This is a genomic window from Streptomyces sp. NPDC002564, from assembly GCF_042889645.1.
GTDB lineage: Bacteria > Actinomycetota > Actinomycetes > Streptomycetales > Streptomycetaceae > Streptomyces.
The window spans coordinates 111,249-155,529 of the sequence record NZ_JBIARE010000015.1 but is presented as its reverse complement, the minus strand read 5'-3'; the positions used below and the strand labels follow the sequence as shown (position 1 = coordinate 155,529).

The window sequence follows — 44,281 nt, the reverse complement described above, 5'->3', positions numbered from 1 at the left end:
GGGTTACGTGTGGGGGGGCGCCCGGGCGTGCGCCCCCCCGGGGGCCGGCTGGTGGGCCGGCCCGCGGGCCGGCCCCCCGGGCCGGTGGGGGGGCGGCCCCCACACCACAGGGCCCGGTGCCGTCCCACCACCCCGGAAGCAGTACGAAAGAGCCATGACGGAAGTCTCCAGCGCCACGTCCGGCGCCACGACAGCGGCCGGCGCACCGGCCGGAACCCCCCGGGCCGCAGCGGCCCCCGGGGGCTCCGAGGTCGAGCTCGCCGTCGGCGGCATGACCTGCGCCTCCTGCTCGTCCCGCATCGAGAAGAAGCTGAACCGCATGGCGGGCGTGACCGCCACGGTCAACCTCGCCACCGAGAAGGCCAGGGTCAGCTACGCGGACGGCGTCGAGGTCGGCCAGCTCATCGCCCTGGTCGAGAAGCTGGGCTACACGGCCGAGGAGATCGTCCCGCCCGCCCCGGACCCCGGGGACGACGACACCGCCCCGGCGCCCACCACGGCCGACATCACCGAGCCCGACACCCTGCGTCAGCGCCTGATCGTCTCGGCCCTCCTCGCGCTGCCCGTCGTGCTGCTCGCGATGGTCCCCGCCCTGCAGTTCGACTACTGGCAGTGGCTCTCGCTGACACTGGCGGCGCCGGTCGTGGTCTGGGGCGGGCTGCCCTTCCACCGGGCGGCGTTCACCAATCTGCGGCACGGGGCCGCGACCATGGACACGCTCGTCTCCGTGGGCACGCTCGCCGCCTTCGGCTGGTCGCTGTGGGCGCTGTTCGTCGGGGACGCCGGGATGCCGGGCATGCGGCACGGCTTCGACCTCACCGCGTCGCCGGGCGAGGGAGCTTCCACGATCTACCTGGAAGTGGCCGCGGGCGTCATCACCTTCATCCTCCTCGGGCGCTGGCTGGAGGCCCGCTCCAAGCGGCGGGCCGGGGCGGCGCTGCGCGCGCTGCTGGCGCTGGGCGCGAAGGACGTGGCGGTGCTGCGGGACGGGGCCGAGGTGCGGGTGCCGGTCGGGCGCCTCGCCGTCGGGGACCGGTTCGTCGTCCGCCCCGGCGAGACCGTCGCGACCGACGGCACCGTCGTCGAGGGCGCCTCCGCGGTCGACGCCTCCATGCTGACCGGCGAGTCCGTGCCGGTCGACGTGGGCGCGGGCGACGCGGTGACCGGCGGCACCGTGAACACGGCGGGACGCCTGGTGGTGCGGGCGACCCGGATCGGCTCGGACACCTCGCTGGCCCGGATGGCACGGCTGGTCGAGGACGCGCAGACCGGCAAGGCGCAGGTGCAGCGGCTTGCCGACCGGATCGCCGGGGTCTTCGTGCCGGTGGTGCTGCTCATCGCGATCGGCACGCTCGGCGGCTGGCTGGGCGCCACCGGCGACGTGACCGCCGCCTTCACCGCGGCCGTCGCCGTCCTGATCATCGCCTGCCCCTGCGCGCTCGGCCTGGCCACGCCCACCGCCCTGATGGTCGGCACCGGACGCGGCGCGCAGCTCGGCATCCTCATCAAGGGCCCCGAGGTCCTGGAGTCCACCCGCCGCGTCGACACCGTCGTCCTGGACAAGACGGGGACGGTGACCACGGGCCGCATGGAGCTGACGGACGTCCATGTCACCGGGGTCACCGGGGTCACCGGGGTCACCGGGACGGCCGGGGACGCCCGGAGCACGGAGGCCGCCGAGAAGCTGCTGCTGCGGCTCGCGGGCGCCCTGGAGCACGCCTCCGAGCACCCGGTCGCCCGCGCCGTCGCGGCGGGCGCGGCCGAGCGCCTGGGCATCCGGGCCGGGGAGCTGCCGGTGCCGGAGCACTTCGAGAACGTCGCCGGGTCCGGGGTGCGCGGCACGGTGGACGGGCACGCGGTGCTCGTCGGCCGTGCGCGGCTCCTCGCGGACGCCGGGGTGACGGGCCTGGACGCCGTGGCCGGGCCCAGGGACGACGCGCAGGCGGCGGGACGCACCGCCGTCCTGGTCGCCTGGGACGGCGTCGCACGCGGCGTCCTGGCGGTCGCGGACGCCGTGAAGGAGACCAGCCCGCAGGCGGTGCGCGAGCTGCGCGCCCTCGGCCTGACGCCGGTCCTGCTGACCGGCGACAACCGGGCCGTGGCCGACACGGTCGCCCGTGCGGTGGGCATCGCCGGGGACGCCGTGTTCGCGGAGGTGCTGCCGCAGGACAAGGTGGAGGTCGTACGGCGGCTGCAGGGCGAGGGCAAGGTCGTGGCGATGGTCGGCGACGGCGTGAACGACGCGGCCGCGCTCGCCACCGCCGATCTGGGCCTCGCGATGGGCACCGGCACGGACGCGGCCATCGAGGCCGGCGACCTGACACTGGTGCGCGGGGACTTGCGGGTCGCGGCCGACGCCATCAGGCTCTCCCGCAAGACCCTGGCCACCATCAAGGGCAACCTCTTCTGGGCCTTCGGCTACAACGTCGCCGCGCTGCCGCTCGCCGCGGCCGGTCTGCTGAACCCGATGATCGCCGGGGCCGCGATGGCGTTCTCGTCGGTCTTCGTGGTCACGAACAGCCTCCGCCTGAGGTCATTCACATAGGCCCTTCACATGACCGTTTCAGCACCTTCACGCCCGTCACAACATCCCCATATGGCAGATCTTGCGCATGTACGCGACATATGCAAGAGACGCAGATCACACTGATTCGCACGTAACCATTGGGGGAAGTCGCGAGTCTAATGGGGCGATGCAGGAAGATGTCTTGGGGGACGTCTTCCGACATCAGGGGACATCTTGGGGGATGTTTCCTGGAAATTGCGTTGCCGGGGCACGTGCACCGGGGAGCTTTGAGCGGCCCTCCCGTACGTACGCGTCCCGGCAGACCGCAGGGCAACCAAAGACGCCCGGCCGGATCCCGTGGGGGGAATCCGCACCGGGAAAAAGGGAAGCGCCCCGACCGTCGACCCGTGGGGGGATCGGCGGCGGGGCGCTTTCCGCTGTACTGGGCTCAGCGACCCTCGACGGGGACGAAGTCCCGGAGCACCTCGCCCGTGTAGATCTGGCGCGGGCGGCCGATGCGGGAACCCGGCTCCTTGATCATCTCGTGCCACTGGGCGATCCAGCCCGGCAGCCGGCCGAGGGCGAACAGGACCGTGAACATCTCGGTCGGGAAGCCCATGGCCCGGTAGATCAGGCCGGTGTAGAAGTCGACGTTCGGGTAGAGCTTGCGCTCGACGAAGTAGTCGTCGGCCAGCGCGTGCTCCTCGAGCTTCAGCGCGATGTCGAGCAGCTCGTCGCTCTTGCCGAGCGCCGAGAGGACGTCGTGCGCCGCCGCCTTGATGATCTTCGCCCGCGGGTCGAAGTTCTTGTAGACGCGGTGCCCGAAGCCCATGAGCTTCACGCCGTCTTCCTTGTTCTTCACCTTGCGGATGAAGGTGTCGACGTCGCCGCCGGAGGCCTGGATGCCTTCCAGCATCTCCAGGACCGACTGGTTGGCGCCGCCGTGCAGCGGGCCCCACAGCGCCGAGATGCCGGCCGAGATCGAGGCGAACATGTTCGCCTGCGAGGAGCCGACCAGGCGCACGGTGGACGTCGAACAGTTCTGCTCGTGGTCCGCGTGCAGGATCAGGAGCTTGTCGAGCGCGGAGACCACGACCGGGTCGAGCTCGTACTCGGCGGCGGGCACCGAGAAGGTCATGCGCAGGAAGTTCTCGACGTAGCCGAGGTCGTTGCGCGGGTAGACGACCGGGTGGCCCTGCGACTTCTTGTACGCGTAGGCCGCGATCGTCGGCAGCTTGGCGAGAAGGCGGATCGTCGAGAGGTGACGCTGCTTCTCGTCGAACGGGTTGTGGCTGTCCTGGTAGAACGTCGACAGCGCGCTGACCACCGACGACAGCATGGCCATCGGGTGCGCGTCGCGCGGGAAGCCGTCGTAGAACCGCTTGACGTCCTCGTGCAGCAGGGTGTGCTGCGTGATCTCGTTCTTGAACGTGGCCAGCTCGTCGACCTTCGGCAGCTCGCCGTTGATCAGGAGGTACGCCACCTCGGTGAAGGTGGAGCGCTCGGCCAGCTGCTCGATCGGGTAGCCGCGGTACCGGAGGATGCCCTCTTCACCGTCGAGATAGGTGATGGCGGATTTATAGGCGGCGGTGTTGCCGTAGCCGCTGTCCAGGGTCACCAGACCGGTCTGGGCGCGGAGCTTCCCGATGTCGAAGCCCTTGTCGCCCACGGTCGAATCGATCACCGGGTAGGTGTACTCGTCATCGCCGTACCGCAGTACTACACCGTTGTTAGCGTTCTCGCTCACGTCATCCCTCACCGACGTTGTGCCTCTTCTTCGAGGTGCCCTGACTGTCTCTACCATCCCCCATTTGGCCCTGGAGAGTGCACTCGGGGTCGACCATTGGGCCTATTGGCGGCACTCAGTGCCGCCAACCTGCTCATCCTGCCCCCTTCGCCCCGGTTCCGAAAGTGCTGTGTGACGTTTCCGACTCGTTTGATCGATCAAAACGGCCGGGACCGGCTCCTCACCGCCCGGAAAGCCGGAAATCCAGGGCCGTACAGCGTCTGCCCGCGGAGACCGTGCGCACCGCCTGCCCCAGAGCCTTGCGCGAACCGACCAGGACGACCAGCCTCTTGGCGCGGGTCACCGCGGTGTAGAGCAGATTGCGCTGCAGCATCATCCACGCGCCGGTCGTGACCGGGATCACCACCGCCGGGTACTCGCTGCCCTGGGAGCGGTGGATCGTCACCGCGTACGCATGGGCGAGCTCGTCCAGTTCGTCGAAGTCGTAGGGGACTTCCTCGTCCTCGTCGGTGCGCACGGTCAGCCGCTGCTCGTCGGGATCGAGGGCGGTGACGACGCCCACCGTGCCGTTGAAGACGCCGTTCTGTCCCTTTTCGTAGTTGTTGCGGATCTGGGTGACCTTGTCGCCGACGCGGAACACCCGCCCGCCGAACCGCTTCTCGGGCAGGCCGGGCCGCGCGGGCGTGATGGCCTGCTGGAGGAGGCCGTTGAGGTTTCCCGCACCGGCCGGGCCGCGGTGCATGGGCGCCAGCACCTGGACGTCCCGGCGCGGGTCGAGGCCGAACTTCTTCGGGATGCGGTGCGCGGCGACGTCCACCGTCACCCGGCCCGCGTCCTCCGTCTCCTCCTCGACGAAGAGGAAGAAGTCCTTCATGCCCTGGGTGACGGGCGGGACACCGGAGTTGATGCGGTGCGCGTTGGTGACCACCCCCGACTCCTCGGCCTGGCGGAAGATCCGGGTGAGGCGGACGGCGGGGATCGGGCTCCGCGCGTCGAGCAGGTCGCGCAGCACCTCGCCCGCGCCGACGCTGGGCAGCTGGTCCACGTCGCCCACGAAGAGCAGATGGGCGCCCGGCGGCACGGCCTTGACCAGTTTGTTGGCGAGCAGCAGGTCGAGCATGGAGGCCTCGTCGACCACGACCAGATCGGCGTCGAGCGGCCGCTCCCTGTCGTACGCCGCGTCTCCCCCGGGCTTCAGTTCGAGCAGGCGGTGGACGGTGGAGGCGTCCGTGCCGGTGAGCTCGGCCAGGCGCTTGGCGGCACGGCCGGTGGGGGCGGCGAGGACGACCTTGGCCTTCTTCGCGCGGGCCAGCTCGACGACGGAGCGGACCGTGAAGGACTTGCCGCAGCCGGGGCCGCCGGTCAGGACGGCGACCTTCTGGGTCAGCGCGAGCCGCACCGCCTCCTCCTGCTCGGGCGCGAGCTCGGCGCCGGTGCGGGCCGCGAGCCAGGGCAGGGCCTTGTCCCAGGCGACGTCGTGGAAGGCGGGCATGCGGTCCTCGCCGGTGCGCAGCAGGCGCAACAGCTGCGCGGCGAGCGACAGTTCGGCGCGGTGGAAGGGGACGAGGTAGACCGCGGAGATGTCGTCGCCGCCGTCCGGGTCGGGCAGCGCCTCGCGGACGACGCCCTCCTCCTCGCCGGCCAGTTCGGCCAGGCAGTCGATGACCAGGCCCGTGTCGACCTGGAGGAGCTTGACCGCGTCGGCGATGAGGCGCTCCTCGGGGAGGTAGCAGTTGCCCTGGTCGGTGGACTGCGAAAGGGCGTACTGCAGACCGGCCTTGACGCGCTCGGGGCTGTCGTGCGGGATGCCGACGGACTGGGCGATGCGGTCGGCGGTGAGGAAGCCGATGCCCCAGACGTCGGCGGCGAGGCGGTAGGGCTCGTTCTTCACGACGGAGATCGAGGCGTCGCCGTACTTCTTGTAGATGCGCACGGCGATGGAGGTGGAGACGCCCACTCCCTGGAGGAAGACCATGACTTCCTTGATGGCCTTCTGCTCCTCCCAGGCGGCGGCGATCATCTTGGTCCGCTTGGGGCCGAGGCCCGGCACCTCCACCAGACGCCCGGGTTCGGTCTCGATGACGTCGAGGGTGTCCACGCCGAAGTGGGTGGTGATGCGGTCGGCCATCACCGGGCCGATGCCCTTGATCAGGCCGGAGCCGAGATAGCGGCGGATGCCCTGGATCGTGGCGGGCAGGACCGTCGTGTAGTTCTCCACGGTGAACTGCTTGCCGTACTGCGGGTGGGAGCCCCAGCGGCCGTGCATCCGCAGGGACTCGCCGACCTGTGCGCCGAGCAGCGCGCCGACGACGGTGAGCAGGTCACCGGCGCCGCGGCCGGTGTCGACGCGCGCGACCGTGTACCCGGTCTCCTCATGGGCGTACGTGATGCGTTCGAGGACCCCCTCGAGCACCGCCGCCGCTGCAGCTGGACTCGACATGATCCGACGCTACCGCCCGGCACCGACAGCGCGGGCGCCGGAGCGGTCGGGTGGGTAGGTAAGTAGGTAGACAGGCAGGGGGACGACGGCCGGGACATTTGAAGGGGCCCGGTCCGTGGACCGGGCCCCTTCGGGTTTCCCCTCCCCTGTCAGAACTCGTGATCCCCCCTTGGATCCCCCGGATCCCCCCAGATCCTGGTTTCCCCCCAGTGAAGCTCTGACTCCATGTACGACACGCCTGGTGCCCGAAGGGTTGCACGGTGTCGCCAGAATTTTTTTTCGCGGCCGCCGGACGGGAACAGACGCGGAGGATCGTTCCAGGTGCTGACAAAGCGGCTCAGACGTAGCGTTTGAGGCATGAGTGATGATTCGCGGTCCTTCGAGCAGGACGTGCTGGACGAGCTCGGTGACGACAGGCTCCAGGAGATCGCCGGCCTGCTCGGCACGGACGCCTCCGGCGCCCAGGACGTCGTGGGCACCACGGTGTCCGCGCTCTCCGGGGACCTCCAGGGAAGGGCGGCCGATCCGGCGGGCGCGGACGAGGTGCGGCAGGCGTTCGCCGAGGCCGAGGCCGTCCAGGAAGCCCCGCAGGCCGCCCCCGGCGACCAGCCCCTGCAGGGGGTGGCGGCCTTCGGCGGCCTCGGGGGCCTCGCGGCGGGCGGGATGATGTCCGGCATGCTCGCGAAGATGAGCCGGCCGGTGGCCAACGCGGTGGCCAAGAAGACCGGCATCCCCGCGGCGACGGTCACCCGCGTGATCGAGATGCTCATCCCCGTGGTCCTCGCGGTGCTCTCCCGGCGCGCGGCGGGCGCGAAGGCGGGCGGAGCGGCCCCGAAGGGTGCCGCGGCCCCCTCCGGCGGCCTCGGCGACCTGCTGGGCCAGATCCTGGGCGGCAAGAAGTAGCTACGCGTACGTGCGGAACCGCTCCGCCGTCTCGCGCAGCACCTCGCCGCCGTCCCGCGCCCACAGCGCCTCGTTGAAGATCTCGACCTCGATCGGGCCGTGGTGCCCCGCCGCCTCGACGAGCGCGCGGAAGGCGCGGAAGTCCACGCTGCCGTCGCCCAGCTGCCCGCGTCCGAGCAGCACACCGGCGGGCAACGGCGTGATCCAGTCGGCCAGTTGGAAGGCGTGCAGACGGCCGCCCGCGCCCGCCCGCGCGATCTGCGCGGGCGCCTGGTCGTCCCACCACAGGTGGTACGTGTCCACGACCACGCCCACCTGCCGTGCGGGGAAGCGCTCCGCGAGGTCGAGGGCCTGGCCGAGGGTGGAGACCACGCAGCGGTCGGCGGCGAACATCGGGTGCAGCGGCTCGACGGCCAGGCGCACGCCCCGCTCCTCGGCGTAGGGCCCGAGGACGGCGAGGGCGTCCGCGACGCGCTCGCGCGCGCCGGACAGGTCCTTGCTGCCGGGCGGCAGGCCCCCCGAGACGAGCACCAATGTGTCCGTGCCGAGCGCGGCGGCCTCGTCGACGGCCGCGCGGTTGTCGTCGAGGGCACGCGCGCGCGGGGCCGGGTCGGTGTCCGTGAAGAAGCCGCCCCGGCACAGGCTCGTCACCGCGAGTCCGGCGTCCCGCAGCAGGCGCGCGGTGCGCTCGACCCCGTACTCCCGGACCGGCGCGCGCCACAGGCCGACCGCGCCGATGCCCTCCTTGCGGCAGCCCTCGGCGAGCTCGGGCAGCGACCACTGCTTGACGGTCTCCTGGTTGATGCTCAGCCGGGAGAGCGGGACGGGGTCCGGCGTGACGCTCGGCGGGGTGGTCATTGGGGGACTCCGTGCACGGTGAGCAGGCAGCGCATGCGGGCGGCGGCGAGGTCGGGGTCGGGGAACAGGCCGAGGCCGTCGGCCAGTTCGTAGGCGTGGGCCAGGTGCGGCAGCGAGCGGGCCGACTGCAGGCCGCCGACCATGGTGAAGTGGCTCTGGTGCCCGGCGAGCCAGGCCAGCAGCACGACGCCGGTCTTGTAGTAGCGGGTCGGGGGCCGGAAGAGGTGGCGGGACAGCTCGACGGTGGGGTCGAGCAGGGCGCGGAAGCCCTTGGCGTCCCCGGTGTCCAGGACGCGCACCGCCTCGGCGGCGAGCGGGCCCAGCGGGTCGAAGATGCCGAGCAGGGCGTGGCTGAAGCCGTGCTCGTCGCCGGCGATCAGTTCCGGGTAGTTGAAGTCGTCCCCGGTGTAGCAGCGCACGCCCCGGGGCAGGCGGCGGCGCAGCGCGATCTCCCGGTCGGCGTCCAGGAGCGAGACCTTGATGCCGTCGACCTTGCCGGGGTGGGCGGCGATGACCTCCAGGAAGGTCTCGGTGGCCGCGTCCAGGTCGGCCGAGCCCCAGTAGCCCTCCAGGGCGGGGTCGAACATCGGGCCGAGCCAGTGCAGGACGACCGGTTCGGCGGCCTGGCGCAGGAGGTGGCCGTACGTCTCCAGGTAGTCGTCCGGCGACGTCGCGGCGGCGGCGAGGGCGCGGGAGGCCATCAGGACCGCCCGGGCGCCCGCCGACTCGACGAGGGCCAGCTGCTCCTCGTACGCGCCCCTGACGGCCGACAGGGGCGCGGGGAGGGCCAGTTGGTCGGTTCCGACGCCGCACGCGATGCGGCCGCCGACGGAGCGGGCCTCCGCGGCCGAGCGGCGGATCAGCTCGGCGGCGCCCGGCCAGTCGAGGCCCATGCCGCGCTGGGCGGTGTCCATGGCCTCGGCGACGCCCAGGCCGTGCGACCAGAGGTGGTGGCGGAAGGCGAGCGTGGCGTCCCAGTCGACGGCGGCGGGTCCTTCGGGGGTGCCGTCCGCGCGGGGGTCGGCGACCACGTGGGCGGCGGAGAAGACGGTGCGGGAGGTGAGCGGGGGGCCGCCGGGCGCCGTGCGCAGGGGCACGGCGCGGGGGGTGTACGCGCGCGTGCCGCCGTCCGCGGCCGGGAGCCGCACCAGGAGGGGCCCGCTCACAGGGTGATCTCCGGGACGTCGACGCGGCGGCCCTCGGCGGAGGAGCGCAGGCCCAGTTCGGCGAGCTGCACGCCGCGCGCGCCCGCGAGGAGGTCCCAGTGGTAGGGCGCGTCGGCGTAGACGTGCCGCAGGAAGAGCTCCCACTGGGCCTTGAAGCCGTTGTCGAAGCCGTCGCCGTGGTTGTCGGGGACCTCCTGCCACTGGTCGCGGAACGAGTGGGTGGCGGGCAGGTCGGGGTTCCAGACGGGCTTGGGGGTCGCGCTGCGGTGCTGCACGCGGCAGCCGCGCAGGCCCGCGACGGCGGAGCCCTCGGTGCCGTCGACCTGGAACTCGACGAGCTCGTCGCGGTTGACGCGCACCGTCCAGGAGGAGTTGATCTGCGCGACGGTGCCGCCGTCCAGTTCGAAGATGCCGTAGGCCGCGTCGTCGGCGGTCGCGTCGTAGGGCTTGCCGTTCTCGTCCCAGCGCTGCGGGATGTGCGTGGCGGTGAGCGCCTGGACGCTGCGCACCCGGCCGAACAGCTCGTGCAGGACGTACTCCCAGTGCGGGAACATGTCGACGACGATGCCGCCGCCGTCCTCGCCCCGGTAGTTCCAGGAGGGGCGCTGGGCGGGCTGCCAGTCGCCCTCGAAGACCCAGTAGCCGAACTCCCCGCGCACGGAGAGGATCCGGCCGAAGAAGCCGCCGTCGATGAGCCGCTTCAGCTTGAGCAGCCCCGGCAGAAAGAGCTTGTCCTGGACGACCCCGTGCTTGATGCCGGCCTCGGCGGCCAGGCGGGCGAGGCCGAGGGCGGCGTCCAGGCCGGTGGCGCTGGGCTTCTCGGTGTAGACGTGCTTGCCCGCGGCGATGGCCCGCTTGATGGCGTCCTCGCGGGCGGAGGTGACCTGCGCGTCGAAGTAGATGTCGACGTCCGGGTCGGCGAGGACCGCGTCGAGGTCGGTGGACCAGTGAGCCAGGCCGTGCTCGGCGGCCAGCGCGCGCAGCGCGTGCTCGCGGCGGCCGACCAGGATCGGCTCGGGCCACAGCACGGTGCCGTCGCCCAGGTCGAGGCCGCCCTGCGCGCGGAGGGCGAGGATCGAACGGACCAGGTGCTGGCGGTGGCCCATCCGTCCGGTGACGCCGTTCATGGCGATGCGCACCGTCTTGCGTGTCACGAAAGTCCCTCCGTAGCTGCGCAGCAAGCGCTTTCTATCCCAGGGCAAGCTAGCCTGCCGGACAAGGTGGGGACAAGGGCTTCGGTCGAGGGCGTGGCGGAAGTCGACGAGACGGGCGACCGGAGGACGACGAGATGACCGTGACCCTGGCGGACGTGGCGGCACGCGCGCAGGTCTCCCCCGCCACCGTCTCCCGCGTGCTGAACGGCAATTACCCCGTGGCGGCCGCCACCCGCGAGCGCGTGCTGCGTGCCGTGGACGACCTCGACTACGTCCTGAACGGCCCCGCGAGCGCGCTCGCCGCGGCCACGTCCGACCTGGTCGGCATCCTCGTCAACGACATCGCGGACCCCTTCTTCGGGATCATGGCGGGCGCGGTGCAGTCCGAGATCGGCGGGCCCGGCGGCCGGGCGGGCGGCGAGCGGATGGCCGTCGTCTGCAACACCGGCGGCTCCCCGGAGCGCGAACTGACCTACCTCACGCTCCTGCAGCGCCAACGCGCCGCCGCGGTGGTCCTCACCGGCAGCGCCGTCGAGGACGGCGAGTACGCCGACGCGATCGCCGGCAAGCTGCGGCGCCTCGCGGAGGCGGGCACGCGCGTGGTGCTGTGCGGCAGGCCGCCCTCGCCGGACACCGACGCGGTGGCGCTCACCTTCGACAACCGGGGCGGCGGCCAGCAGTTGACCGAGCACCTGCTCGCCCTCGGCCACCGCCGCGTCGGCTACATCGCGGGCCCCGAGGAGCGCACGACCACCCGGCACCGCCTGGAGGGCCACCGCGCCGCGCTCGCCGCCCGCGGCATCGGGGACGACCCGGCGCTGACGGTCCACGGCCCCTACGACCGCCGTTCCGGCTACGACGCCACGGCCGAACTCCTGCGCCGCTCCCCCGACCTGACGGCCGTCGTCGCCGCCAACGACACGGTGGCCCTGGGCGCCTGCGCGGCACTGCGCGACCAGGGCCTGCGCATCCCCGACGACGTGTCGGTCGCGGGCTTCGACGACCTGCCGTTCAGCATCGACGCGGCGCCCGCGCTGACGACGGTGCGCCTGCCGCTCTACGAGGCGGGGGCCAGGGCGGGCCGCATCGCGATGAGCAAGGAGAAGCCGCCGCCGGGCGGGGTCGCCACGGTGCACGGGGAGTTGATGGTGCGGGGCTCCACGGCGGGCCCGCGCGGAGCGCTCCGCGGGGCCTGAGGAGCGCGCCTCGGCGCGCCTTCGCAGGGGTCTGAGGTGTACGCCTGCGCGCCTTCGCGGGGCCTGAGGAGTGCGCCTCTGCGGGACTTGAGGGGTACGCCTCGACGTGGCCCCCGCTGCCGCTGCGCGAACGGCCCGCGTGAGAAGGCGGGGTTGACCCCACCGGCACGCCACCTACTGTCGGGACCATGAAATTCGCCTTCTCCACCCTCGGCGTGCCCGGCCTGCCCGTCCCCGACGTGCTGCGGCTCGCCACGACCCACGGCTACCACGGCGTCGAGCTGCGCGCGCACCCCGAGGAGCCGGTGCACCCCGGGCTCGGCCTGGTCGAGCGCGCCGACGTGGCGGCGGAGTTCAAGGCCGCCGGCGTCGAGATCCTCGGCATCGCCGGGTACGCGCGCGTGGCGGCCCCCGGCGACGACGGGCCGGTCCTCGACGAGATCCGCTCGCTGGTCGCCCTCGCCCGCGATCTCGGCGCCCCCTTCGTGCGCGTCTTCCCCGGCGGCGGCACCGGGCAGAGCGCGGAGGAGGCCGACGCGACGGCCGCGCGGCGGCTCGGCACGGCCGCCCGGTACGCGGCCGACGCGGGCGTCCGCATCCTCCTGGAGACCCACGACTCGCACCGCACGGGCGCCGACGTCACCCGCGTCCTCGGCACCGTGGGACACCGCCAGGTCGGGGCGCTGTGGGACGTGCTGCACACCTGGCTCGGCGGCGAGTCCGTCACCGACACCTTCGCCGCGCTCTCCCCCTACCTCGGCTACGTCCAGGTCAAGGACGTCGCCTCGGCCGACGACACGACGCCCCTGCCGCTCGGCGCCGGGACGCTGCCGCTCACGGAGTGCGTGGCGCACCTCGGCGAGGAGAGCTGGGAGGGGTGGCTGTGCTGGGAGTACGAGAAGCGCTGGTACGAGCAGGCGGCGCCGCTGCCCGAGCTGCTGGGTCCGGGCCGGGAGCTCCTGTCACGACTGCTGACCCGCTCCGGCTGACCCCGCCGCCCCTGCCGGACGAGGTCAGCGCCACCCCGCCCACCAGCAGCGCGGCGGCGCACCAGCGCAGCCCGCTCACCGACTCGCCCAGGACCAGGGCGGCCGAGGACATCCCGAAGACGGGGACGAGCAGCGAGAAGGGCGCGACGGTGGAGGCGGGGTGGCGGCGCAGCAGGTACCCCCAGGCGCCGAAGCCGAAGACGGTCGTGACCCAGGCGACGTAGACGACGATCCCCGCGCCCGACCAGTCCAGGGCGCGCAGGGCGGCGAGGTCCCGGGAGGGTCCCTCGACGAGCAGGGAGAGCCCGAGCAGCGGGAGCACCGGGACCGTGCTCACCCACACCATGAAGTTCAGCGGGTCCGACGGGGCCGCCTTGCGGGTGAGGACGTTGGAGACGCCCCAGCAGGCGGCGGCGCCGACGAGCAGCGCGAAGGCGGTGAGCGGCCCGGTCTCCCCCTCGTCGACGGCGGCGACGCCGATCCCCGCGAGGGCGACGACCATGCCCACGACCCGTGTCCGGCCGGGCCGTTCCCCGAGCGCCACGACGGCGAAGAGGGCGGTGAAGACGGCCTGGACCTGCAGCACGAGCGAGGAGAGCCCGGCGGGCATCCCGGCGTCCATGCCGATGAAGAGCAGCCCGAACTTGGCGACGCCCAGCACGAGCCCCACCCCGATCACCCACCGCCAGGCGACCTTGGGCCCGCCGACGAAGAAGACGGCGGGCAGCGCCGCGACGAGGAAGCGCAGGGCGGAGAAGAGCAGCGGGGGAAAGTGGCCGAGGCCGACCTCGATCACCACGAAGTTGACGCCCCATACGGCGGCGACGAGAACGGCCAGACAGACGTGTGCGGGTCGCATGGGTCGAGGATCACCCGCCCCGACCGTGTAGGACCAGCGCGGATCCCTGCATGGTTGGATGAAGCAACGCTTATGTATGGGGAGGCCTCCGTGCTCGATCTCGCCCGGCTCCGCGCGCTGCACGCGGTCTCCGTCCACGGCACGGTCGGCGCGGCGGCCACCGCGCTCGGCTACACGCCGTCCGCGGTCTCCCAGCAGATCGCCAAGCTCGAACGCGAGACCCGGACGACGCTCCTGGAGCGCCGCGGCCGGGGCGTCGCCCTCACCGAGGAGGCGCTGCGCCTCGCGGACACGGCACGCCGGTTGATGGCGATCGTGGAGCGCGCGGAGACGGAGCTCGAGGAGCGGCGCGGGGTGCCCGCGGGGCGCCTGACGATCGCCGCGTTCGCCTCGGCCGCGCGGGGGCTGCTGCCGTCCGTGCTCGCCGACCTGGCGCGGCGTCATCCGGCGCTGGACGCCCGGATGTCGGAGGTCGACCCGCATCTGTCCGTCGACCTGGTGGCCCAGGGGGCGGTCGACCTGGCCGTCGTCCACGACTGGGACATCGCGCCGCTTCCGACGCCGCCGGGCATCGAACAGGCCGTGATCGGCGACGACTTGTGCGACCTGGTCGTGCCGCACGACCACCGGCTCGCGGGGCGGGCGTCCGTGCGGCGCGAGGAGCTGGGAGCGGAGCGCTGGATCACGCAGCCGCCGGGGTTCATCTGCCACGCGTGGCTGGTCCGCACGCTCCGGGAGGCGGGCTGCGAACCCGACATCGCCCACCAGGCCGAGGAGAACCCCACGCTGGTCGCGCTGGTCGCGGCGGGCCTGGGCGTCGCGCTGATCCCCCGCCTGGGCCGGGGCCCGCTCCCCGAGGGCGCGGTCACGGTCTCCCTGGACCCGGTCCCGGTCCGCCGCCTCTACGCGCTGTGGCGCACGGGCGCCTCCCGCCGCCCGGCCATCGCGGAGACGGTGCGTGCCCTCCGCTCCCGCGGCGTGCCCGCCGGCTGACGGCCCCGTACCCGCGCCCGAGGTTGACCGGCAGAAATCTTCGGGATATCCGTAACTCCTGAAAGTTTCCTCCGGCCCGCAGGAGCCCCCGTGTCCCACCCCTCCGCCCGCGACGCCCGGCTCCGCGCCCTGATCGGCACGATGTCCCTGGAGGACAAGGTCGGCCAGCTCTTCGTGATGCACGTGTACGGGCACACCGCCACGGACCCCGACCCGGCCGACGCCGACACCAACCGCAGGGAACTCGGCGTCCGCGACGCCGCCGAGCTGATCGCCCGCTACCGCCTGGGCGGCGTCATCTACTTCGGCTGGGCCCACAACACCCGCTCCCCGCACCAGATCGCCGCCCTGTCCGAGGGCATCCGCAGGGCCGCGCACGGCACCACCCGTGTCCCCGTCCTGATCTCCGTCGACCAGGAGCACGGCGCCGTCGCCCGCGTCGGCGCCCCCGCCACGCTGCTGCCCGGCGCGATGGCCCTGGGCGCCTCGGGCTCGCCCGCGCACGCCCGCGAGGCCGCCCGCATCGCCGGGGCCGAGCTCCGGGCCCTCGGCATCCACCAGGACCACGCCCCGGACGCCGACGTGAACGTCGACCCCGCCAACCCCGTCATCGGGATCCGCTCCTTCGGCGCCGACCCGGAGGCGGTCGCCGGCTTCGTGACCGCGCAGATCGAGGGCTACCACGAGGGGGGCGTGGCCACCGCGGCCAAGCACTTCCCGGGGCACGGCGACACGACGGACGACAGCCACACCGAGCTGCCGCGCATCCACCACACCCGCGAGGAGTGGGAGCGCTGGGACGCGCCGCCGTTCCGCGCCGCCGTCGCCGCGGGCGTCGACTCGGTGATGACCGCGCACATCGTGGTGCCCGCCCTCGACCCCTCGGGCGATCCCGCCACGCTCTCGTACCCGATCCTGACCGGCGTGCTGCGCGAGGAGCTCGGGTTCGACGGCGTGATCTCCACGGACTCGCTGGCGATGCGCGGCGTGCGCACGAAGTACGGCGACGACCGCGTGGCCGTCCTCGCGCTCAAGGCGGGCGCCGACCAGCTGCTCAACCCGCCGCGGCCGGAGGTCGCGTGGCGGGCCGTGCTCGACGCGGTCGCGAGCGGCGAACTGACCGGGGCCAGGATCGACGAGTCGGTGCTGCGCGTCCTGCGCATGAAGGCCGACGTCGGCCTCCTGGACGACCACCTGGCCGACGGAACCGGACCGGGCGGCCAGGAGCGGGAACCGGAGCAGGGGCCGGACGGGCGCCGGGACGTCACCGCCCTCGTCGACGCCACCGTCGGCATCCCCGCCCACCTCGCCACCGCCGACCGCATCGCCGAGGCCACCACGACCCTGCTGAGCAACCCCGACGGCCTCCTGCCGCTGTCCCCCGCGTCCCGCCCCGAGCTCCTGGTCGTGGGCGCCGACCCGCGCTCGCCGTCCGGCACCACGGGCCCGCCGACCACCGTCCTCGCGGACGCCCTCACCGGCCTCGGGTTCCGGGCCACGGCCCTGTCCACCGGAACGGCCCCCGACGAGGCGGCGATCGAGAAGGCCGTGGCGGCCGCGCGGGGCAAGGACGCCGTGCTCGTGGCGACATACAACGTCACCACGCACACCACGACCGAGGACAACACCCAGGCGGCCAACACCGAGCTGGATGGCGGCCCGCACGCCCGGGCCCACCGGGCGGTCGACCCGGGCGGGTCAGCCGACGGCCAGACCGCCCTGGTCGGGGCGCTCAAGGCCACCGGTGTCCCGGTGGTCGCCCTCGCGATCCGCAACCCCTACGACGTGGCGCACCTGCCGCCGGTCGACGCCGCCCTCGCCTCGTACTGCTGGACGGACGTCGAACTCCGCGCCGCCGCACGGGTGATCGCGGGCCGGGCCGCGCCCCGGGGGCGGCTGCCGGTGCCGGTGCGGCGCGCGGACGACCCGGCGCGGGTGCTGTACCCGATCGGGCACGGCCTGGCGTACTGAACGAGAAGGGGCCGGGGCCGACGGCCCCGGCCCCGCCCGCACGGCCCTACGGCCGCAGCGTCATCTCCCTGCGCACGTCGCGCCGGTCCAGCTTCTTGTCGTAGGCGGCCAGCGGCTTCGCCGACGGCGTGGACACCCCGGCCCACGCCTGGATCCGCTGCGTCGCCTTCGCCTTCTCGTCGGCGACGAGCTGCGAGACGGTCGCGCCGTGGTTGGCGCCGGGCGCCGTGAAGACGTGGTTGTCGTGCTTGGCGCCCCGCGCGGGGCGGAACGGCTCGGCCCCCCACGGGTCGTTGGACCCGTAGACGTACAGCATCCGCCGCGCGTCGTGCCGCACCCAGCGGTCCACGTCACGCATCGCGTGCGGCTTGAACGTCATCGGGATCTCGCGCGGCACGAAGTTCCGCGGCGGCTGGTAGCCGTAGCGGCTCAGGCCGCCCAGCCAGGGCTGCTCGATGGTCGGCGCGCCGAGCTCGGTGCCCGCCTGGTAGTAGTACGGCGTGTACGCGCTCAGGCCCTGGTCGGCGTAGGAGGACCAGCCGCCCACGGCGTCGACGTAGTCGAAGAGCGCCTGGTCGGTCACGGTGGCCGCGTCCGGGACCTGCCCGCAGGCGGTGGCGGCGGGCTGGTACTGCCAGAAGCCCCACACGAGGTCCATGACGACGGCCTCGAAGGCCTTGTCCAGCGTGCCGACGGTCTTGAAGGTGTAGCCCTCGGCCTCGGCGTACGCGGCGAGCTTCGCCGACAGCGGCTCCCTGCGCACCAGCGCCTCGCGCTGCACCGCCTGGAGCTTCTCGCGGCACTCCTTGGGGCCGACGCCCGCGAGGAACCTGTCGTACGCCGAGTCCTCCTTGTCGACGACGTCGTTGGGCGCCACGTAGGCGACGACGCCCGCCATGTCGCGCGGGTAGAAGCGCTCGTAGTACGTCGCCGTCATGCCGCCCTTGGAACCGCCGGTGGCCAGCCACTTCTTGCCGTAGATCGGCTTGAGGGCCCGGTAGATGCGGTGCTGGTCGCTGGCCGCCTGCCAGATGTCGAGCTTCGTCCAGTCGGCGGGCTCGGGGCGCGAGGGCGTGAAGAAGCGGTACTCCATGGAGACCTGGTTGCCGTCGACGATCTGGGTCGGCTCGCGGCGGCTGGGCGTCGTGGAGACGTTGTAGCCGCTCGTGTAGAAGACCGCGGGACGGCTGGTGTCCTTGTGCAGGACCGTCAGGCGCTGCTTGAAGGTGCCCTTGGCGGGATGCCGGTGGTCCACCGGCTGGGTGTAGTCGAGCACGAAGAAGCGGTAGCCGGGGTACGGCTTCTCCTCGATCAGGCTCATGCCGGGTACGGCGAGCAGCCTGTCCTTGATGTCGGTGCTGCCGGTGTGGTCGGCACCGGTTCCGCTCCGCGTACTGGTACCGGTCTTCGCACCGGTGGTGCCCGGTTCCGCGGCGGTGGCCGCTCCGGACGCACCCACGGCGCCTATCAGCACCACGAGCGACAGCACCCATCTGAGCGCCTTGCGCATGCACCCTCCCCTGTCGACACAGCAATGCCCCGGAACCTAACGGAGCAACTGGGTCCGCACCAGGGTCAGTTGCCCGGGTGCGGCGGAGAAATGGCGCAGGAACGGCGGTACGGGACGGACGTCAGCAGAGAATCCAGCCCGAGCTGACCCCGCGTCCGGCGATCTTCGCCTTCACCCATACGCAGCGGTGGCCCGCGTGGACCGTGACCGGGCGCGCCCGGTGGGTGTAGCGGCCCCGGTCGCGGACGGGGCGGCTGCCGCGCGCCTTGACGCTGACGGACATGGCCTTGCGGGCGCCGGTGTTCTTGGCGAGGAGGAGGGCGCAGACGTACCCGCGGGACTTGAAGACGTCGACCCGTCCCGCGCTGAAGGGGAGCGTGCGCACCTTGCGGCCCGCGCACGGGCCCTGGACGGCCTCGGCCGACGCGGTCCCCGGGCCCGCGAGGGCGAGCAGCACGGCGGCGGCGAGCACGGCGGTGCCGAGCGTCAGCCGTCGTCGTATCCGGCCCCTGCCCGCGCCACTGCTCACGGTTGCCCCTCCCGCCACTCCGGCCTCAGCGTACTGATGTACGGACGCAGCCCACGGCCCGTGCGGTTGCGGGCTTCCCGCCCTTTTCCGTCGCGTCCTTCCCGCGCCTGCCCGGTCGGACCGGCTCAAACCCCCTCGTACCGCATCAGAGGACCTTCGCGGACTCCGCCGGTTCCCCCACGAAGGTCCGCCACAGGCGCGCGTACCGGCCGTCCAGCGCGAGGAGCTCCTCGTGCGTGCCGTCCTCCGCGACCCGGCCGTGGTCCATCACGACGACGCGGTCGGCGCGGGCGGCCGTGGTCAGGCGGTGGGCGACGACCAGGGTGGTGCGCCGGCCCGCGATGCGGTCGGTGGCCTGGTTGACCTGCGCCTCGGTGGCGAGGTCGAGCGCGGCCGTCGCCTCGTCGAGGAGCAGGACGTCGGGGTCGACCAGCTCGGCGCGGGCCAGCGCGATCAGCTGGCGCTGCCCCGCGGAGAGGTTGCGGCCGCGCTCGGTGACCTCGTGGAGATAGCCGCCGTCCAGGGTGGCGATCATGTCGTGCGCGCCGACCGCGCGGGCGGCGGCCTCCACCTGCGCGTCGGTGGCGTCGGGGCGGCCGTAGGCGATGGCGTCGCGGACCGTGCCCGCGAAGAGGTACGCCTCCTGCGGCACCACGCCCAGCCGGTGGCGGTACGAGGTCAGGTCGAGGGAGCGCAGGTCCGTGCCGTCGACGGTGACCCGGCCGCCGGTGGGGTCGTAGAACCGGGCGACGAGCTTGACCAGCGTCGACTTGCCCGCGCCGGTCTCGCCCACGAAGGCGACGGTCTGGCCCGCGGGGATGCGCAGGCGGACGTCGGTCAGCGCCTCCTCGGGCGCGCCCTCGCCGGTCGCCGCGTACGCGAAGCCGACGTCCTCGAAGGCGATCTCGCCGCGCAGCGAGAGCACCTCCATCGGCTCGTCGGCGGCCTTCGTGGAGGTCGGCTCCTGGAGCAGTTCCTGGATGCGGCCCAGCGAGACGGTGGCCTGCTGGTAGCCGTCGAAGACCTGGGAGAGCTGCTGCACGGGGGCGAAGAACAGGTCGATGTAGAGCAGGTAGGCGACGAGCGCGCCGGTGGTCAGCGTTCCCGCCTCGACGCGTCCCGCGCCCACCATCAGCACGGCGACGACGGCGACGGACGAGAGGAACTGCACGAACGGGAAGTACACCGAGATCAGCCACTGGCCGCGGATGCGGGCCTGGCGGTAGCTGTCGCTGTTGCGCGCGAACCGCTCGGCGCCCGCGCGCTCGCGCCGGAAGGCCTGCACGATGCGCAGCCCGGCGACGGACTCCTGGAGGTCGGCGTTGACCACGGAGACCCGCTCACGCGCCAGTTCGTACGCCTTCACGCTGGACTTGCGGAAGAAGTACGTGCCGACGATCAGCAGCGGCAGCGTCGCGAAGACGACGAGGGCGAGCTGCACGTCGATGACGAGCAGGGCGACCATGATGCCGAAGAAGGTGACCACGGAGACGAAGGCGGTGACCAGGCCGGTCTGCAGGAACGTGGAGAGCGCGTCCACGTCCGTGGTCATCCGGGTCATGATGCGCCCGGTCAGCTCCCGCTCGTAGTAGTCGAGCCCGAGCCGCTGGAGCTGCGAGAAGATCTTCAGCCGCAGCGAGTAGAGGACCCGCTCGCCGGTCCGTCCGGTCATCCGCGTCTCGCCGGTCTGGGCGGCCCACTGCACGACGACGGCGGCGAGCGCGAGCCCGGAGGCCGCCCAGACCGCGCCGAGCGCCAGCTGGTTGACGCCCTCGTCGATGCCGTGCCGGATCAGGACGGGCAGCAGCAGGCCCATGCCCGCGTCGATTGCGACGAGCAGCAGGCTGAACAGCAGCGGCACGCCGAACCCGCCGAGCAGCCTGCGCAGCCCGTAGGACTCCTCGGGCGTGACCGCCCGTGCCTCGTCGATGCCCGGGGTGTCGGTCGCCGGGGGCAGCGCGTCGACCTGGGCGAGCAGCTCCGGCGTGGAGGGCATCCCGGACAGCGCGGCGTCCTGGGGCTCGCGGTCCCCGGTCCACAGGGCGGGCGTGATGCCGCGCTCGGCGTCGAACTCGGCGTCGAGCTCCTCGCGTACGGAGGTGTCCTCGGGCAGGTCGGCGGGGAGCGCGTGGCCCGGCGACACGCCGCCGAGCTCGTCGGGGTCGGTGAGCAGCCTGCGGTAGAGCGCGGAGCGCTCCTCCAGCTCCGCGTGCGTGCCGAGGTCCGCGAGGCGGCCGTCGTCCAGGACGGCGATGCGGTCGGCGAGGCCGAGGGTGGAGCGGCGGTGGGCGATCAGGAGCGTGGTGCGGCCGTCCATCACGCCGCGCAGCGCCTCGTGGATCTCGTGCTCCACGCGCGCGTCCACCGCGGACGTCGCGTCGTCCAGGACGAGGAGGCGGGGGTCGGTGAGGATGGCGCGGGCGAGCGCGATGCGCTGGCGCTGGCCGCCGGAGAGGGTCAGGCCCTGTTCGCCGACCTTGGTGTCGTATCCCTCGGGCAGCTCGGATATGAAGCCGTGGGCCTGGGCGGCGCGGGCGGCGGTCTCGATCTGCTCGCGGGTCGCCTCCGGGTGGCCGTAGGCGATGTTCGCGCCGACGGTGTCGGAGAAGAGGAAGGAGTCCTCGGGCACGAGTCCAATGGCGGACCGCAGCGAGTCCAGGGTCAGCTCGCGCACGTCGTGGCCGCCGACGAGGACGGCGCCGTGCGTCACGTCGTAGAAGCGCGGGAGGAGCAGCGAGACGGTCGACTTGCCGCTGCCGGAGGAGCCGACGACGGCGAGGGTCTCGCCGGGCCGGATCTCGAAGGAGAGGCCGCCGAGGACGGGGCGGTCGTTCTGGTAGGCGAAGCCGACGTCGTCGAACTCGACGGTGGCGGGGGCGTCGGCGGGCAGCTCCTTGGTGCCGTCCGCCATGCTCGGCTCGGTGTCGATCAGTTCGAGCACGCGCTCGACGCCGGCCCGGGCCTGCTGGCCCACGGTCAGCACCATGGCGAGCATCCGCACCGGCCCGACGAGCTGCGCGAGGTAGGTGGAGAAGGCGACGAAGGTGCCGAGGGTGATCTCCCCGCGCACCGCGAGCCAGCCGCCGAGGGCGAGCATGGCGACCTGGCCGAGCATGGGGACGGCCTGCAGGGCCGGGGTGTAGCGGGAGTTGAGGCGGACGGTCCGCAGCCGTCCGGCGAAGAGCTTGCGGCCGACCTCGCGGAGCTTGCCGGTCTCCTGCTCCTCCTGCCCGAAGCCCTTGACCACGCGGACGCCGCTGACGGCGCCGTCGACGACCCCGGCCACGGCGGCGGCCTGGGCCTGCGCGTACCAGGTGGCGGGGTGCAGCCGGGAGCGGGAGCGGCGGGCGATGACCCACAGGGCGGGGGCGACGGCGAGGGCGACGAGGGTGAGCGGCAGGGACAGCCACGCCATGATCCCCAGGGAGATCACGAAGAGCAGGATGTTGCCGATGGTCATCGGCAGCATGAAGAGCAGGCCCTGGATGAGCTGGAGGTCGCTGGTGGCGCGGCCGACGACCTGTCCGGTGGACAGCTCGTCCTGGCGCCGCCCGTCGAGCCGGGTGATCGTCCCGTACATCTCGGTGCGCAGGTCGTGCTGGACGTCCAGGGCGAGCCGGCCGCCGTAGTAGCGGCGGATGTAGGTCATCACGTAGACGACGACGGCGGCGCCGATCAGCGCGGCGGCCCAGGGGCCCATGCTCCGGCCGCCGCCCCGGCCGTCCTGGCCGATCACGTCGTCGATGATCACCTTGGTGATCAGCGGTACGAGGGCCATGACGGCCATGCCGCCGAGCGAGGACCCGAGCGCGAGCACGACGTCCTTCGGATACCGCCACGCGTATCCGGTGAGCCGTCGCGCCCATCCCCGTTGCTCTGCCACTCGGTGCCTCCCGGTCGTCTGCTCTGCCGGAAGGCACCAACGTCGTGACGGGCGGATTTCATCCCGCCGCAACAAACGCGCTCCGCGGGGGCGCGCGGGGCTCAGCTGCCGGGCACCGCCACGAACGCCTCGCGCGGGGTGTCGGTCGGGGTGTACCTGCCGGCGGCGGACGCGCGGGGCGCGAGGTCCTTGTGCACCGCCTTGGCCACCCCCTGGATGGTGGCGACGCCGTAGTTCATGCTGCTGTTGCCGTGCGTGAGCACGGAGAGCGTGTAGTCGTGGCCGCCGCCCTTGAAGGCGCCGATGCTGTGCACCCGCCAGCCGAGGGTCGCGCGCTGCAGCCAGCCGTTCTTCACGTGGATCGCGGTGCCGGCGGGCGCGCCCGCGGGGGTGCCCCAGCGCTGCGCGGGCACGACCTTGTTCATCAGCTTGAGGAGGTAGGCGCGCGCGTTGTCGCTCAGGACGGCGTTCTTGGCGGTGATCAGCCCGAGGAGCTTCTGCTCGTCGGTGGCGTTGATCCGGGTCAGCCCCCAGTACCCGCCGGTCCCGGGCACCGTCCTGGTCATCCCGGCCTCCTTGAGGAACGCCTTGACCTTGCCGGTGCCGAGCTGGCGCCACAGGGTGCTGGTGGCCGCGTTGTCCGACTTGGTGATCATGGCGTACGCGAGGTCCGACTCGCGGTTCGTCAGGTACCGGCCGGTCTTCTTCGCGTCCCACAGCAGCGTCGCGAGGACGGTGACCTTGACGACGCTGGCCGAGTCGAACGAGGTGGTCGCGCGCAGCGTGCAGGTGGTCTTCGTGGTGCGGTCGTACAGGCCGACCGCGACGGTGCCCTTGCGGTTCTTCAGGGCCGCGGTGATGTCCTTGGTGAGCTTGGCGGCCAGGCCGGCCTGCGCGGAGGTGCAGGTGACCGCGGGCGCCGCGGCGGCGGCGGGCGTGGCGGCGACCGCGCCGAGCGGCACGAGGACCGCCCCGGCGGCGAGGCCCGCCGAGAGCACACGGGCACGCCTGGATATCCCGGATACCGGGTGAGTCATGGTTTCTTCCCATCCCCTGGGGTCCGTACGCGACCCTCGGGGTCCGTACAAGCGCGCCCCCCGACGCGCTCGACACCATGACTCACCGGCACCGGTGAAGGGTTGTACGAATTAGTACGACCATCTCGGGTCAGTCCAGATGCGTCGGCGCGAACATCTTCAGGAGCGCGGGGAGCACCACCACCGAAGGACCGGGCTCCGCCAGCGCCTTCGCCAGGTCGTCCCGGAGCGTCTCCGGCGACGTCCGCACGCCCGGCACCCCGAAGGACTCCGCGAGCGCGACGAAGTCGGGGCGGGCCAGCTCCGTGGCGCTCGCCTCGCCGAAGGCGTCGGACATGTACTCGCGCAGGATGCCGTAGCCGCCGTCGTCGACGATCAGCCAGGTCACCGGCAGGTCGTACTGCCGGGCGGTGGCCAGCTCCGCGATCGAGTACATCGCGCCGCCGTCGCCGGAGACCGCGAGGACCGGCTGCGAGGGGTCCGCGGCCGCCGCGCCGAGGGCCGCGGGGAAGCCGTAGCCGAGGCCGCCCGCGCCCTGCGCCGAGTGCATGGTGTTCGGCCGCCGGGCGTCGAACGCCGACCACGCCCAGTAGGCGAGGATCGTCATGTCCCAGAAGGACGGCGACGCGTCCGGCAGGGCCGCGCGGACGGCGGCCAGCACGTCCTGCTCCAGGGTGAGGTCCTGGGCGGCGATCCGCTCACGGACCCCGGCGAGGACCCGGGCGACCCGCTCGGGCGCCGTGGGGTCCTCGCGGGGCGCCCCGATGGTCTCCAGGAGCGCCGAGAGCGCGATGCGCGCGTCCGCGTGGATGCCGAGGCCGGGGTGGTTGGACTCCAGCTTCCCGGCGTCCGCCTCGATCTGGATCACCCGGCCGCGGGGCGTGAAGGTGTGGTAGTTCGAGGAGAGCTCGCCGAGTCCGGAGCCGACCACCAGGAGGACGTCCGCGTCCTCCAGGAAGTCCGTGGTGTGCCGGTCCTCCAGCCAGGACTGGAGCGAGAGCGGGTGCTCCCAGGGGAAGGCGCCCTTGCCGCCGAAGGTGGTGACCACCGGGGCGTTCACCAGCTCGGCGAGCGCGCGCAGCTTGCCGCTCGCGTCGGAGCGCACGACTCCGCCGCCCGCGATGATCGCCGGGCGCTCGGCGCGGGCGAGCAGGTCGGCGGCGACCGCGGTCAGCTCGGGGCGCGGCACGACCTCCTCGGGCGTCGCGTCCATCGCGGTGACGGCGGGCAGCGTCGTCGCGGCGAGGAGCACGTCCTGCGGGATCTCCACCCACACCGGGCCGTGCGGCGCGGTGAGCGCCGACTCCCAGGCCGCGGCGATCGCGGAGGGGATCTGCGAGGCGGTGCGGACCGTATGGACGGACTTCACGACGTCCCGGAAGGACGCCTGCTGGTCGCGCAGCTCGTGCAGATAGCCGTGGCGGCCGCCGCCGAGCCCGGCCACCGGGACCTGGCTGCCGATCGCGAGGACCGGCGAGGAGCCCGCGGCGGCCTCCTGCAGCGCGGCGAGCGAGGTGAGCGCGCCGGGCCCGGTGGAGAGCAGCAGCGGGGCGACCTCGCCGGTGATCCTGCCGTACGCGTCGGCCGCGAACCCGGTGTTGTTCTCGACGCGGAAGCCGACGTACGAGAGCGAGGAGCGGCGCAGCGCGTCGAACATGCCGAGCGCGTGCTGGCCGGGCAGGCCGAAGACCGTGGTGGCGCCGAGTCCCTGGAGGGTCTCGACGACGAGGTCGCCGCCGTTGCGCCCCGGGGGCGGGTTCAGGGCGGCCTCGGTCTGGGCGGCGGTGGGCTTGAGGACGACGTCGTGGTCGTGGGTCACTTCTCGCTCCCCGTGCCGCGGGCCTCCGCGATCTGGCGGGACATGATCGTCGTCAGCTCGTACGCGGTGTGGGAGGCGGCGACCGCGGTGATCTCGGCGTGGTCGTAGGCCGGGGCGACCTCGACGACGTCGGCCGAGACGAGGTTGCAGGAGGCCAGGCCGCGCAGGATCTCCAGGAGCTCGCGGGAGGTCATGCCGCCCGCCTCGGGGGTGCCGGTGCCGGGCGCGTGGGCCGGGTCGAGGCAGTCGATGTCGATGGAGATGTACAGCGGGCGGTCGCCGATGCGCTGGCGCAGCTGGTCGGCGACCTCGTCGGCGCCGCGGCGGTAGATGTCCGCCGAGGTGACGATGCCGAAGCCCATCTTCTCGTCGTCGGTGAGGTCCTTCTTGCCGTACAGCGGGCCGCGCGTGCCGACGTGCGAGAGCGCCTCGGTGTCGAGGATGCCCTCCTCCACGGCCCGGCGGAACGGCGTGCCGTGGGTGTACTCGGCGCCGAAGTAGGTGTCCCAGGTGTCCAGGTGGGCGTCGAAGTGCAGCAGCGCGACCGGGCCGTGCTTCTTGGCGACCGAGCGGAGCAGCGGCAGGGCGATGGTGTGGTCGCCGCCGAGGGTCATCATGCGGGCGCCGGAGCCGAGGAGGTCGTCGGCGGCGGCCTCGATGGTGTCCACCGCCTCGTTGATGTTGAAGGGGTTGGCCGCGATGTCCCCGGCGTCCGCGACCTGCGCGAGCGCGAACGGCGAGGCGTCCTGGGCGGGGTTGTAGGGGCGCAGCAGGCGCGAGGCCTCCCGGATGGCGTTGCCGCCGAAGCGGGCGCCGGGGCGGTACGAGACGCCGGTGTCGAAGGGCACGCCGACCACCGCGACGTCCGTCCTGCCGCCGACCTCGTCGAGGCGGGGCAGGCGGGCGTACGTCGCCGGGCCCGCGTACCTCGGGATGCGGGAGGAGTCGACGGGGCCGCGGGGGGTCGTCGGGGTCTCGGCGCTGCTCATGGTCGGTGTTCCTCCTGTTGGTGCGGGTGCTGCGGTTCAAGTGTCGCGCGGCCCGCCGGCAGACGGGCCGCGCGGAGGTCTAGACGGCGGCCGGGGCCTGCGGCTCCGGCTCCTCGGCGCCCCGCCCCGCCAGCCGCTCGCGCCAGGCGGCGAGCACGGCCGCGTCGGTGGGCCGGGTGGCCAGGGAGACGACGACGTACACGGCGAGCGAGGTCAGCAGGCCGTAGTAGACGGGCTCGTTGGCGAGGATGCCGTAGCCCCACATGAGGCCGACGACGGACAGGCCACCGGCGGCGACGGCCGCGAGCGCGCCGGCCGCGGTGCCGCGGCGCCACAGCAGGCCGCCGAGGATCGGCACGAGGAGCCCGGCGACGAGCAGGTTGTAGGCGACGGTGAGGGCCTCGACGACGTCGTTGAGCGCGATGGAGATGACGATCACGGCGGCGCCCATGGCGAGGATGAAGGCGCGGTTGCCCTTGACCTCGTCGTGCGGCCCGTCCTCGCCCGCCCCCGGTTTGACGGCCCCGCGCAGCCGCGCCCAGATGTCGTTGTTGGCCACGGTCGCGCAGGCGATGAGCGCGCCGGAGGACGTCGACATCACGGCGGCGAGCGCGGCGGCGAGGACCAGGCCGCGCACCCCCATCGGCAGCTCGTCCTTGACGATGGTCGCGAACGCCGCGTCGGCGCTCGGCAGCTTCGGGTACATGACCTTGGCGGCGGTGCCGATGACGGCGCCCGCGACCGCGTAGACCAGGCAGTACGTGCCGGCGACGGTGCCGCCGTAGCGGGCGACCTTGTCGCTGCGCGCGGTGAACACGCGCTGCCAGATGTCCTGCCCGATGAGCATGCCGAAGGTGTAGATCAGCACATACGTGAAGATCGTCTCGCCGCCGATGCCCAGCGGGTCGAAGTACTCGGTGGGCAGCTTGGCCTTCATCTCGCCGAAGCCGCCCGCCTTGACGACGGCGATGGGCAGCAGGAGCAGCAGCACGCCGATGGTCTTCACCACGAACTGCACCATGTCGGTGAGCGTGATGGACCACATGCCGCCGAGCGTGGAGTACGCGACGACGATCGAGCCGCCGATGACGATCGCCAGGGTGCGGTTCACGTCGAAGAGGACGTCGAAGATGGTGGCGTACGCGATGGTCGAGGTGACCGCGAGCATCAGCGTGTACGCCCACATGACGACGCCGGAGATGAGGCCCGCGCGCCCTCCGTAGCGCAGGTCGAGCATCTCGGAGACGGTGTACACCTTCAGGCGCGCGATGCGGGCCGAGAAGAAGACGCTCAGCGCGAGGATGCCCAGGCCGATGGTGAAGACCATCCAGGCGCCGGAGAGGCCGTACTGGTAGCCGAGGCCGACGCCGCCGATGGTGGAGGCGCCGCCGAGGACGATCGCGGCCATGGTCCCGGAGTACATCCACGGCCCGAGGCGGCGCCCGGCGACCAGGAACTCGGCCTTGGACTTGGCGCGGCGCATGCCCCACCAGCCCATGGCCAGCATCCCGGCGAGATAGACGACGATCACTGTGTAGTCGACGGCCATAAGGGGGGCCTCCTTCGCGCACCTCGGTGGCGTGTCGTGCAGATGGGGGGGGTGGGGTGGCGACCGGCCGCGGGGACATCCGCCCGTACCCGAGGCCTGCGGTCGGCACGACCTTAGGTGGCCGGAAAGCAGCGCTGAAGTGTACGTTTCCTCTACTTTCCACGACCGATACGGATGGAACGTCCACCGTGGCCGATCCGGCAGCCCCCACCACCCCACCGGCACTCCCGCCGACCCCGCCCGTCCCGCTCGCCGCGCTGCTCGCCCGCGAGGACCTGGGCCTGCGCCGGATCGCGGGACCGGACCCGCACGGCGGGGCGGCGGCCGCCGTGCAGTGGGTGCACACCTCGGAGATGACGGACCCCTACCCGTACCTGCTGGGCGGCGAGCTGCTGCTGACCGCGGGCGTGCACATCACCGACCCGACGGGCGCGGACGGCCACCTCGACGGCTATGTGGGCCGCATCGTCGCCGCGGGCGGCGCGGCCCTCGGCTTCGGCGTCGCCCCCGTGCACGACACCGTGCCGCGCGCCCTGGTGGAGGCCTGCGACCGGCACGGCCTGCCGCTGGTGGAGGTGCCGCCGCGCACCACCTTCAGCGGGGTCGCCCGCGCGGTGTGGCAGCTGATGGCGGAGGCCAGGCACGCGGAGCTGCGCCGGGTCACGGAGGCCCAGCAGGGCCTCGCCACGGCGGCCGCCCGGCCCGACCCGGTGCCCGCCGTGCTGCGCCAGCTGGCGGCCAGGCTCGGCGGGCTCGCCGCGCTGTACGGGCCGGACGGGGCGGAGCTGCAGACGGCGGGGCAGGCGCGGGACGCCGTGCGGCGGGCACTGCGGGAGCTGACCGGGGTGGTGCGCCGCCCGGCGCCGGCCGCCCCGGCGTCCGCCGCGGACACGGCGGGGCCCACCCATCTGGCCGCGTACGCGCTGGGCGGCGGGCGGGGCTTCGCGCTCGGGGTCGCCACGGACCGCCGCGAGCCGGGCGACCACACCATCGCGGGCGCCGCGGTGGTCCTGCTCTCCCTGCTCACCGGCGAGCACCAGGGCGCCTCCGAGGCGGACCGGTCGGCGGCCCTGGTGCGGCTGCTCCTGGGCGCGGACGCGGCCCAGACCGCGCCGCTCCTGGGCAGCGAGCGGTGGAGCGTGGTGCACGCGCGCGTGACGCACTCCGCGGGCGAGCGGCACGGCACCGGCGCACCGGCCGCCTCCGGACTCGCCGCGGCCCTGGGCAGCGTGCTGGTCGACCCGCACGGGCCCGACGGCGCGGTACGCCTCCTGGTCCCCGCCGACCGCGACGTCGGCGCGACGGACGGCTGGACGCTGGGCGTCTGCGCCGCCGCGCCGACCGGCGAGCTGGCCGCCGCCGACGCCCGGGCGGCCCGCGCGCTGCGCCGTGCGGAGGCCACCCGGCAGCCCCTGGTGCGGCACCACGAGAACGGCATCGCGGCCCTGGTCGCCCCCGAGGAGGCGGACGCCCACGCCCGCGCCCTGCTCGCCCCCCTCACCGCCCACGCGGCCCTGACGGGGACCCTGCGCACCTGGCTCTCCCTGCACGGCAGCTGGGACCGCACGGCGGTGGCCCTCTCCGTCCACCGCAACACGGTCCGCCAGCGCATCACCCGCTGCGCGTCCCTCCTGAACACGGACCTGAACGACCCGGACGTCCGCATGGAACTCTGGTTCGCCCTGACCCGATCCCCATGACCGCCCCCACGCCCCGAGGACCGACAGGCCCCCGGCCAGGAACGCGAGGAACTGCGCGCCCCGCGGCCGAACGAACAACGGGCCCCCACCAGGGGCGCGGGGAACTGCGCAAACACCCCCACCACCCCACAGCCGAACGAACCACAGGAGCCCGGTCAGGGGCGCGGGGAACTGCGCACCCAGCCACAAGAGACCCGCGGCCGAACGAACAACGGCCGCCCCCCAGGGGCGCGGGGAACTGCGCGCCCAGCCACACCGGACCCGCGGCCGAAAACGCCCCCCGGCGCGGGGCAACACACATCACAGGCCCGCCTACTGGGACGCCCCGGCCCCACGGCCCGAGTGACGGCAGAATGGGGTCCATGTCCATACCCAGCCGCGCCGCGCTCGTCGACCACCTCGTCCGCACCCGCATCGCGGGGGACGTCGCCACGCCCCGTGAGAACAACCTCAGCCACTACAGGAAGCTCGCGAACGGCGACCGTCACTACTGGCTCGGCCTGGAGCTCGGCGACCGCTGGACCGACGAGCAGGACGTCCTCGCGGTGATGGCCGAGCGCTGCGGTGTCGTCGACGACCCGCAGTACCGGCACGGCCAGGACACCATCGACCCGCAGCTGACCGTCGACGCCCTGGACCGCATGGCCGCCCGGCTGCGCAAGGCCGCCGCCGACAAGGACAGCGTGCTCTTCGCGACCGGCCACCCCGGCGGCCTGCTCGACGTGCACCGCGCGACGGCCGCCGCCCTGCGCGCGGCGGGCTGCGAGATCGTGGTGATCCCCGAGGGCCTGACCGCCGACGAGGGCATGGTCTTCCAGTTCGCCGACGTGGCCATGCTGGAGCGCGGCGCGACGCTGTGGCATACGCACTCCCCCGAGCCGATGAACGCGATCCTGGACGGCCTGGAGCGCGCGGGCCGCCCGCAGCCCGGCCTGGTCGTCGCCGACCACGGCTGGGCGGGCCGGGCGGGCCAGCGCGGCCTGGACTCCGTGGGGTACGCGGACTGCAACGACCCGGCGCTGTTCATCGGCGAGGCCGAGGGCACCGTGCAGGTGACCGTGCCGCTCGACGACCACGTGACGAGCCCGCGCCACTACGACCCGATGACGGCCTACCTGCTGGACGCGGCGGGGCTGACGCCCGGCTCCTGACCCGGCCCCGGCGTCGGGTCCAGATAGACCCGCCGGACGGCGGGGAAGCGCTCCTGGATGCGCTGCGCCATCCGGTCGCAGGCCCGCTCGATGTCCGCGGCGCTCGACAGGTCCCGGAAGTCGACCTTCGCGGCGACCAGGGCCTCCTTGGGGCCCTGGAGCAGGGTGGTGAGCTCGAGGACGTCCACGACGTGCGGGTCGGCGAGCAGCTCGGCGCGGACCGCGGCCCGCATCTCGACGGGCAGCGGGCGCCCGATGAGCAGCTCGGAGTTGGCGTGCCCGAGCACCCAGGCGACGTACACGAGCAGCACGCCGATGCAGAGCGAGGCGACGCCGTCCCACACGCCGGAGCCGGTGAGCTGCCCGCCGAGCAGTCCGGCCGCGGCCAGCACGAGACCCACCAGCGCCGCCGAGTCCTCCATCACGACGGCCTTGACCGCGGTGTCGGGGGTGTGCCGCAGGTAGCGCTTGAGGTGTACGCCGAACCGGTCGGCCTCGCCGCGCGCCTGCCGCAGGCCGGTGCGCAGCGAGTAGCCCTCCAGGAGGAAGGCGATGCCGAGCACGATGTACGAGATCAGCGGGTCGCCGGGGTCCTCGCCGTGCGTGAGGGTGTGGATGCCGTCGTACACGGCGAAGACGCCGCCGCCGACGAACGTGGCGACGGAGGCGAGCAGCGCCCAGATGTAGCGGGCGCCCCCGTAGCCGAGCGGGTGCTCCTCGTCGGCGGGCTTGTCACTGGCCTTCAGGGAGACGAGCAGCATCAGCTCGGTGACCGTGTCGGCGACGGAGTGCGCCGCTTCGGAGAGCATGGCGCTGGAGCCGCTGACGATGCCCGCGACGGCCTTGGCCAGCGCGATCCCGAGGTTGGCGACGGCGGCGACGACGACCGTGAAGGTGCTCTCGCCGCCGCCCGCCGGCGGTTGCTCACTCATGTGTCGGACGGTATGTCCGATCAGGGGGGAACGCGAACTCCGGTCGGGTCTCAGCGGGGTACCCGGATCACGCCTTCCTGGATGACGGTGACCGCCAGCCTGCCGTCCTGCGTCCAGATGCGGGCCTGGCCCAGGCCCCGGCCGCCGGAGGACGAGGGCGACTCCTGGTCGTAGAGGAGCCATTCGTCGGCGCGGAAGGGCCGGTGGAACCACATGGCGTGGTCGAGGGAGGCGCCGACGACGTCGCCGACGGCCCAGCCGCCGCGGCCGTGCGCGAGCAGCACGGAGTCGAGCAGCGTCATGTCGGAGACATAGGTGGCCAGGCAGACGTGCAGCAGGGGGTCGGACGCGTAGTCGGCGAGCTTGCCGTTGGCGCGGAACCAGACCTGGGAGCGCGGCTCGCGGGGCTGTCCGACGGTGGCCCACGGCGGCTCGTCGGCGTAGCGCAGGTCGACGGCGGCGCGGGTCTCCAGGAGCCGCTCGGCGACGTGCGCGGGCAGGTGGCGCGGGAGCGTCTCGGCGGCGGTGGGCAGCGTCTCCGGGTCGAGCGCGGGCGGCATCTGCTCCTGGTGCTCCAGGCCTTCCTCGTACGTCTGGAAGGACGCGGAGAGGTGGAAGATCGGCTGCCCGTGCTGGACGGCGACGACGCGGCGGGTGGTGAAGGAGCGGCCGTCGCGGATGCGGTCCACGGTGTAGACGATGGGCGCGCCCGGGTCGCCGGGGCGCAGGAAGTACGCGTGCAGGGAGTGGGCGGGCCGGTCGTCGGGGACGGTGCGTCCGGCGGCGACGAGGGCCTGGGCGGCGACCTGGCCGCCGAAGACGCGGGGCACGAGCGCCGAGCGGCTCACGCCCCGGAAGATGTCCTCCTCGATCCGCTCCAGGTCGAGCAGATCGAGGAGGGCTTCGAGTGCCTGGTTCATGGGAGGAGTTCTACAGGGCGTCTCGTCCGAGCGGCCCTACAGGCCCATGTTCTTCGCGATGATCATCTTCATGACCTCGCTGGTGCCGCCGTAGATGCGGTTGACGCGGTTGTCCGCGTACAGGCGGGCGATGGGGTACTCGTTCATGAAGCCGTAGCCGCCGTGCAGCTGGAGGCACTTGTCGATGACGCGGTGGGCGACCTCGGTGTTGAACAGCTTCGCGGAGGCGGCCTCGGCGGCGGTCAGCTCGCCCGCGTCCAGGGCCTCCAGGGCGCGGTCGGCGACGGCCTCGGCGGCGTCCACCTCGGCCTGGCAGGCGGCCAGCTCGAACTTGGTGTTCTGGAAGGAGGCGACCGTCTTGCCGAAGACCGTGCGGTCCTGGACGTACTCCTTGGCGAACCGGACGGCGGCCTTGGCCTGCGCGTACGCGCCGTAGGCGATGCCCCAGCGCTCGGAGGGCAGGTTGCTGCCGAGGTAGTAGAAGCCCTTGTTCTCCTCGCCGAGGAGGTCCTCGACGGGGACCTTCACGTCGACGAAGGCGAGCTCGGCGGTGTCGGAGGTCTTCAGGCCGAGCTTGTCGAGCTTGCGGCCGATGGAGTAGCCCTCGGACTTGGTGTCGACGGCGAAGAGGGAGATGCCGAAGCGGCGGTCCTCGGCGGTGGGCGCGGAGGTGCGCGCGCAGACGATCACGCGGTCGGCGTGCACGCCGCCGGTGATGAAGGTCTTGGAGCCGTTGAGGACGTAGTGGGTGCCGTCCTCGGAGAGCTTGGCGGTGCTCTTCATGCCCGCGAGGTCGGAGCCGGTGCCCGGCTCGGTCATCGCGAGCGCCCACATCTCCTCGGCGGAGACGAACTTCTCCAGGTAGCGCTTCTTCTGCTCGTCGGTGGCGAGCGCCTTGATGTAGGGCAGGGCGAGCAGCACGTGGACGCCGGAGCCGCCGAAGGTGACGCCCGCGCGGGCGGTCTCCTCGTACTGGATGGCCTCGAACTTGTGGGTGTCCAGGCCGGCACCGCCGAACTCCTCGGGCACGTTGATGCCGAAGAGGCCCAGCTCGGCGAGCTTGTAGTAGAACTCGCGCGGCACCTGACCGGCGGCGAACCACTCGTCGTGGACCGGGACGACCTCGGCCTCGATGAAGGCGCGCAGGGTCTCCCGGAACGCCTCGTGGTCCTCATTGAAAACGGTACGGCGCACGGAGAACTCCCTCTGCCTACGGCCTACGGCGACTAAGCGCTTGCTCAGAGGCAGGTTACCCGGGAGTCACCAGAGCGTCCAGAGACGCGTGTCACTCGGCCGCCCGGCGTCACCCGGCGGCCGGGGCGACCGCGGCGGCGAACGCCCCGCGCGCGAGCCGGTGCAGCAGGTCCGACATCGCCGTACGGCTCGGCAGCGCGTCGCGGCGGCTCAGGTGCGGGGTGGAGTTCAGCAGCCCGAAGACGGCGTGCACGGCGACCCGCGCCGCGTTCTCCGCGAGGTCCGGGTAGACCTTGCGCACGACGTCGACCCAGATCTCCACGTACTGCCGCTGGAGCTGGCGCACCAGCTTGCGGTCGCTGTCCCGCAGGCGGTCCAGCTCACGGTCGTGCAGGGTGATCAGGGAGCGGTCGTCCAGGGCGAAGTCGATGTGCCCCTGGATGAGCGCGTCCAGGACGCGCCCGGGCGAGCCGTCCACGTCGGCCACGCACCGCTTGCCGCCCGTCAGGAGCTGCCCGCTGATGCCCACCAGCAGCTCGGCGAGCATCGCGTCCTTGCCCGCGAAGTGCCGGTAGAGACCGGGGCCGCTGATGCCGACGGCCGCTCCTATCTCGTCGACTCCGACTCCGTGGAAGCCGCGCTCGGCGAAGAGCCGGGCGGCCTCCTTGAGGATCTGCTCGCGCCGGGTGGGGGCGTCGGTTCTCGTGGCCATGGAATTGATTCTAGACAGGCCGGTTAGCGATCGTTAACCTTGGGGAAACACGTTAACGGTCATTAACCGAACCGAAGGTCGACCGAGTGCACCGAAAGAACCGAGCAAGGGGGCTCGACTGATGCGGCAGGCACCAGTGCTGGCGAGCGCGGCGGATCCCGCGTCCGAGGCATGGCGGGCGAACGAGGCGGCACACACCGCCCTCGCCGAAGAGCTGCGGGCCAAGCTCGCGGCGGCCGCGCTCGGCGGCGGCGAGCGGTCGCGGGCCCGCCATGTGGCGCGCGGCAAGCTGCTGCCCCGCGACCGCGTGGACACCCTCCTGGACCCCGGCTCCCCCTTCCTGGAGCTGGCCCCCCTCGCGGCCGACGGGCTGTACGGCGGGGACGCCCCCGCGGCCGGCGTCATCGCCGGGATCGGCCGCGTCTCGGGCCGCGAGTGCGTGATCGTCGCCAATGACGCCACGGTCAAGGGCGGCACGTACTACCCCATGACCGTGAAGAAGCACCTGCGCGCCCAGGAGGTGGCCCTGGAGAACCACCTCCCGTGCCTCTACCTGGTCGACTCGGGCGGCGCCTTCCTGCCGATGCAGGACGACGTCTTCCCCGACCGCGAGCACTTCGGCCGGATCTTCTACAACCAGGCCCGGATGTCCGGCGCGGGCATCCCGCAGATCGCCGCCGTCCTCGGCTCCTGCACGGCCGGCGGGGCGTACGTGCCCGCGATGAGCGACGAGGCGGTGATCGTGCGCCATCAGGGCACGATCTTCCTCGGCGGCCCGCCCCTGGTGAAGGCCGCCACCGGCGAGGTCGTCACCGCCGAGGAGCTGGGCGGCGGCGAGGTCCACTCCCGCACCTCCGGAGTGACCGACCACCTCGCCGAGGACGACGCCCACGCCCTGCGCATCGTGCGCACCATCGTCTCCACGCTCCCCGAGCGCGGCCCGCTGCCGTGGTCGGTCCAGCCCGTGGAGGAGCCCAAGGTCGACCCCCTGGGGCTGTACGGCGCGGTGCCCACCGACTCCCGCACCCCCTACGACGTCCGCGAGGTCATCGCGCGCGTGGTCGACGGCTCGCGCTTCGCCGAGTTCAAGTCGGAGTACGGCACGACCCTGGTCACCGGCTTCGCCCACATCCACGGCCACCCGGTCGGGATCGTGGCGAACAACGGCATCCTGTTCTCCGAGTCCGCCCAGAAGGGCGCCCACTTCATCGAGCTCTGCGACCAGCGCGGCATCCCCCTGGTGTTCCTGCAGAACATCTCCGGCTTCATGGTCGGCAGGGACTACGAGGCGGGCGGCATCGCCAAGCACGGCGCGAAGATGGTGACGGCCGTGGCCTGCGCCCGGGTGCCCAAGCTGACCGTCGTCGTCGGCGGTTCGTACGGCGCGGGCAACTACTCGATGTGCGGCCGGGCCTACTCCCCCCGCTTCCTGTGGATGTGGCCGAACGCCAAGATCTCCGTGATGGGCGGCGAGCAGGCCGCCTCCGTCCTCGCCACGGTCAAGCGCGACCAGCTGGAGGCGCGCGGCGAGGAGTGGCCCGCCGCGGACGAGGAGGCCTTCAAGGACCCGATCCGCGCCCAGTACGACGCGCAGGGCAACGCCTACTACGCCACGGCCCGCCTCTGGGACGACGGGGTCATCGACCCGCTGGACACCCGCCAGGTGCTCGGCCTCGCCCTGACGGCGTGCGCGGGCGCCCCGCTCGGCGAGCCCCGCTTCGGCGTCTTCCGGATGTGAGGGGCCGACCATGAGCGACTTCCAGCAAGGGACCACCTCGGGGAGAGGGACCATGTTCGACACGGTGCTCGTCGCCAACCGCGGCGAGATCGCGGTCCGCGTCATCCGCACGCTGCGGGCTCTCGGCGTCCGCTCCGTCGCCGTCTTCAGCGACGCGGACGCCGACGCCCGGCACGTGCGCGAGGCCGACACGGCCGTCCGGCTCGGGCCCGCACCGGCCGCCGAGAGCTATCTGTCCGTGGAGCGCCTGCTGGCGGCCGCGGCGGCGTCCGGCGCCCAGGCCGTCCACCCGGGCTACGGCTTCCTCGCGGAGAACGCCGGCTTCGCGCAGGCCTGCGCCGACGCGGGGCTGACCTTCATCGGCCCGCCCGCCGGCGCCATCTCCCTGATGGGCGACAAGATCCGCGCCAAGGAGACGGTGAAGGCGGCCGGCGTCCCGGTCGTGCCCGGCTCCTCCGGCAGCGGCCTGACCGACGCCGAACTGGCCGCGGCGGCACGCGAGATCGGCACGCCGGTGCTGCTCAAGCCCAGCGCGGGCGGCGGCGGCAAGGGCATGCGCCTGGTGCGCGACGAGGCGCTCCTCGCCGACGAGATCGCGGCCGCCCGCCGCGAGGCCCGCGCCTCCTTCGGCGACGACACGCTGCTCGTGGAGCGCTGGGTCGACCGCCCCCGGCACATCGAGATCCAGGTCCTCGCCGACGCCCACGGCCACGTGGTGCACCTCGGCGAGCGCGAGTGCTCGCTGCAGCGCCGCCACCAGAAGATCATCGAGGAGGCGCCCAGCGTCCTCCTGGACGAGGCCACGCGCGCGGCGATGGGCGAGGCCGCGGCCCAGGCGGCCCGCTCCTGCGGGTACGCGGGCGCGGGCACCGTCGAGTTCATCGTGCCGGGCAACGACCCCTCCTCGTACTACTTCATGGAGATGAACACCCGCCTCCAGGTGGAGCACCCGGTCACCGAGCTGATCACCGGGCTCGACCTGGTCGAGTGGCAGCTGCGGGTGGCCGCCGGCGAGGAACTGCCCTTCGCCCAGGACGACATCACCCTGACCGGGCACGCCGTGGAGGCCCGCGTCTGCGCCGAGGACCCCGCCCGCGGCTTCCTGCCCTCGGGCGGCACCGTCCTGTCCCTGCACGAGCCGCAGGGCGAGGGCGTGCGCACCGACTCCGGCCTGAGCGAGGGCACCGAGGTCGGCAGCCTCTACGACCCGATGCTCTCCAAGGTCATCGCCTACGGCCCCGACCGCGCCACCGCCCTGCGCAAGCTGCGCGCGGCCCTCGCGGACACGGTCACCCTCGGCGTCCCGACCAACGCGGGCTTCCTGCGCAGGCTCCTCGCCCACCCGGCCGTGGTGGCGGGCGACCTGGACACCGGCCTGGTGGAGCGCGAGGCCGGGTCCCTGGTCCCGGACGGGGTGCCGGACGAGGTGTACGAGGCGGCGGCCGCCGTGCGCGAGGCCGCGCTGCAGCCCCCGGGCGACGGCTGGACCGACCCCTTCTCCGTGCCGAGCGGCTGGCGGCTCGGCGGCACCCCGGCACCCGTCACGCACTGGCTGCGCGTCGCGGGCCACGACCCCGTCGCGCACCGGCTGCGCGCCACCGGCCGCACCGTCACCGCCGACCGCGTCGCGGTCACCGTGGACGGCACCCTGCACACCTTCCGCCGCGCGGGCGACTGGCTCGGCAGCGGCGGCGACGCCTGGCACGTCCAGGACCACGACCCGGTCGCGGCCTCCCTGACCGGCGCCGCGCACGCCGGGGCGGACGCGCTCACCGCCCCCATGCCCGGCACCGTCACCGTCGTGAAGGTCTCCCCCGGCGACCGGGTGAGCGCCGGCCAGAGCCTGCTCGTGGTCGAGGCGATGAAGATGGAGCACGTCATCTCCGCCCCGCACGCCGGCACCGTCGCCGAGCTCGACGTCACCCCGGGCACGACCGTCGCCATGGACCAGGTCCTCGCCGTCGTCACCCCCGAGGAGGAGCAGGAATGACCACCGACCCCAGTGCGGCCCCGCCCGCCGCGGGCGGTTCCGCGGACACGCCGCTGGAGCTGGCCGAGGCGCCGCTGCCCATGGTCGTGCCGACCCGCGGCCTGCCCGCCCGCGTGCGCATCCACGAGGTCGGCGCCCGCGACGGCCTGCAGAACGAGAAGACGGTCGTCCCCACGGAGATCAAGGCGGAGTTCATCCACCGCCTGGCCGAGGCGGGCCTCGGCACCGTCGAGGCGACCAGCTTCGTGCACCCCAAATGGGTGCCCCAACTGGCCGACGCGGAGCAGCTGTTCCCGCTCCTCGGCGACCTCCCCGACGTCCACCTGCCGGTCCTCGTGCCGAACGAGCGCGGCCTGGACCGCGCGCTGGCGCTCGGCGCGCGCCGCGTCGGGGTCTTCGCCAGCGCCACCGAGTCCTTCGCCCGGGCCAACCTCAACCGCACGGTGGACGAGGCCCTCGCGATGTTCGCGCCGGTCGTCGCCCGCGCCCGCCAGGAGGGCGTGCACGTCCGCGGCTACCTCTCGATGTGCTTCGGCGACCCGTGGGAGGGCGCCGTGCCCATCTCCAAGGTCGTCCGGGTCAGCCGCGCCCTGATCGACATGGGCTGCGACGAGCTGAGCCTCGGCGACACGATCGGCGTGGCCACCCCGGGCCACGTCTCGGCGATGCTCGCCGCGCTCAACGCCGTCCAGGTGCCGACCGAGCGCATCGGCGTCCACTTCCACGACACGTACGGCCAGGCGCTCACCAACACCCTCGCCGCCCTGCAGCACGGCGTGACGACGGTGGACGCCTCCGCGGGCGGCCTCGGCGGCTGCCCGTACGCGAAGAGCGCCACCGGAAACCTGGCGACCGAAGACCTCGTCTGGATGCTGCACGGCCTCGGCATCGACACCGGGGTCGACCTCGTCCGTCTCAGCGCCACAAGCGCCTGGATGGCCGACCGGTTGGGCCGACCCAGCCCCTCCCGCACCGTCCGTGCCCTCACGGCCCGCTCACACGACGAGCAGACCGCCTCCCACCAGGAGCAGTGAACAACGATGGACCACCGCCTGAGCCCCGAGCACGAGGAACTGCGCCGCACGGTCGAGGCGTTCGCGCACGACGTCGTGGCCCCCAAGATCGGTGACTTCTACGAGCGCCACGAGTTCCCCTACGAGATCGTCCGCGAGATGGGCCGCATGGGCCTGTTCGGCCTGCCCTTTCCCGAGGAGTACGGCGGCATGGGCGGTGACTACTTCGCCCTGGGCATCGCCCTGGAGGAGCTCGCCCGCGTCGACTCCTCGGTGGCGATCACGCTGGAGGCGGGCGTCTCGCTGGGCGCGATGCCGCTGCACCTCTTCGGCACCGAGGAGCAGAAGCGCACGTGGCTGCCCCGGCTGTGCGCGGGCGAGGTGCTCGGCGCGTTCGGTCTGACCGAGCCAGACGGCGGCTCGGACGCGGGCGGCACCCGCACGACGGCGGTGCGCGACGGCGACGACTGGGTGATCAACGGCTCCAAGTGCTTCATCACCAACTCCGGCACGGACATCACGGGCCTGGTCACGGTCACCGCCGTCACCGGCCGCAAGGAGGACGGGCGCCCGCTGATCTCCTCGATCATCGTGCCGTCCGGGACGCCGGGCTTCACGGTGGCCGCGCCCTACTCGAAGGTCGGGTGGAACGCCTCGGACACCCGCGAGCTGTCCTTCTCCGACGTCCGCGTCCCCGCGGCGAATCTGCTGGGCCAGGAGGGCCGCGGGTACGCGCAGTTCCTGCACATCCTCGACGAGGGCCGCGTGGCGATCTCCGCGCTGGCCACCGGCCTCGCCCAGGGCTGCGTGGACGAGTCCGTGAAGTACGCCAGGGAGCGGCACGCCTTCGGGAAGCCGATCGGGGCGAACCAGGCGATCCAGTTCAAGCTCGCCGACATGGAGACGCGGGCGCACATGGCCCGCGTCGGGTGGCACGACGCCGCCTCGCGCCTGGTCGCGGGCGAGCCCTTCAAGAAGCAGGCGGCCATCGCCAAGCTCTACTCCTCGACGGTCGCCGTGGACAACGCCCGCGAGGCCACCCAGATCCACGGCGGCTACGGCTTCATGAACGAGTACCCGGTCGCCCGCATGTGGCGGGACTCCAAGATCCTGGAGATCGGCGAGGGCACGAGCGAGGTGCAGCGCATGCTGATCGCCCGGGAGCTGGGCTTCGCGGGCTGACGGGCGCGGGCCGGGGGGGAGCCGGGCGCGGGCCGGGCGCGGCAGGTACGGAACATCGGGCTCCGATTAACTTAGGTTAGCCTAAGCTTCTGTTCCGGCCGGCGGCTCCCGGTCCCCGGCCGCCGCACGTCACGAAAGCAGAGACGCCCATGCCCCAGGCCCGCCTCCCCCAGCCTTCCCGCCGCGGCCTCCTCGCCGCCGGTGGCGCTCTCGGCCTGACCGCCGTCCTGGCGGCCTGCGGCGACAAGAAGAAGGACGGATCCGCCGGCGGCGACACCGGCGCGGGCGGGTCGGGCCCGTGGAGCTTCGAGGACGACCGCGGCAAGACCGCCAGAAGCGACGCGACGCCCAGGTCGATCGTGGCGTTCACCGGTGTCGCGGCCGCCCTGTTCGACTACGGCATCGAGGTCAAGGGCGTCTTCGGCCCGACGACGACCAAGGGCGGCAAGGCCGACGTGCAGGCCGGCGACATGGACGTCAGCAAGCTGACGGTCCTCGGCAACACCTGGGGCGACTTCAGCATCGAGAAGTACGCGAGCCTCGCCCCGGACGTCCTGATCTCCACCATGTTCGACGCCAAGGGCACCCTCTGGTACGTCCCGGAGGAGAGCACGGACAAGATCCTGAAGCTCGCCCCGAGCGTCGGCATCAGCGTGTACGACCGCCGGCTCACCCAGCCGCTGCGGCGCATCGAGGCGCTCGCCGAGTCGCTCGGCGCGGACGTGCGGTCGGCGAAGGTCACCCGGGCGAAGAAGCGCTTCGAGGACGCCTCCGAGCGGCTGCGCAAGGTCGCCGGGGCCAACAAGGACATCAAGGTCCTCGTCGGCTCCGCGAGCCAGGACCTGTTCTACGTCTCCGGCTCGAACCTCTCGGTGGACCTGGAGTACTTCAAGGCGCTCGGCGTGAACCTCGTCGAGCCGCCGGAGAAGGCCAAGTCGGAGTCCGGCGGCTGGTTCGAGAACCTCAGCTGGGAGAACGTCGACCGCTACCCCGCGGACCTGATCATGATGGACAACCGCACCTCGGCCATCCAGCCCGCCGCCCTGGACAAGTCCGAGCCGACCTGGCGCAAGCTCCCCGCCGTCAGGGCCGGACAGGTCATCCCGCGCGTCACGGAGCCGATCTTCTCGTACGACAAGTGCGCGCCGATCCTGGAGGACCTCGCGGACGCGATCGAGAAGGCCAAGAAGCTCACCTAGCCGGCGGGCGCCCCGGAGACGGTCCTCCGGGGCGCCCGTCCCCTCTCACCCCGCGGGTCTCACCCCGCGGGCCAGGGCACCTGCGGCGACTTGTAGTAGCCGATGCCCAGCGCGTCCCAGCGCGGGGCCTGCCCGGCGAGCCGCACCTTGTACGCGTCCCAGTCGTGCGTGGCCGCGGGCGACCAGCCCAGCTCGGCGATGCCGGGCAGCCGCGGGAACGCCATGAAGTCGAGCTGCGCGGAGGTCGACAGCGTCTCCGACCACAGCGGCGCCTCGACCCCGATGACCGCCTTCGCGGGAGCGCCCTGCAGATACGTGCCCGGGTCCCAGTCGTAGGACCGCTGCACCTCGACGTAGCCCGCCCAGGAAAGACCGAGCGGGGTGTCCTTGGTGTACTTGTGGTCGAGGTAGGCGCGGTCGGCCGGCGAGAGGACCAGCCGGGTGCCGTTCTTCGCGGCGTTCACGACCTGCTCCCGCTCGGCGGCGCCGGTCCGGTCGTAGCCCCAGTACTGCGCGACGGCGCCCTCGGCGGGCGTGGCACCGGTCAGCTGGTGCCAGCCGAGCACCGTCTTGCCGTACTTGGCGACCATCGGCTGCACCTTGTCCATGAAGGCGACGAAGTCCTCGTGGCTGGTGGAGTGCGCCTCGTCGCCGCCGATGTGGAGGTACGTGCCCGGCGTCATGGCGGCGAGCTCACGGATCACGTCGTCCACGAAGTCGTACGTCACGCCCTTCGTCGCGCACAGCGAGCTGAAGCCGACCTCGGTGCCGGTGTAGAGCGGCGGGGCGACACCGTCGCAGTTCAGCTCGGCGTACGAGGCGAGCGCGGCATTGGTGTGCCCGGGCATGTCTATCTCCGGGACGACCTCCAGATAGCGCGAGGCCGCGTAGTCGATGATCTCCTTGTACTGCGCCTTGGTGTAGTAGCCGCCCCTGCCGCCGCCGACCTGCGTGGACCCGCCGTACGTCGTCAGGCGCGGCCAGGAGTCGACGGCGATGCGCCAGCCCTGGTCGTCGCTGAGGTGCAGGTGCAGCTTGTTCATCTTGTAGAGGGCCGCCTGGTCGATGTAGCGCTTGACCTGGTCGACGGTGAAGAAGTGCCGGGAGACGTCGAGCATCGTCGAGCGGTACGCGTAGCGCGGCCGGTCCGTGACGGTGCCGCCCGCGACGCGCCAGGGGCCGCGCTGCTCCGTCTTCTTCTCGACGGCTGCGGGCAGTTGCTGGCGCACCGTCTGGACGCCGTGGAAGAGCCCGGCGCCCGTCCGGGAGGTGATGGTGAGGGAGCCGCGCGCGGAGACGACCCGGTAGCCCTCGGCGCCCAGCGCCTTGTCCGCCGCCCCCGCGCCGATGCGCAGCCGGATGCCGTCCTCGCCCTTGCCGGTGGTGACGGGCAGCCGGTAACCGGTGGAAGGGCGCAGCACCGCGGCGAGGTACTCGGCGACCCGGCGCTCCCGCGCGCCCGCGCCGACCCGGATCCGCGTCTTGGCGGTGATCTCGTAACCGGCCCCGCCCTCCTCGGTCCTCAGCGGCGCGGGCACCACCCGGCCGAGCGGGGTGAGGGCGGGGAGCTCGGCGCCCGCCGCGGCCCTCGGGGGCGCCGCGGCGAAGGAGGAGACGCCCATCGCCCCGACGAGCAGCAGCGAGCCGAGGATCCGGCGCGTCCTGGTCCTGCCCGGCGTACCGCCCCGCGCTCCTCCGGGTTGTGCGCCGTACGGCGTGCCGGTCGTCCTGCTGTGCGATCTCACAAGCGGGTCCCTTCGACGGGCCTGCGCCGCGGTGGGGCACGAGTGCGGCGCGTCGGCGGCGCTACCGTGGTGCATCGCAATCGAACAGTTCTCCTTGGTAACCCGGGCCCCACCAGGGGTCAAGGGGTACGGACCGGCCGACCGTGCGCGCGATGCGAGAATCCCCGCATGGCGGAAATCATCCAGCGCGACGGGACCTGGACCTTCGACGGAGAGACGCTGCGCCTGGTGCCGGGCCGCGACAAGAACGTCTCCCTGTTGCGCAGGTCGCTCGGTGAACTGGCCGTCCCCCTGACGGCGTTGGCGGGCATCGCCTTCGAACAGGGCAAGAAGTCGGGCCGGTTGCGGCTGCGCCTGCGGGACGGCGCCGATCCGCTGCTCCAGGCGACCGGCGGAAAGCTGACGGACTCCGCGGACCCGTACCGGCTCACCGTCGAGCCGGACCGGTACGGCGTCGCGGAGTACCTGGTCGACGAGGTCCGCAACGCCCACCTGCTCGAACAGGTGCCGGCCGCGCCCTGCGACGCGTACCTCCTGACGGGCCCCCCGGTGCCGCTGTCCCACTCGGCCGGGGACGGCACGGCGAGCTTCGACGGGGAGACCGTCCGCCTGGAGTGGAACTGGAAGACGGAGGAGGCCAAGTCCGCGGCCGGCCCCCGTTCGCTCGCGCTCACCGAGGTCGCGGCGGTGGAGTGGCAGCCCGCGCT

At 73.0% G+C, this 44,281-nt stretch carries 31 protein-coding genes and 1 pseudogene (1 of these 32 running past the window's edge); 14 read left to right on the top strand and 18 right to left on the bottom strand.

The window, feature by feature from the left end; genetic code table 11:
* Positions 1 to 154 precede the first annotated feature (154 nt).
* Positions 155 to 2,545, top strand: coding sequence for a heavy metal translocating P-type ATPase (locus ACFYXE_RS35060; RefSeq protein ID WP_389319609.1), 2,391 nt, complete (start codon positions 155 to 157; stop codon positions 2,543 to 2,545).
* Positions 2,546 to 2,954: 409 nt separating this feature from the next.
* Here ACFYXE_RS35060 and ACFYXE_RS35055 read toward each other — a convergent pair whose 3' ends face one another.
* Both ACFYXE_RS35055 and ACFYXE_RS35050 read right to left on the bottom strand, forming a co-directional pair.
* Complete coding sequence (locus ACFYXE_RS35055; RefSeq protein WP_361177130.1) at positions 2,955 to 4,253, bottom strand: citrate synthase; 1,299 nt, start codon at positions 4,251 to 4,253, stop codon at positions 2,955 to 2,957.
* A 220-nt stretch (positions 4,254 to 4,473) separates the two neighbouring features.
* A complete protein-coding gene (locus tag ACFYXE_RS35050) occupies positions 4,474 to 6,693 on the bottom strand; it encodes an ATP-dependent RecD-like DNA helicase (protein WP_389319607.1) in 2,220 nt (739 codons plus the stop codon).
* A gap of 357 nt (positions 6,694 to 7,050) precedes the next feature.
* Here ACFYXE_RS35050 and ACFYXE_RS35045 point away from each other — a divergent pair, with 357 nt between their 5' ends.
* Entirely contained in the window at positions 7,051 to 7,596 is a 546-nt protein-coding gene (locus tag ACFYXE_RS35045) for a DUF937 domain-containing protein (protein ID WP_389319605.1), read from the top strand.
* Here the strand turns inward: ACFYXE_RS35045 and ACFYXE_RS35040 are convergent, their stop codons facing one another.
* The 3 genes from ACFYXE_RS35040 to ACFYXE_RS35030 are packed head-to-tail and all read right to left on the bottom strand — an operon-like array spanning position 7,597 to position 10,774.
* The gene (locus ACFYXE_RS35040) at positions 7,597 to 8,454 is read right to left on the bottom strand and encodes a sugar phosphate isomerase/epimerase family protein (protein ID WP_389319603.1); all 858 of its coding nucleotides are present in this window, start codon (positions 8,452 to 8,454) and stop codon (positions 7,597 to 7,599) included. It abuts the gene before it with no gap.
* Positions 8,451 to 9,620, bottom strand: a complete 1,170-nt coding sequence (locus tag ACFYXE_RS35035) for a dihydrodipicolinate synthase family protein (protein ID WP_389319601.1) — start codon at positions 9,618 to 9,620, stop codon at positions 8,451 to 8,453. The genes ACFYXE_RS35040 and ACFYXE_RS35035 overlap by 4 nt, the downstream gene beginning before the upstream one ends.
* Positions 9,617 to 10,774, bottom strand: coding sequence for a Gfo/Idh/MocA family oxidoreductase (locus ACFYXE_RS35030; protein ID WP_361177140.1), 1,158 nt, complete (start codon positions 10,772 to 10,774; stop codon positions 9,617 to 9,619). Before ACFYXE_RS35030 ends, ACFYXE_RS35035 begins: the two co-directional genes overlap by 4 nt.
* A gap of 134 nt (positions 10,775 to 10,908) precedes the next feature.
* On the opposite strand from ACFYXE_RS35030, the gene ACFYXE_RS35025 reads away from it, so the two are divergent.
* Complete coding sequence (locus ACFYXE_RS35025) at positions 10,909 to 11,970, top strand: LacI family DNA-binding transcriptional regulator (protein ID WP_361177143.1); 1,062 nt, start codon at positions 10,909 to 10,911, stop codon at positions 11,968 to 11,970.
* Between the two features lie 188 nt (positions 11,971 to 12,158).
* Positions 12,159 to 12,959 (top strand): sugar phosphate isomerase/epimerase family protein, encoded by an 801-nt coding sequence (locus ACFYXE_RS35020; protein WP_389319598.1) that lies wholly within the window; start codon positions 12,159 to 12,161, stop codon positions 12,957 to 12,959.
* Between the two features lie 79 nt (positions 12,960 to 13,038).
* Here the strand turns inward: ACFYXE_RS35020 and ACFYXE_RS35015 are convergent.
* Positions 13,039 to 13,818: pseudogene (locus ACFYXE_RS35015) on the bottom strand (EamA family transporter); the annotation flags it as partial.
* Between the two features lie 90 nt (positions 13,819 to 13,908).
* Here ACFYXE_RS35015 and ACFYXE_RS35010 point away from each other — a divergent pair.
* Positions 13,909 to 14,811, top strand: a complete 903-nt coding sequence (locus ACFYXE_RS35010) for a LysR family transcriptional regulator (protein ID WP_389319596.1) — start codon at positions 13,909 to 13,911, stop codon at positions 14,809 to 14,811.
* Positions 14,812 to 14,901: 90 nt separating this feature from the next.
* Positions 14,902 to 16,782 carry a glycoside hydrolase family 3 protein gene (locus ACFYXE_RS35005; protein WP_389319594.1) on the top strand — a complete coding sequence of 627 codons (1,881 nt, stop codon included), beginning with the start codon at positions 14,902 to 14,904 and terminating at the stop codon, positions 16,780 to 16,782.
* Positions 16,783 to 16,828: 46 nt separating this feature from the next.
* Here ACFYXE_RS35005 and ACFYXE_RS35000 read toward each other — a convergent pair whose 3' ends face one another.
* From ACFYXE_RS35000 to ACFYXE_RS34970, 7 genes are all read right to left on the bottom strand, one after another.
* Complete coding sequence (locus ACFYXE_RS35000) at positions 16,829 to 18,292, bottom strand: aminopeptidase (RefSeq protein ID WP_389319592.1); 1,464 nt, start codon at positions 18,290 to 18,292, stop codon at positions 16,829 to 16,831.
* A 121-nt stretch (positions 18,293 to 18,413) separates the two neighbouring features.
* Positions 18,414 to 18,821 (bottom strand): hypothetical protein, encoded by a 408-nt coding sequence (locus ACFYXE_RS34995; protein ID WP_361177149.1) that lies wholly within the window; start codon positions 18,819 to 18,821, stop codon positions 18,414 to 18,416.
* A 145-nt stretch (positions 18,822 to 18,966) separates the two neighbouring features.
* Positions 18,967 to 22,704, bottom strand: a complete 3,738-nt coding sequence (locus tag ACFYXE_RS34990) for an ABC transporter ATP-binding protein (RefSeq protein ID WP_389319589.1) — start codon at positions 22,702 to 22,704, stop codon at positions 18,967 to 18,969.
* 101 nt (positions 22,705 to 22,805) lie between these two features.
* Complete coding sequence (locus ACFYXE_RS34985) at positions 22,806 to 23,741, bottom strand: serine hydrolase (protein ID WP_389319587.1); 936 nt, start codon at positions 23,739 to 23,741, stop codon at positions 22,806 to 22,808.
* Positions 23,742 to 23,871: 130 nt separating this feature from the next.
* Positions 23,872 to 25,560 (bottom strand): thiamine pyrophosphate-binding protein, encoded by a 1,689-nt coding sequence (locus tag ACFYXE_RS34980; RefSeq protein WP_389319585.1) that lies wholly within the window; start codon positions 25,558 to 25,560, stop codon positions 23,872 to 23,874.
* Entirely contained in the window at positions 25,557 to 26,549 is a 993-nt protein-coding gene (speB, locus tag ACFYXE_RS34975; RefSeq protein ID WP_361177157.1) for an agmatinase, read from the bottom strand. Before speB ends, ACFYXE_RS34980 begins: the two co-directional genes overlap by 4 nt.
* A 79-nt stretch (positions 26,550 to 26,628) precedes the next feature.
* The gene (locus ACFYXE_RS34970) at positions 26,629 to 28,098 is read right to left on the bottom strand and encodes a sodium:solute symporter (RefSeq protein ID WP_389319583.1); all 1,470 of its coding nucleotides are present in this window, start codon (positions 28,096 to 28,098) and stop codon (positions 26,629 to 26,631) included.
* Between the two features lie 188 nt (positions 28,099 to 28,286).
* On the opposite strand from ACFYXE_RS34970, the gene ACFYXE_RS34965 reads away from it, so the two are divergent.
* Both ACFYXE_RS34965 and ACFYXE_RS34960 read left to right on the top strand, forming a co-directional pair.
* A complete protein-coding gene (locus tag ACFYXE_RS34965; protein ID WP_389319581.1) occupies positions 28,287 to 29,798 on the top strand; it encodes a PucR family transcriptional regulator in 1,512 nt (503 codons plus the stop codon).
* Positions 29,799 to 30,160: 362 nt separating this feature from the next.
* Positions 30,161 to 30,949 (top strand): phosphatase, encoded by a 789-nt coding sequence (locus ACFYXE_RS34960; RefSeq protein ID WP_389319579.1) that lies wholly within the window; start codon positions 30,161 to 30,163, stop codon positions 30,947 to 30,949.
* On the opposite strand, the gene ACFYXE_RS34955 is transcribed toward ACFYXE_RS34960, so the two are convergent.
* The 4 genes from ACFYXE_RS34955 to ACFYXE_RS34940 all read right to left on the bottom strand — a co-directional run bounded on the left by ACFYXE_RS34955 (position 30,910) and on the right by ACFYXE_RS34940 (position 34,707).
* Complete coding sequence (locus ACFYXE_RS34955) at positions 30,910 to 31,881, bottom strand: cation diffusion facilitator family transporter (protein ID WP_389319577.1); 972 nt, start codon at positions 31,879 to 31,881, stop codon at positions 30,910 to 30,912. The two genes, ACFYXE_RS34960 and ACFYXE_RS34955, sit on opposite strands and share 40 nt — an antisense overlap.
* 50 nt (positions 31,882 to 31,931) lie before the next feature.
* Positions 31,932 to 32,801 (bottom strand): acyl-CoA thioesterase II, encoded by an 870-nt coding sequence (locus ACFYXE_RS34950; RefSeq protein ID WP_361178739.1) that lies wholly within the window; start codon positions 32,799 to 32,801, stop codon positions 31,932 to 31,934.
* Between the two features lie 36 nt (positions 32,802 to 32,837).
* Positions 32,838 to 33,995: an acyl-CoA dehydrogenase family protein gene (locus ACFYXE_RS34945; protein WP_389319574.1), complete on the bottom strand. Its 1,158-nt coding sequence runs from the start codon at positions 33,993 to 33,995 to the stop codon at positions 32,838 to 32,840.
* Positions 33,996 to 34,104: 109 nt separating this feature from the next.
* Positions 34,105 to 34,707: a TetR/AcrR family transcriptional regulator gene (locus ACFYXE_RS34940; RefSeq protein WP_389319572.1), complete on the bottom strand. Its 603-nt coding sequence runs from the start codon at positions 34,705 to 34,707 to the stop codon at positions 34,105 to 34,107.
* A gap of 121 nt (positions 34,708 to 34,828) precedes the next feature.
* Here ACFYXE_RS34940 and ACFYXE_RS34935 point away from each other — a divergent pair, with 121 nt between their 5' ends.
* From ACFYXE_RS34935 to ACFYXE_RS34915, 5 genes are all read left to right on the top strand, one after another.
* Positions 34,829 to 36,445: a carboxyl transferase domain-containing protein gene (locus ACFYXE_RS34935; protein WP_389319570.1), complete on the top strand. Its 1,617-nt coding sequence runs from the start codon at positions 34,829 to 34,831 to the stop codon at positions 36,443 to 36,445.
* Between the two features lie 52 nt (positions 36,446 to 36,497).
* Positions 36,498 to 38,435, top strand: coding sequence for an acetyl/propionyl/methylcrotonyl-CoA carboxylase subunit alpha (locus ACFYXE_RS34930; protein WP_389319621.1), 1,938 nt, complete (start codon positions 36,498 to 36,500; stop codon positions 38,433 to 38,435).
* Between the two features lie 80 nt (positions 38,436 to 38,515).
* Positions 38,516 to 39,469: a hydroxymethylglutaryl-CoA lyase gene (locus ACFYXE_RS34925; protein ID WP_389319619.1), complete on the top strand. Its 954-nt coding sequence runs from the start codon at positions 38,516 to 38,518 to the stop codon at positions 39,467 to 39,469.
* A 6-nt stretch (positions 39,470 to 39,475) separates the two neighbouring features.
* Positions 39,476 to 40,630: an acyl-CoA dehydrogenase family protein gene (locus tag ACFYXE_RS34920; RefSeq protein ID WP_361178728.1), complete on the top strand. Its 1,155-nt coding sequence runs from the start codon at positions 39,476 to 39,478 to the stop codon at positions 40,628 to 40,630.
* Positions 40,631 to 40,779: 149 nt separating this feature from the next.
* Positions 40,780 to 41,829 carry an ABC transporter substrate-binding protein gene (locus ACFYXE_RS34915; RefSeq protein WP_389319567.1) on the top strand — a complete coding sequence of 350 codons (1,050 nt, stop codon included), beginning with the start codon at positions 40,780 to 40,782 and terminating at the stop codon, positions 41,827 to 41,829.
* A gap of 59 nt (positions 41,830 to 41,888) precedes the next feature.
* On the opposite strand, the gene ACFYXE_RS34910 is transcribed toward ACFYXE_RS34915, so the two are convergent.
* Complete coding sequence (locus tag ACFYXE_RS34910; protein WP_389319617.1) at positions 41,889 to 43,451, bottom strand: beta-N-acetylhexosaminidase; 1,563 nt, start codon at positions 43,449 to 43,451, stop codon at positions 41,889 to 41,891.
* Between the two features lie 291 nt (positions 43,452 to 43,742).
* Here ACFYXE_RS34910 and ACFYXE_RS34905 point away from each other — a divergent pair, with 291 nt between their 5' ends.
* A protein-coding gene (locus tag ACFYXE_RS34905; RefSeq protein ID WP_389319565.1) for a DUF4429 domain-containing protein crosses the window boundary here: on the top strand, positions 43,743 to 44,281 show its 5' portion. Its footprint extends 349 nt past the window's final position; 539 of the gene's 888 nt are visible here — the first part of the coding sequence; the start codon lies at positions 43,743 to 43,745; its stop codon lies off the right edge, out of view.

Excerpts from the sequence above, each read along its gene's own strand:
- ACFYXE_RS35060 (WP_389319609.1), top strand. The coding sequence starts at position 155 with ATGACGGAAGTCTCCAGCGCCACGTCCGGCGCCACGACAGCGGCCGGC.
- ACFYXE_RS35050 (WP_389319607.1), bottom strand. The coding sequence starts at position 6,693 with ATGTCGAGTCCAGCTGCAGCGGCGGCGGTGCTCGAGGGGGTCCTCGAA.
- ACFYXE_RS35045 (WP_389319605.1), top strand. The coding sequence starts at position 7,051 with ATGAGTGATGATTCGCGGTCCTTCGAGCAGGACGTGCTGGACGAGCTC.
- ACFYXE_RS35040 (WP_389319603.1), bottom strand. The coding sequence starts at position 8,454 with ATGACCACCCCGCCGAGCGTCACGCCGGACCCCGTCCCGCTCTCCCGG.
- ACFYXE_RS35025 (WP_361177143.1), top strand. The coding sequence starts at position 10,909 with ATGACCGTGACCCTGGCGGACGTGGCGGCACGCGCGCAGGTCTCCCCC.
- ACFYXE_RS35020 (WP_389319598.1), top strand. The coding sequence starts at position 12,159 with ATGAAATTCGCCTTCTCCACCCTCGGCGTGCCCGGCCTGCCCGTCCCC.
- ACFYXE_RS35000 (WP_389319592.1), bottom strand. The coding sequence starts at position 18,292 with ATGCGCAAGGCGCTCAGATGGGTGCTGTCGCTCGTGGTGCTGATAGGC.
- ACFYXE_RS34985 (WP_389319587.1), bottom strand. The coding sequence starts at position 23,741 with ATGACTCACCCGGTATCCGGGATATCCAGGCGTGCCCGTGTGCTCTCG.
- speB (WP_361177157.1), bottom strand. The coding sequence starts at position 26,549 with ATGAGCAGCGCCGAGACCCCGACGACCCCCCGCGGCCCCGTCGACTCC.
- ACFYXE_RS34970 (WP_389319583.1), bottom strand. The coding sequence starts at position 28,098 with ATGGCCGTCGACTACACAGTGATCGTCGTCTATCTCGCCGGGATGCTG.
- ACFYXE_RS34960 (WP_389319579.1), top strand. The coding sequence starts at position 30,161 with ATGTCCATACCCAGCCGCGCCGCGCTCGTCGACCACCTCGTCCGCACC.
- ACFYXE_RS34955 (WP_389319577.1), bottom strand. The coding sequence starts at position 31,881 with ATGAGTGAGCAACCGCCGGCGGGCGGCGGCGAGAGCACCTTCACGGTC.
- ACFYXE_RS34950 (WP_361178739.1), bottom strand. The coding sequence starts at position 32,801 with ATGAACCAGGCACTCGAAGCCCTCCTCGATCTGCTCGACCTGGAGCGG.
- ACFYXE_RS34940 (WP_389319572.1), bottom strand. The coding sequence starts at position 34,707 with ATGGCCACGAGAACCGACGCCCCCACCCGGCGCGAGCAGATCCTCAAG.
- ACFYXE_RS34935 (WP_389319570.1), top strand. The coding sequence starts at position 34,829 with ATGCGGCAGGCACCAGTGCTGGCGAGCGCGGCGGATCCCGCGTCCGAG.
- ACFYXE_RS34930 (WP_389319621.1), top strand. The coding sequence starts at position 36,498 with ATGTTCGACACGGTGCTCGTCGCCAACCGCGGCGAGATCGCGGTCCGC.
- ACFYXE_RS34925 (WP_389319619.1), top strand. The coding sequence starts at position 38,516 with ATGGTCGTGCCGACCCGCGGCCTGCCCGCCCGCGTGCGCATCCACGAG.
- ACFYXE_RS34920 (WP_361178728.1), top strand. The coding sequence starts at position 39,476 with ATGGACCACCGCCTGAGCCCCGAGCACGAGGAACTGCGCCGCACGGTC.
- ACFYXE_RS34915 (WP_389319567.1), top strand. The coding sequence starts at position 40,780 with ATGCCCCAGGCCCGCCTCCCCCAGCCTTCCCGCCGCGGCCTCCTCGCC.
- ACFYXE_RS34910 (WP_389319617.1), bottom strand. The coding sequence starts at position 43,451 with ATGGGCGTCTCCTCCTTCGCCGCGGCGCCCCCGAGGGCCGCGGCGGGC.